Genomic DNA, 57,284 nt, shown 5'->3' on the forward strand with positions numbered 1-57,284 from the left:
GATCCCCCTTCTTCATCTCGAAGCGGCAGGTGGCAGCGCGGAGATCCGCTTTGCACCCTTGCAACCAGACGGCTCCATGCTGATCGGCATCGACGATGCCAGGGTTCGGGTGGAGCTTTCGCAGCTTGCCGATGACATGTTCGCCGCCGCAGTCAACGCGCGTTGCGAGACCGTGCGGATCGCACAGAAAGACGATGCGATCTTCGTGCACGATCCGCGCCGTGCCCATACAATGACCGCGATCCCCTACCTCAGACACATCAGCGCCAGCGCTGAAACTAGCGGCGAGCTGCGCGCCCCGATGACCGGTGTGGTGCTGAAGATCAACGTCACGGTCGGCAGTCGCGTGAAGGCAGGCGATCCGACCGTCGTCATGGAATCCATGAAGATGGAATTGCGTATTGCGAGCGAGGTGGACGGTGTGGTGACCGCAGTCCACTTCAAGCCGGGCGATACCGTCGAGCGAAACGCCGTCGTCGCCATCGTCGAGCCCGAGCTCACCCTGCGGTAGCCGCCTTATAAACTATCAGGACAGCATATGTTGCGATTTGGAAGCGTGAACTACGAAGTCCGGGGCAAGATCGCGATCTTGACACTCGACGAACCGAACAAGCTGAACGCACTGACACCAGGCATTCGTGCAGGCATCCGTGAAGGCCTGCAACGGGTTGACAAGGACGATGAGGTACGTGTCAGCATCATCACCGGTGCCGGCGGCAAGGCATTCTGCGCCGGCGCCGATATCGGCACCTTCGATTTCGATCCGGAGAAAGCGCGCGCCTTCTTCATCGACGCCATGGAAGTCCTGAGCGCTCCGGAACGAGCACTCAAGCCGGTGATCGCCGCCGTGAATGGGATTGCCTATGGCGGCGGATTCGAGCTTGCCATCGCATCCGACTTCATCCTGGCGGCCGAGAGTGCCCGCTTTGCCGTACCCGAGATCAAGCTGGGGTTACTGCCCGGCTTCGCGATCGTGCGTCTCCAGGACATCGTCGGGCGTGCGAAAGCCAAGGAGATGAGCATGCTCGGCGACCCCGTCAACGCTGTGGAAGCGAGCCGTCTCAGCATCGTATCCCGCGTCGTTCCTGACGAACGCCTTCTCTCCGACGCAATCGCGTTCGCGGAACGCATCGCCTCACAGCCACGCCTCGCCGTGCAGATGGCCAAGTCCTTCTACAATCGCGGTCTCGGCGGCGATGAGATGCGCCACGCAATCGACGGTTTTCCGTTCCTGCTGACGCACGCCGACGCACGCGAAGGCATCAACGCATTCCTGGATAAGCGCGAGCCGCGCTTCGATAAACGGTAGGTGCGGTAGCGGCGTCTGATCAAGAGTCGTCGCGCAGACACTCTGCCCGCGCGACCAAAATTTCACTTCCCATAAGAGAATAATGAGGGAGCACACGTGATGAGGAATTTCCTGGCCTTGGCCATCCTGGTCGCGACAGCGTCGACCGCCTCCGCCCAGATCTCGAATGACGTGGTCAGGATTGGCGTGCTGACAGACCTTTCAAGCTGGGGCCGCGATAACAGCGGTCCCGGCTCGGTTGAGGCGGCAAAAATGGCCGTTGAGGAGTTCGGCCCGACGGTGCTGGGAAAGCCGATCGAAATCGTCAGCGCCGACCACCAGATGAAGACCGACGTCGGCCTGCAGATCGTTCGCGACTGGTTCGACAACGGCAAGGTCGACGCAGTCGCCGACATTCCCAACTCGGGAATTGCGATCGCCGTTCACAACATGGTGCGGGAGCGCAACAAGATCGCGCTGCTCTCCGGCCCCGGCGCGAGCTCCCTGACCGACGAGCTGTGCAGCCCGAACACCGTCCATTTTTCCTATGACACCTACGCGCTCTCCAAGGTAACGGCCTCGGCAGTCATCAAGGAGGGCGGAAAGTCATGGTTCTTTGTCACCGCCGACTACACCTTCGGGCAGCAACTTGAGAAAGACGCGACGCGCTTCATCAAGGAGCTGGACGGCAAGGTGCTCGGCAGCGTGCGGCACCCGACCAATACAGCCGACTTCTCGTCGTTTGTGCTGCAGGCGCAGAACTCCAAGGCGGATGTCGTGGCATTTGCCAATGCTGGCCAGGACACGGACAATGCCATCAAGCAATCGGGTGAATTCGGCCTGGTTCAGGCCGGCCAGAAGCTTGTCGGCCTGCTGATGTTCGATACCGACGTGCACGCTGTCGGCCTGCAGGCCGCGCAAGGCACCTATATGACGACAGCCTCCTACTGGAACCTGGATGACAAGACCCGCGCCTGGTCAAAGATGTTCTTCGCACGGACCAACGTGATGCCGACCATGATCCACACCGGCGTCTATGGCTCTGTGCTGCATTATCTCAAGGCGATCAAGGCTGCCGGCACCGATGATCCCGCCGCAGTCATGGCCAAGATGCGCGAACTTCCGGTTGAGGACACCTTCGTACATGGCGGCAAGCTGCGCGAGGATGGGCGGGTGATCCGTGACATGTACCTTGCGCGCGTGAAGAAGCCGTCAGACTCGAAGGAGCCGTGGGACTATCTCGAGATCGTCAAGACGATCCGGGGTGAGGACGCCTATCGGCCGGTCAGCGAATCGAAGTGCACGCTCCTCAAGAGGTGAAGCGACCTGATGGGCGCAAAGAGAGAGCGGAACGGCACCGCTTGACCGGACGGGACCTTCAGGGGCGGGCAAGGCAAATCATCGCCGAACATCGGAAGGACGATCAGTTCATGAGCACAGTATCATCATCGATCGAACTGGTCGTCGCCGACGGGATCGGGACGATCTGGTTGAACCGGCCCGAGCGAGGCAATGGGATCGAGCTCGAGTTGGCGACAGCACTCAGGACGGCTGCCTTCGACCTCGAGCGTGACGCGGGCGTCAGGGTCGTAGTGGTTCGAGGCCGCGGCGCGAATTTCTCGGTCGGCGGAGATCTTCGAGCCTTCTCCGCTGCCGGCGTCACATTCCCGCGACTTGCCATGGACATCATCACTGCTTTCCACGAAGCACTCCTTTCCCTGAGGCGTTCAGGAAAGCCGGCCATCGCCGCGGTGCACGGGGCTTGCGCCGGCGGAGCAATGTCTCTGGCGTTGGCCTGTGATTTCGTTCTGGCCGCCGAAACGGCGAATTTTTCAGTGGCGTATCGTCGGCTGGGCGTTCCAGCCGATGGCGGCATGACGCACTCGCTGACGGGCCTGGCGGGGCCGAGACGAGCGTTGGAGTTGATGCTCCTCTCGGATCGCATGAATGCAAGCGAGGCCCTGACGCGCGGGCTGATCACAGGAGTATGTGCGGAACACGAACTCGAGGCCGAGCTGACCAGAATGGCGCGGACGCTAGCCGATAACTCACCCGCCGCAAGCCGTGCGGTGAAGACCCTGATCTGGCGCGCCGGTACCGCAACGTTCGACGAGCAACTCTCAGCCGAGCTTGCTTCATTCGTCGACTGCGCTTCCTCGGCGGACTTTCGCGAGGGTCTGAAGGCGTTCAACGAGAAGCGGCCGCCAATATTCGGAGGAGAATGAAAAATGGGATCCCTGGACGGTAAGGTTGTTTTCGTTACAGGCGGGAGCCGCGGCATAGGCCGGGAGATCGCGCTCAAGTTCGCATCGGAGGGAGCACGAATAGCGCTTTTAGCCAAATCGAGCGAGCCCCATCCGACCCTTCCCGGAACTATTCATACGGTGGCCGAGGAGGTCCGCAAGCTCGGCACCGATGCCCTCCCCCTCCGCGTCGATGTGCGCGACGCAGATGCGCTCGCAACGGCCATCGAAAGCACGGTCCAGGAATTCGGCGGGTTGGACATCCTCGTGAACAATGCGAGCGCCATCAGTCCGACCGGACTGCTCGAAACGCCGGCCAGGAAGCTCGATCTGCTGAGCGCGGTGAACGGCAGGGCAACCTACATCTGTGCTTATCATGCCGTACCGCACCTGAAGCGGTCGTCAAATCCCCACGTTCTCACCTTGTCGCCGCCACTGCCAAAGTCGGCAATCTGGCTCGGCAAATATCCCGCTTACGCCACCTCGAAGTACTGCATGACCATGTACACTCTGGCACTGGCCGAGGAATTTCGATCGTTTGGAATTGCTGCCAATGCTCTTTGGCCAAAGACCATGATTGCAACCGACGCCGTGCGCGTGCATTACCAGTCGGACTATCGCCGCAGCCGTTCGCCTTCGATCATGGCCGATGCGGCACACTTCATCGTTACGCAAGACAGCCGTGAATTCTCAGGCAGGACCTTGATCGACGAGGAGGTGCTGCGTTCGCACGGTGTCGACGACCTGTCGGTCTATGCAATAGATCCCGCCGGCAAGTTGGCGCCAGATATCTTGATCGAATGACTGCAGCCGCGACCAGGGAGAGCTTCCCGGCAAGGAAGCGCAGAAGTACCGGGACTTGCCCGCCTGCAGTGATGATTTCCGAATGAATACCGTCAGCGCGCGCATCGCCATTATTGTGAATCCAGCCTTGCCGCTTGGGTTGATTGCGAACACAGTTGCGGCCTTGAGCATCGGTCTCGGCGCCGCAGAGCCGGACCTTGGAGGAAACTTCCTGACCGACGGCAACGGGCTCACTGTCCGGACCAGTGCGAACCGTCCAGTACCAATTCTGCAAGCGACGGCCGGAGCGCTGTCCTCACTGCTGATGCGCGCACAGCCATTGGCGAGCGGCGCCGTTTTGGTACCTTTTCCGCAATTCGCCAGGGGGCTGCATCGCTTTGAGGATTATCTCGCCGAATTTCCGCTGCGCTCATTCTCGAACGAGACTATTGACGGCCTGGGCTTCTACGGGCCGGAAAAATGGGTTCGGTCGCTGACGGGCAATTTGAAGCTCTTGCGCTGAATAGAGCGCTCGCTGCGCCTACCTCAAGGAAAGCCGTGTGACACTAGAGCTTCTGGATTTCGGCCGGTGGCCGGCCGGCCCGCAGGCCTTCCCGAGCTGAGGCTGTCTTCATGACGGTGGAGAAGCTTTTGCGCTCGTCAGCCAGGCCTTCGGCCAACGGACGGTCGAGGGCAGACCGGGTAAGGCGCTTGGCGAAGGCCAGGCCCTCGGCACCTCGGCTCGACAGCTCAGCCCCGATCTCAAGGGAACGCGCGAGCGGATCGGCGACGACCTCATGCACAATTCCGATTTCGTGCGCCCGCGGTCCTGTCACGGTCAGGCCACAGAGGATCATCTCGAGCGCCCTCGCCTCTCCGACAATCCTGGGCAAGCGCTGTGTACCGCCACCACCAGGAAAGATACCGATGCGCGTCTCCGGTAGCCCGATCGCCGTGACGGTGCTTCCGGCGATACGCAGGTCGCATGCCAGCGAAAGCTCGAAGCCTCCCCCCATGCACAGGCCATTGATAGCCGCAATGACCGGCTTGTCGACGGCTGCAATCGCATCCGTCAGCGCGTAGAAACCAGGTGGTCGAGGACCAGGCGACGGCGGGGCGCGAGGCGCACCGCGCTCAATCGCATCTGCGGCCTCAGAGAGCTCTTCAACGTCGTAGTGACGGATGAAGATGCCAGGTAAGCCCCCTGTAATGACAATGACTCGTACCGATGGGGCTATCCCTGCAGCGGTGACCGCATCGAACATCTCGGCCGCCCCGGCGACCGTCATGGTGCCGAACGGGGCGTTGGCATAGGTGATAACACGGACCGCGCCGCGATCCTCGCTGGAAACAAGAGACATGGCCTACCCTCACCACGACGGCTCGCCGGACAGTCACGCATCGGCGGCGTACCGCCCAGGATGCGCTCGGGCTCCGGACCGATCAAGACTTGGAGCGCCAATATTACCATTGCAGCCGAGCTGATTAGCCTCAGACTCCTGCCTCCCGGCATGCGTTTTTCCGACGCGCGGGAGTTTCTGGAAATCGGACAACAGGCTCGCATTCTCGTAAAACCCGACGAAGGGTGCTTCGTTCTGGTCGAGCAGCTTCAGCGGCTCGAAGCAAAATAAGGTCACCTTCCCATTGAGCGACATCGACCCCGCAGATGATCCCGGATCGGCATTTGATAGATGACCGCGAGCAATGCGCGGCCATCTTTCATGTTTCCCCTACTTCACCTCGTCCCAACTGGTGCCGTTGAACTTCTGCAGTACCACGTATGTCACCACGCGATAGTCCGTCGGGCTTGTGTTGATCAGGCTGCCGGGCAGCAGTAAGCCAAGGCGGAAGTTCTTCAGGTTCGCGGCCTGCTTCATGATGTTCTCCCGGGTCAGGTCGTCGCCGCACTGGCGCAGCACCTGCTCCAATGTTTGAGCTACGGCATAGCCGGCCACGGTCAAGCTGTCGTTGGTATCGGTGCCAGGCATGTTCTCCTTCATCCAGGCCCTCCACGCAACGATATCAGGATCGTTGGCCCAACGGGGATCGGTGGCATCCTTGATAAACCCCGCGGTCATGATGCCCACCGATTTATCGATCCCCGCAGGCTTGAAAGTCGCTCCGATTGAAGCCGCTCCAAGATGCAGGAAAGTCTCCGGCTTCCACTTCAGATCCCACATCTTGCTGATCGCCTGCGCCGCCTGCTTCGCGTACGTGAAGAGAAAAAGGGCATCAGCGCCCGCGTTCTGCAGGATCACCATCTGACTGTCGATGGTTGGATCGGTCGGCTGGAAACCCTGGACGCTGACAATCATCTTGTCGGCGTCCGGCCCAAGCCCGTCCTTGAGGCCGGCGATCAAGTCCTTGCCGAAATCGTCGTTCTGATAGAGGATTCCGATTTTCGGATGGGGGTTATGGGCTAGCAGGCTGCTGGCATAGAATTTCGCTTCGTCGTGGAGGTTGGGCTGCCACCCCATCGTCCAGTGAAAATGCTCGGGGTCGTTGAGCGCCGACGAGCCTGCGGCCGGAAACAGTTGCGGCACGCCCTGCTTATTGAGATAAGGACGGATCGCCATGTTCAACGGCGTGCCGAGTACGCCGAAGATCAACGCGACCTCGTCACCCTCGACCAGGCTCCGAACGTTCTCGACCGCTTTCGGCGGCGAATAGCCGTCGTCCCGGCTGATGAAAGTGATCTTGCGGCCGTTGATACCGCCCTTGGTGTCGTTCAACCACTTGAAGTAGGCCGCTTCGGTCTTGCCGAGCACCCCATAGGCCGAGGCGGGTCCGCTGTAGGCGATCGTCTGCCCAACCTTGATCTCGCTATCGCTGACACCGGGACCATACTTTTTCTCAGCCAGAGCCTGCTGAGCAAACAAAACGAACGCCGCGCCGATCAGCGCGGTGACGCGAATGGACATTGGCTTCCTCCGGATTTTCTTTGTTTTAGCGCAGCAATTTTGATCGAACGCCACCGGCTTGGCAATGACCGCGCAGGCTCATATCGCCCAAGAGCGACAGCTAGTCTTTCGCGAAGCTTGAACCGGCCTTAAGCCAACCGGAAGCATCTAAGCGGTCGTCGGAAAACACCTGGAGTAGTGCAAGATTGGTTGGTGAGCAGCGGATGAGCTTCCCCCGTCGACCGCGTCTCATTGGAAACCAGGTACCACGACCGCGACGACGATGCGTACTTCGCGATGATGCAGGTATCATGGTCGAAGATACCTGCGGAACGGATGCGGACGCGACAGCGACCTCGGACGTCGACATGGATCGTCTAACGTTCAAATCGCGAAGCCGCCCCCCGCTCCGGCCTCAAGCGGCTTGGGCTATGCATGCTGTGCAAGATACGTCCTACGGCTTGCACGGCGACTGGTTTATTGGACAAGCAGTGGAGCGGAGAGAGTGTGTCAATCCCCATTGAAAGATAACGGACTTTTCGACCTACTGGACCAAGGCCTACCATTGGACCAACCGCCAAATGCGGAGGTTTCGGCTCCAACAACAGCCAATTTGATCTTGAGCCGGGCGAGGACGGCCGGAGAGGCCTCAAGATGTGGCTTGGGTCCTGTCCAATTAGCCTGCAACAAGAAAATGGCCTCAGCGTATATGCTGACTCGGTCTCGGTGCGTCATCGAGACGGCACGAATGCCACCGCCTCGATCTCCACGCGCGTGCCGATACCAAGGAGAGATCCGGCTCCGATGGCGGTGCTGGCCGGCGGCTCCCTGGCGTCCATGAATATTTCGACGCGAGCCCGGTTGAAGCCGTCATAGTCGGCGAGATCGGCCAGAAAGGCCGTGGTCTTCACGATATCCGACAGCGAGGCGCCATACTTGCCCAGCACGCGCGCGATGCGCTCGAAGATCCTGCGCGTCTGGAGCTCGATGTTATCGCGTGCGTCCTCATCGACGCAAAGGCTTCCTGACAAGAACAGCAGATCTCCACTCGGTCCGAGCGAGACGCGGCGGGCTGGTGAAAATCGCGGTCTGTTTTCCTGTGACGTCGACATGAGACTGAACCTTCCTTTGATGTCGTCTACTTTTCAGCTGCTGTGGCGTTGGCAAAGGCCGGAGGCCGCCGTTCGGCGAAGGCACGAAGCCCCTCTTCCGCATCGGCCGTTTGAAGCAGTTGCCTTTGCAGAGCGCCTTCCAGAACCAACCCTTCCTCCAGCGAGCCGTCCAATCCGTACTGGACGGCTCGCTTCGCGGCCTTGACTGCGAGCGGCCCGTTCGCCGCGATGCGCTTGGCTACCGCAAAGGCGCTATCGAGTAGCGCGTCGGCAGTGACCACGCGGTTCACGAGGCCGATCCGCTCGGCGCGCTGCGCATCGATCGGCTCACCGGTCAGGATCATCTCCAGGGCGCAGCCCATGGGGACGAGCCGCGGCAACCGCTGGGTACCGCCGCCGCCCGGCAGCACACCCCACCGCACCTCCGCCAGGCCAAACCGCGAGTCCGGCGTGCAGACGCGAATGTCGCACGCCATCGCCAGCTCTAGCCCGCCGGCGATGCAATGACCCTGGATCGCAGCGATGACCGGCTTGGTGATCTCGCCAGCGAGCGTCATGCCGCCGAAACTGATGGTGCTTTCCGTGCCATGCAGGGCGTGCTCGCGACGCCACGGCATATACGTCTTCAGATCGCCGCCGGAACAGAAGGCACGGCCGCCCGCGCCGGTCAGGACAGCAACCAGCAAATTCGGGTCCGCCTCGAACTCCTTCCAGACCTCGGCGAGCGCACGATCGTGCTCGACATCGAGGGCGTTCATGGCGTCAGGCCGGTTGATCGTGACGAGGGCGACAGCGCCCTTTCGCTCAAAGTCGATGGACATGATCTGTTTCCCTTAGGACCGCCCCTGAGGCATCAAGGCCCAGGATTCGAACGCGGCAAGCACCGCGTTGATGATGAAGCCGAACGAGCCGACGACCGCCAGCAGGCCGAAGACCTCGGCCGCGTTGAAATTGCGCTGCGCCATCAGCAGCAGCGCGCCGAGCCCCGGCATCAGTGTCAGCATCTCCGCGAGCAGCGATACGATGATCGCCAGCGGCGCGGCGACGCGCACGCCCGTCAGGATCGACGGCAGCAGCGCCGGCAGGAAAATCTTCGTCACCTGCGCGATCGCACCGAGCTGGAGCGATCGCGCAACCTCGAGCAAGGTCGGATGCAGCGACCGCACGCCGGAGGTGGTATTGAGCAGAACCGGCCAGAGCGCCGCGAATACGATCACGGACAGCTTCATCTCTTGATTGACGCCGATGAGCAAGGCCGCCACCGGCACGATGGTGGGCGGCGGCAACGTGCGCAAGAATTCCAGCGTCGGCCCGAGACACCGCTCCAGAGCCGGTGAGGCGCCGATCAGCCCGCCGATGCCGACGCCCAGTCCCGTGGCAAGAACGAGGGCCGCGGCGACCGACTGGAACGTCGCCAGCACCGCGGGAGCAAGATCTCCCGCGCTGGTCCGGTCAATCAGGGCGGCCGCCCACGTCGACGGCGGCGGAAAATACGGTGAACGCGGATCGCCCAGCACCTGCCAGAGCAACAGCAAGACGATCAGCGGCAGCAACCCTTGCAGGGCCGACCATGTGTTGGCCGCCGCATGGATAGCCCATCGGCGTCCCCTGCCAGCGGCAATGGCTTGTGCGGGCGCGTTGGTTGCGATCATGATTGCTGAAGCTCCCGAATGCCGGGAAACAGCCGCGCGAAGGTCAGTCGCAGGCACGCGTTGAGGAGAACGCCGAGCGTGCCCGTCGCAACCAGATAGCCAAACATCAGGCCCGGCTGGAGGGCCTCCTGCGCGGTCACCAGCCCCCAGCCAAGCCCGGCCGGATTGCCGACCATCTCCGCGATAACAGCGACGACGAGTGCGAGCCCGAGCGCGACGCGCGCGCCGACCATGGTCGCCGGCAATACTGCGGGAAGGATGACCTTACCGAGCCGCTGTGTTCGCGACAGATGCAGCGTCGCGGCCGTATCGAGCAGCCTCGGGTGAATCGCCTTCGCCCCAGCGACGGCGTTGACGATGACCGGCCACACGCTCGCGAAGACGATCACGGCGATTTCCGTGGTGACGGTGAAACCGAACAGCAGAACCGCAACCGGAACGAACGCCACGGCCGGCAAGGGCCGGAGCAGCTCGAGCGATGCGCCGAAGAAGCGATGGACGATCGGCGAGAACGCGAGTGCGAGGCCTATGGCCGCGCCAAGCACGCTCGCGATCGCCCATCCGGCCAGCGCGCAGGCGATGGTGTGCACGGAATCGGCGATGATCTGGCCGGATCGGATCGCGCCGTAGAGCGCCTGGGCGATCTCCGTCGGCGCCGGCAGGAATTCGAACCGGGTCGCGGCAGCCCTGACGCCGACTTCCCACGCCGCGAGAAGAACCAAAGCGGTCGCGAGCGCAGACGGGTTGAGCGCGCCCCTTGAGCGTCTAAGCATGGATCTCATGGCGAAACGCCTCGTAGAGCTGATGACGCAGCCGGAGATATTCGGGAAGCTCCTTGGTCTCGATCTGGTCGCGCGGCCGCGGCAGGTCGACGCGGATGCGCCGCGCGATGTGGGCCGGACTGCCTTTCAGGAGAATGATCGTATCGCTGAGATAGATCGCCTCCTCGATATCATGGGTTACGAACAGCACGGTCGCGCCGGTTTCGGCCTGGACCGCCAGAAGCTGGTCCTGGAGCGAGGCCTTCGTCATCGCGTCCAGCGCGCCGAACGGCTCGTCCATCAACAGCGCGCTCGGCTCCATGGCAAGCGCCCGGGCGATCTGCACCCGCTGCTGCATGCCGCCCGACAGCCGCCACGGGTATTCATCCTTGAACCGGTCGAGGCCGACCATGCGGATGGCATTCTGAACCTTGTTATCGAGCTCAGCGTCGCGCAGGCGCCCTTCCACGCCGAGCGCGACGTTTCTTCGCACGGTTCGCCACATCAACAGGGCGTGCCCGTAGTCCTGGAACACCATGGCCATGCCGGGCACCGGTGATCGGACCTCCCGTCCCTCGTAAGCGGCACGACCGGAGCTGTAGGGCGTCAGCCCGGCCAGCGTCCGCAAAAGGGTGGTCTTTCCAGTGCCGGAGCCGCCGAGGATCGAGACGAACTCGCCTCGTCTGACCACTAGATCGAGATCCTCAATGATGCGGCGAACACCCGGCGCACCGGGCAGATCGATGCAAAGGCTCTCGCACTGAAAACTGGGTTGGGTTGTCATGATCGCCGCCAGCCGTCCGGGGTCACTTCAGCACGAGGCTGGATGGGTTCAATTCTGCGGAGAGTTGCCCGGTCTCCCGCATCGCCTCGATCCACGCCGAGATGTGCGTTGCCGTCAGAGCTGTGCTGTACGTCGGCAGCACGATGTTCTCAATCACGTCCTTCGGCAGCCGGGTCCATTTGGCGAGGACCTCGCGCGCTTCGACCTCGTGAGCTGCGATATATGCTCTCGCCTCTTCGAGGGCGGCGACATACCGCGCGATCGCTTCGGGATTGGCCCGCGCCCAGGTGCCGTTCGCCATCCAACTGGTCAGCGTAACGGGATCGCCGACCTGTAGCATCGGATCGCCAAGGTCGACGTGGCCCGCCTTGTTGAGCGCGCTGACGAACGGCTCAACCTCTTCGACTGCGTCGATACGTTGCGCCTTGAGCTGGTCCACCATGTTCGGGAACATCATCTCGATGAAGCGAACGCCTTTCGCATCCACCCCGCCGCGCTTGAGCGCAAGCAGAGTTGCGATGTGGACGACGCCGTTGATCGACGGCGTCCCGATCGTCTTGCCGATCAGCTGGCCGATCGAGGTGACGCCGGACTGTTTGCCGGCGATGAGGCGCATCTGCCGGTTGGCGGCGGTCTCAAGCGTATTGCCGCACACGCCGACGACATCGAGGCCGCTGGCTGCCGCCTTCACGATATCGATTGCGGTGGCACCCGAAATGTCCAGCTGGCGGCCGAGCGCACCGATCGTCGTGGAGAGGTTCTGGACCGACATGATTTCGACGTCGAGCCCCTTTTCCAGAAAGATGCCCTTGTCCTTCGCAACCCAGAGCGGAAGCCAGGCCGACGAGATCACCGAAGCGACGCGGATCTTGATCGGTGCTGCGCCACCTTGCGCGAAGACACGCGATGGTTGGACTGCGGCCGTGCCGAGCAAGCCGAGTATCATGGAGCGCCGCGTGGGCATCATGCTTTCCTCCGTGTTGTGCGTTATTGCTGTCGAGTGCGCCTGCCGTTCAGGCCGAAGCAAGCGCGACGGCTTCGATCTCCACCAGCAATCCGAAATGAAGGGACGCCACGCCGGCAACCACCCTCGCGGGCCGGATGTCGCCGATCCAATCGGCATAGATCTGGTTGAAGACCGGCCAGGAGTTCATGTCGGTCACGTAAATGCGCACCTGGACGAGCCGGCTTCGGTTGGTCGCGGCAGCTTCCAGGCAGGCATCGAGATTGGCGAGCACCTGCTCGGCTTGCTGCGCGAACGGCCGGTCGGTCATTGGCCTGCCATTCACGTCGACCGGAAGCTGCCCGGACACGAACACGAGGCCGGCGGCCGTGCAGGTGTGGGAATAATGACCAGCGGGCGGACGCAACCGCTCACTGTTTGCGAATATGATACTCTGCTGCATGGTGCTGCCTTCGATGTCGGTCTTCAGTTCAGTAGAACTGCATCAGGACCTTGTTGTCCGCCAATGCTTCGGGACTGGTCTCGTGGATGATCGCGCCGGAGCGCATCACCAGCACGCGATCCGATATCTTGAACGCTTCTTTCACATTCTGCTCTACTAGCAGGATCGACAGCCCGAGCTGCTGCTGAAGTTGCCGGATGGGCTGGAGCAGGTCCTGGAAAAGCTTCGGCGCCAGTCCGATCGACGGCTCGTCCATCAGGAGGCAGCGGGGACGGCTCAGCAGGGCGCGCGCGATGCTGACCATCTGCTGCTGTCCACCCGACAGCGTGCCCGCGCGGCGGGCGTGGAATGTCTTGATGCGGGGCAGGATCGACATCACCCACTCGATCCGCTCGGGCCGTTCCCGCTGCGGCACGCCGGTTGCCCACATCGCGAGCTGGAAGATTTCATCGACGGTGAGGCCCGGAAAAATTCCGCGGCCTTCGGGCACAAGGCCAATGCCCAGGGCCGCCATCTTCTTCGGTTCCGGTTGATGCAGGCGCTGGCCGTCCACCGAGATCTCGCCGCCCTGGCGTGTGACCACGCCGAACAGCGCATTCATCAAGGTCGACTTGCCGGCGCCGTTGTGACCGACCAGGCAAAGCACCTCGTTCTTTCGGATCTGAAGGCTGATATCGTCGAGGACGACGCGGCCGCCGTAGCCGACCCGGAGATTGTCAACGCTGATGAGAGCATCGGTCATGAGTTGCGCTCGCCGAAATAGATGGATGACAACTCCGGATTTCCGAGAATCTCCTCGGGTTCGCCGTCGGCGAGAAGCCGCCCCTGATCGAGGAAGCTGATCCGGTCGGAGATGCTGACGACGATCTCGAGGTTGTGCTCGATGATGCAGATCGTGATGCCGCGGCGAACCTCGCCGCGCAGCAGCGTCACGAAGCGCTCGTAGGATCTCGGATCGAGCCCGGATGCCGGTTCGTCGAGAAGCCACATTTTGGCCTTCGTGGCCATGATCCGCGCCATGCTGAGGAACTTGCGCTCCGCATAGGCGAGATCGTTCGCGCGCACGCCGGCGTTGTGCTGCAAGCCGGTAGCCTCGAGGATCTCGTGGACGCGCTGGTGGCGCTCCGCGCCGCTGCCGGCCTCGGATTGCCAGAACCAGGCGCTCTTCTCCATCACCGTAAGCACGTTCTCGAACACCGTCATGTGCGAGAACAGGCGCAGATCCTGGAAGGTCCGGGCGACGCCGAGGCGCGCGATCTTCCACGGTGCGGTACCTACGATCGATTCGTCCTGCCAGCGGATGTCGCCCGAGGTCGGTCGCAGATGTCCGGTGATCAGGTTGAAGAGCGTGGTCTTGCCTGCCCCGTTCGGGCCGACCAGCGTGGTGATGATCCCTTCGCGCAGACGCAGCGAGACATCCTCGACCGCCTTCACGCCGTCGAAACTCTTGGTGAGATTGGCGATCTCGAGAAGCGTCGCCGGGGAGCCTGGAGCTTTCGACACTTGCAGCACCTCAGGCCTCCCCTCGCTTTGCGCCCATGAGGCCGTCCGGCTTGAAGATCATCAGCAGGACCATCGCCAGCCCATAGACCATCTGCTGCACGGATCCGATTTCGGTGCGGGGGAGGAACGGCAGATAGGTCAAGGCGGCTGGCAGCAACGTGAGAAGAACCGCGCCGACGATCGGTCCCCACACGGTTCCGATGCCGCCGACGATCACCATCGCCATGAACAGCGTCGAGGCATCGATGGTGAAGCTCTCGACATTGATGAAGCTGAGATAGTCGGCATACAAAACGCCCGCCACGGCGCAGACCGCGGTTGAGTAGAACACTGAGAGCGTCTTGATCAGCGCGACATTCTTGCCGAACGCCAGCGCGGCCGATTCGCTGTCCCTGATGGCCTTGAGGCTGCGACCGAAGCTCGAACGGACGATCGCCCTGGTCAGCACGACCACCAGGGCCAATGTCACGCCGGCGAGGCCGAGGAACTGGACGGGATCGCTGAACGCGTGTCCTGCGATACTCGCTGGCGGGATGCCGACCAGGCCGCCGATACCGCCCGTGACGGACTTCCACTCCGAGAACACCGTTGCGGCGAGAACCTGGAAACCGAGCGAGGCCGCCACGAAGTAGTCGCCCCGCACCCTCAGGGCAGGCAGGGCAAGCGCCGCCGAGATCGTTCCGGCGATGAGCATCGCGGCCGGCAGTTGAAGCAGCAGCGCGTCCGTCCACTGCAAGGCAATGAATGCCGCGACATACGCGCCGACGCCAAAAAACACCGCATGGGCCAGCGAGAAGATACCTGCATATCCCATGATGAAATTCAGAGTGATCGCCAGAATGGCGTTGATGCAGACCAGCGTTGCAAGGTTTACGAGATAAGCGATCACGACACAGATCCTTCAGCTAGTCACGACGCGGCCGAAGAAGCCCGACGGACGCAGCACGATGAACGCGAACAGGATGAGGAACGTGACCGCCTCGCTCCACTGCGGATCGAACCGCCACAGCGCCAGGTTCTCCGCAATGCCCAGCAACAGCCCCGCGCAGGCTGCTCCGCGCAGGCTGCCGACGCCGCCAACGATGGTCGCGGCGACGCTGATCAGCATCACGCGGCCGCCGATTGCCGCATTCAGCCCCGAGGTCATGCTGGTGAGCACCGCGGCGGGAACCACGAGCAGCGAGCCGAGCGCGAACGCGCATGTCGACACCGCCTTCGGATTCAACCCAAACGTCCGCACCAGCGCGGGGCTCTCGGACAGAGCCCGAAGCGCGATCCCGATATTGGTTCTGCCGAGAAAGAGCTGGAGCGCGACGAAACACACCACCGCGGTGACGACGGCAATCCCTGCAGTCGGCGCCACGTAGAGCCCAGGCAATGTCTCGACGCTCCTGCTCAATGCCGAAGGCACCGAAATGAAGCCGCGCCCGAATACGGTCCCGATCAGGTTCTGAATGACGACGGCGACGCCGAAGGAGCCGACGAAGATCGTGAAGAACGATCCGTCGGCGCTCTGGATCGGCCCGTAGACATAGCGGTCCAGAACAACTCCGAACAGCACGACCAGGATGCAGGCCGCAAGGATCGCGAACGGCCACCAGACCAGGAGAACCGCGTAGAGATAGTAGAATACGTAGGCGCTGATCGCGAAACTCGCGCCGTGAGCAAAGTGGAAGATCTTCGTGGCCCCGAAGATCAGCGAGAAGCCGACCGCGGTCAGGCCGTAGAGCGCCCCGACCTGAATCCCGTTGATGATGAGTTGGAGTAGCAGCATGGGTCCTCGCACCGGCGCCAGAGCTAGTGAACCGCAACGGTCTCGACGACGGCCGGCTCGCCAGCCACTTCGTTGATCTGCATAGCCGATCGGATCGTGCCGTCCTTCTCGAAGGTGACACGCCCGCCGACCAGATCGAACGCGCCGATCTCGCGCCGCTTCGTCAGGAGATTTTCGCCCGTGATCGGCAAGCCAGCCTTCTGCAAGGTCGACGCCAAGGTCCCGTAGAGGAGCACGGCATTGTAGTAGTTCGCGGCGTAGGCGGTCGGCGCCCGGCTGGTCCTGGCCTGGTACTCCCGCGTGAAGCGCCTTGTCACCGGATCGTCGGAATTCCAGTCGATCCGCTGCGTCGTGAACAGCGCCCCTTTCGCTTCGGGAAGGCTGGCGATGGCAGGGATCGCAAACCCCGAGTAGCTGGCGAGCTGTTGCGTGACGCCGTTGTCGCGCAATTGCTTGATGATCTGCGATTGCTGCGCGCCGAACGAGGCGATGTAGACGACGTCCGGCTTGGCATCGCGCACCCGCGCCGCCACTCCGCTGAATTGTTGGGCATTGGACGACACCGACAGCGCCTCGGCCAAGGTTGCGCCGAGCGAAGGCAGGCTGGATTCGAGTTCGCGCTTGATCGATTGGCCAAGCGGGTCGTCGACATAGACGAGGACAAACCGCTTCAATCCCCGCTTCCGCACCAAATAGGGCGCCATTGCCCGCACCTCGAAATTGGCGAGCGGGATGACGTTCCAGAAATACTCACCAAGCTCGGCAAGGTCGGGGCCGACCCCGCCGCCATTGACGGCAACCGTGCGGCTCCGCGTCGCGGTGGTCGAGATCGCCTTGGACACGCCGGTGAACGCCGAGAGCACGTAGCTCACCTTCTCGACGTTCACGAGCTTGTTCATGGCGATCACGCCCTGCTGCGGGAGCGCCTGGCTGTCCTCGTAGGCGATCGATAGCCTCCCGCCGAGGGCTTTTGTGTCGTTGAGATGCGAGACCGCAAGCTCAGTTGCCCCCATGTAGAGATCGCCGTAATCGGCGTTTGCGCCGCTCAGGGGGAAGATCGCCCCGATGCGAAGATCCTGGGCTGAGGCCCGTCCGGCGAGCGCAACAAGCATCGAAAACGCAAGAACCGCGACTTTCCGCAGAGGCCACATCGCAAACTCCCGATTTACGAAAACGATTTCGTAAACTAGTTCGCAGCAACCCGGCTTGTCAAGCGACCGATGTCAGCTTTCAGATTTCGCCGGCCGCGACCAGTTGGCTGCCGTGAGACGAGCGCAGAATCAGCTCGGGCGACCAGATTTCCTGCAATTCCTTGGCCGAACGGCCATCCATGAGGGCCAGAAGCAGATCGACCATGCGGCGCCCTGCCTCGAATGTCGGCGCGGAGAACGTGGTCAGGGGCGGGTTCAGATAGGGCCCGAGCGGGTGGTTGTCGCAACCGATCACCGGAATATCGACGCCTGGGCGCCTGCCCGTCTCCGCGATCGCTTGCATCGCGCCGGTGGCGATCAGGTCGTGACCGCACATGATCGCCGTCGGCGGATCGCTCAGCGCAAGGAGCCGACGGGCGCCGTTCAGCCCCTCCTCCTCGCTGGTGCCAGTCTCGACCACGAGATCGGCATCGAACGGCAGCTTCGCCGCCTTCAAGGCCGCGCGATAGCCTTCCTGCAGCAGATGGCTGATCATGAGGTATCCCGGCGTGCTCAACAGCCCGATCCGGCGATGTCCAAACCCTATGAAACGCGCCGTTCCATTGCGGCCGGCGACCGTTCGGTCGATATCCACGAAGGGAAACGGCTTGCCGGTCTCGCTGCGGCCCAGCGCGACAAACGGCACGTTGCGCTCCTGGAGATAGCGGATCCGGGGGTCGTCGCGACGCGTGCGGCCGAACATCACGCCATCGACCCGCTGCCGCTCGACCAGGCGGCGGAAGCTATCGAGCTCCGTCTCCAGCGTTCGACCTGCGACGATGATGAGCTGAAACGGGGTCTGACTGAGATTCTGGTCGATCCCCATCAGCAGATCCAGGAAGAACGGATGCGCAAAATGGGTCTGCGGCGGCGACAGCACGAAGCCGATCGTCTCGGACGTTTGCGTGCGAAGCCGCCGCCCCGCCGGATCCGGAGAAAAGCCAAACTTCTCCGCCGCTTCCAGCACGCGCCGCTTCGTCGCATCGCTCACGTCGCCGCGGTCATTGATGGCCTTGGAGACCGTCGACACGGCCAGCCCCAAGTGCCGGGCAAGTTCTACGATGTTGATCCGCTGCTTCATTCCAGCCTCTTGCTGCCAACACTTGACACAGGAGCTCGCCGGCGTCTAGGTTATTTACGAAATCGTTTTCGGAGATTTCCATGATCGACCTTGCCTCGCATGAAATGACGATGCTCCGCCAGACGGTGCGAGGATTTGTCCGCGACCGTCTCGAGCCGCTCGAACAGCAGATTGAGACCGACGACGACGTGTCTCCGGACTTGCTGGCCAAGCTGCGCAGCGAGGCCGCAGAGCTCGGGATCTATGGCTTCAACCTCCCGCCCGAGCTCGGCGGTTACGGCCTTCCGGTCGCGGCACAGGTCGGAATCCTGGAAGAGGTCACCCACACCTCCGTTCCGCTGTCCGAGGTGGTCGGGTTCCTGCCGCTCTCGCTGATCCACCTCAATGAGGAGCAGCGCGCCCGCATCCTTCCCGATCTCGCGTCCGGTCGCGTGACGATGACGTACGCCCTCACCGAGCCGGATGCCGGGTCGGATTTGAGCAGCATTCGAACCAGGGCGGTGAAGGTCGATGGCGGCTGGCGCCTCGAGGGGGCTAAGCAGTTCATCTCCAACGTCGAGACTTGCGACTACGTGATCGTGCTGGCGGTCAGCGATCACACCGCTTCCCTCAAAGGGCGCCTGACCACGTTCATCGTCAAGCGCAGCAATCCGGGGCTCGTCGGCATGACGCGCTACAAGAAGATGGGGTGGCACGGCTATCATCTGAACGGCTTCTCGCTCGAGGACTGTTTCGTTCCGGATGCGGACGTTCTCGGGCGTCCCGGCGACGGCTTCATGGTCATGATGGCCTCGATCAACCACGACAGGATCCTTTCTGCCTGCCGGTCGCTGGGACTGGCGCAACGCGCGCATGACATGTCGATCGCCTATGCGAAGGAGCGTCGCGCCTTCGGCTCGCAGCTTGCGAGCCATCAGGCCATCCAGTTCATGATCGCGGACAATGACGTCGAGATCGAAGCGACACGGGCACTGATCTATCGTGCCGCCGCCTTGTGCGACCAGGAAGATTCGTCGTCGCGGATCGCCGTGTCCAGGGCCAAATTATACGCCAGCGAGATGGGATGCCGCGTCGTCGATCGCTGCCTCCAGATCTTCGGCGGGATGGGTTACATGTGCGAGCTCCCCATCGAGCGATTCTATCGGGATGCCCGTGCATTCCGCCTGGGCGAAGGCACATCCGAGATGCAGCGAATTCAGATCGCTCGCCAGGCTCTCTCAAACTGACACGAAGGGGATTACAATGATTGGCGCGCCAAGCCCGTTTTTCGGGCTGCTCGATAACGATGTCGAAGCGCCGGCGATTTATCTCGGCGACTATGTCGCTACGCGCCGGGAACTGGCCGAGGCGTCGAAGCGCGCCGCAGCGTTTCTGCATAGCCTCGGCTTGACGCGCGGCGACGTGATCGCGCTGTGGCTCCCTGATGGCCCGACCTGGTTGCAATTCCTGTTTGCCGCCGCGCATCAGGGGATTCTGGTGGTTCCGATCAGCACGAGATACCGTCGCGCCGAAGCGCTCCATGTGATTGCATTGTCCCGTGCGAAGGCGGTCGTGGCTGCGAGCAGCTTCCTCGATGTGGCCTTCGCGCAGATCGTGCGTGATATCCAGGGCGAGGTCCCTACGCTCGCCCACGTCATCGAGATAGCCGACCCGGGCCGTTTCCATCCGGGTGCCGATGGCCATGTGGAAGCGGGGGGCCGGCCGCAAGACCTGCTGTGCACGTTCAGCACCTCCGGAACCACCGGTGCGCCGAAGCTCGCCGTTCACGACCAGCATAGCTGCCGCAACCACGCGCATATCGTCGCTTCCGCATTCAGCATCCATTCCGGCGACACGACGCTGTGCGCATTGCCGCTCTATGGCGTGCTGGGATTCGTCCAGGCCATCGCCACGCTGGCGGGTGGCGGCGCCTGCGTTCTGCTTCCGGTCTTCAAGGCCGCCGAAGCCGCCTCGGCGATCGAGCGACATGCGGCAACCCATGTGTTCGGCTCCGACGGGCTGCTGGATGCCGTCTTCAACGTGCCCGCGGCGAAACTCTCGACGCTGCGCGCCGGAGGTTTTGCCGATTTTGCCGGCCTGACCGACCGCGTGATGAGGACCGCCGAAGACAAATGGGGATTGCGCCTCGTCAGCGTCTACGGCTCGTCCGAAGGCTTTGCTCTCATGGCCGCGCGCTCGCCCTCCGAACCGATCGAGGTCAGGTCACTGCCCGGCGGCCGTTTGCTGTCCGGCGAGATGGCTTTGCGCATCGTCGAGCCTGACACGGCAACGCCGGTGGCATCCGGCGCAACCGGCGAATTGCAGATCCGCGGCTACAATGTGATGCCCTGCTATCTGAACAACGAGGCCGCAACCGCGCAGGCGTTCACCTCCGACGGCTGGTATCGAACCGGCGATTTCGCCTATGCGGACGAGGACGCTTTCGTTTTCCTGTCGCGCATCGGCGACGGCCTCCGCCTGCGCGGCTATCTGGTCGATCCCGGCGAGATCGAGAGCTTTCTCTGCCGGCATCCGGAGGTGTCCGCCGCGCAGGTCGTCGGCGTGCGCCTCGAGGGCGAAGGCGACGTTGCGGTCGCCTTTATTCGCTCCGACCGTGAACTCGGCGAGACCGAGCTGCTCGCCTACTGCCGCGAAGGTATCGCCAACTACAAGGTCCCGCGTCGCATCGTTCAGGTCGACGCGTTTCCGGTCATCGACGGCCCGAACGGCACCAAGATCCGCAAGGCGGCGCTGAGGGAGCACGCCTCCCGGCTGCTCAGCTCCGCTCCCATCACCTGACGAGGTTGACATGAAACGCCACGAGATCAAATCCGACATCGCCTGGGCGACTCCCACGCAGATCAAGGTCCACGGGCTCGATCTCTGCTCCGAGATCGTCGGTGTCGTCGATTTTGGCCAGATGGCCTTCCTCGAGATCTTCGCCCGACTTCCGGACGCGAATGAAGCGCGCATGTTCAATGCCATGATGGTGATCCTGGTCGAGCATGGAATCACACCCTCCTCCCTCGCCACACGCATGACCTATTGCGGGGCGCCGGAAGCCGTGCAGGCCTCGGTCGCCGCTGGACTGTTGGGGCTCGGCTCCGTGTTCGTCGGCTCGCTGGATAACGCGGCGAAGATGCTCCAGGAGGCCTTGCCCGACCCGCAGGCGTCCGTCAACCTGAAGCAATTGGCGGTCGACATCGTCAGCGCCCACAGGAGCCGGCGCGAGATCATTCCGGGGGTCGGCCACCCCTTCCACAAGCCGATCGATCCACGCACGCCGGCCCTGTTCAAGGTCGCGCACGAAACCGGCTTTGCGGGCCGCTATGTGGAGCTGATGGAGAACATCGGCGCGGAGGCAAGCCGGCAATATGGCCGACCACTGCCCCTCAACGTCACCGGCGCGATGGCAGCCATCGCCTCGGAGTTCAAGCTGCCCTGGAAGATGTGTCGCGGCCTCGCCGTGGCAGCTCGCGCAGTCGGGCTCGTCGGGCACATCATCGAAGAAATGCGTCAGCCGATGGCCGAGGAGATCTATTACCGGATCGAGCACGAGGCCACCGAACACTCCCGCCCGCGCGAGTGAGGAGTGCCCGATGCACGAGGACCCGGTTTCACGCCCCCCTTCAACGCCACGGCTCACGCCGGAGCACTTCCGGTTCTGGAGTCTGGAAAAGCTGCGCAATGCCGACACCGATCAGTTCCGGCACGTCAACAACGCGGCGATCGCCAGCTTCCTCGAAGGCGGCCGCATGGAGCTATTCGCGGAGCCCGCGATCAGCCGCCTCATGGACGGCCTCAACGTCGTGGTCGGACGGCTGACCATCGAATTCCACAGTGAGGTCTTCTATCCGGGTGAGGTCAACATCGGCTCGACGGTCACCTCTGTCGGCCGCTCCTCCTTCGAGGTCCTGCAAGGCGTCTTCCGCGCCGGGGCATGCGTAGCCTCTGCTACGGCCTCCTGCGTGCTGCTCCAGGCCGGGAAGCCGCATGCCATTCCGGACGACATCCGCCGGCACCTCCTCGGCGACTCCTCCAAATCCGCAAGAGCCTGACCATGCCGGTGCTCTACAGCCGCAACGGCGACGTCGCCATTCTCACCCTGAACGAGCCGCAGCGACGCAATGCCCTGTCCAGGGCTTCGGTCGCGATGCTGCTCGAGCTGATCGCGCGGGCGCGCGCCGAGAAGGCGCGGGCTATCGTGATCGCGGCGAACGGTCCGGTGTTCTGCGCGGGCGCCAACATCGACGATCTGAAGGCCGGATGGATGAGCGGTGCTTCCGATCCGACCGATCCTGCCCTGCTGTTTCGCGCCCTGGCCGAGGAGAAGCGTCCGACCATCGCGGCGGTACAAGGCGCCGCGCTCGGCGGCGGATTCGAGCTGACGCTCTGCTGTGATCTCGTCGTCACGGGAACGGAGAGCTATTTCGCTCTGCCGGAATTGGGCCACGGCGTCATCCCCAACACCGCGCTGGCGCGTCTCCACCGCGTGGTGGGTACGAGGCGTGCGGCCGAACTGATACTGACGCGCCGCCGGCTGAGTGCGGCGCAGGCCGTCGACTGGGGGCTGGCAAATCGCCTGGTGCCGACGGGCGACGTCGTTTCAGGCGCGATCGATCTCGCGCTTGGTATCGTGCAGTCGGCACCACCGGGCGCCATCGCTGCCGCGAAACGTAACCTCACCCATCACGGTGAGACGGATTGGGCGCGCGTCCTGCTTTCGCCCGCGGATGTTCCGCCGGCCGAGTGGCGCGAAGGATTGCGATCCTTCGACGAGCGGCGCAAGCCGAGCTACGATCAATTCTGGCAGGACGTGTGAACCATGGAGCCCACGGCAACCCGCGCCGCGTCGCGGGACATCCACTTCTACGAACCGTCGAAGGGGCACGGGCTGAAGCACGATCCCTTCAACGCCATCGTCGCGCGGCGACCGATCGGCTGGATTTCCTCGCGTGACGCAAAGGGCAACGTCAACCTCGCGCCGTACAGCTTCTTCAACGCCTTTTGCTACACCCCGGCGCTCATTGGCTTCTCTTCGACCGGCTGGAAAGACACCGTCGCGAACGCCCAGGACACCGGGGAGTTCTGCTGGAACCTCGCAACCATGGATCTGGCACGGCGGATGAATGCGACTGCGCTCCATGTCAGCCGGGAGGTCGACGAGTTCGCGATTGCCGGACTGACGCGAGCGCCGAGCAAGTTCGTCAGCGTACCGCGCGTGGCCGAAAGCCCGGTGTCGTTCGAGTGCAGGGTCACGGACATCATCCGGCTCAAGGGGACGACGGGTGAACCGGCGGAGGCCTGGCTAACGCTCGGCGAAGTCGTCGCTGTCCACATCGACAAGGCCTTCATCAGGGACGGCGTCTATCTCACCGAACTCGCGCGCCCGATCGCGCGCGCCGGCCGGCGCGGCGATTATTTCGAGATGACCGCCGACACCATGTTCGAAATGGTCCGGCCGGACTAGCAGTTGCCACAGGATTCGCTCTCACCATCAACCCGCCGAGTTGTCTATCCGGCGGGATCACCTGGAGTTTGATATGTCTACCTCCGCCCTCCTGCCCGACGCGCGATCGTTTCCCGCGGCCGGTCCAGACGCACGCCCGGCGCTGGTGCTGCCGCCCGCGCCTGACAGCCTCGCGCCCTTCGAGGTCCATGTTCCGCAAGCCGCCATCGACGATCTGCGGTTGCGGCTCACCCTCATTAGATGGCCCGATCGGGAGACCGTGCGTGACTGGTCGCAAGGTGTGCCGCTCTCTGCCGCAAAGTCGCTGATCGATTACTGGCTGCATGACTATGACTGGCGACAATTCGAGGCGCGCCTCAATCGCTTTCCGCAGTTCCGCACGCGCATCGACGGCGTCGGCATCCATTTCATTGATGCCCGCTCGCCACATCCGCAGGCCCTTCCGATCGTTCTCACTCATGGATGGCCGGGCTCGGTCGTGGAATTTCTCGATGTCATCGACCGCCTGACCGACCCGACACGGTTCGGCGGACGCGCCGAGGACGCGTTCCACGTGGTCGTGCCGTCGATCCCTGGCTACGGCTTCTCCGACAAACCCACCGAGCCGGGCTGGAATCCGGGTCGCATCGCGCGAACCTGGGCGGTGCTGATGCGCGAGCGGCTCGGATATGAGCGCTGGGTCGCGCAGGGAGGAGACTGGGGCTCGGCCATCACCCACGCCATGGCCAGCCACCGCCCTCCGGGTCTACTCGCCGCCCATGTCAACTTGCCGCTGGTGGTGCCGAAGTCGGCACCGGTGCGGCCGACCAGGGAAGAACAGCAAGCACTGGACAACATCGAGCACTATCTTAATCAGATGGCTGGCTACGCCGACCAGATGAACACGCGGCCGCAAACGATCGGCTATGCGCTGCACGATTCGCCGCTGGCGCTGGCGATGTGGATGTACGAAAAATTCTGGGAGTGGACAGACAATCGCGGCCTTCCGGAGGACGCCCTCACCCGCGATCAGATGCTCGACGACATCTCCCTGTACTGGTTCACTGGCACCGGTACATCGAGTGCGCGTCTCTACTGGGAAGGCGTCGGAAGCACGATCCGGGAGAATAGCTTCTTCTCGAACTCGCGTGCGTCGTCAGAACCAATCGACCTTCCGATGGGAGCAACCATCTTCCCGGGCGAGACCTTTCTCGCTCCGCGCTCCTGGGCGGAGGCCGCCTGGTCCAGGTTGTTCTACTGGAACGAGGCAGACAAAGGCGGACACTTCGCCGCGTTCGAGCAGCCCGAGGTTTTTGCGCGGGAGATGTGGCAGGCCTTCGCAACGTTCCGAGGCTAAGTCGCGTACTGGCGAAACCATCTTCGAAGCCAACCCGCTCCGCAGACCGCCCACTCGGGTCCTCCGCCAACCTGAGTGGTCAAGGCCTGCTCGTGCTAGCGGTGATAGGATTTTTCTTGAACTGCCGGTGCACACATCGTGCACACGCTGCCTTCTTATCAATTGAAAAACTTCAACTCTCGCCAAATCCATCATGAGCCCGTTTGAGCTAATTTGAGGAAGTGTCGCCGAGCGAGATCAAATAGCAGCACGAATTCAATTCGCGTGAGACGGCAACGCCCAGGTTCAAATCACGGAGGTGCAAGCACCGGTCCCGACATTCGCTGCAAATTGAAATTTGACCGACCTGGCTCTCGGGGCCCGCATCCTAGTTGTTGTCAAAAGCGATTCCGATCGCTGCCGTAGTCTCCCAATTGGATACACTGGGTCGCCTCTACGCTCGATCACAGAGCGGCGTCGAGTAGCCATGGCTACCGGCCGCATGGATGCCCAGGACAGCGCCGCAGACTTGCCGATGCTGCGCCGCACCAGTCAAACGAGCACTTGCCCGGATTCTTGGATAGACCGAGCCAGCCGCCCCCCCGGTAAGTCGATCGCTGTAGCGGAGCACATATCTGAACCCGCTACTTGACCGGTTCCATCGCGGCATATCAAAACTTCGAACCGCCACCTTTGCTAGAACCATTCAAAAAGTATACGCTAGGCTCGTGAACGGCTCGAGAGAAGAGCCCGGAACGTTGGGGAATGGCAAGCCGACGGCGTTGTTTGATCGCGCGGCGCATCCGGCTTCGCAGCGGGTGCGACGGGCATGGGATCGATGCGGGCGGCCATTCGAGCAGCCTGGACCGGCTCAGCCGTTGCGCCTTGCATGATCGAAACGGCAGTTGCGACAAGCAGTCCCCGCACACAGGTGATTGATCGAATGGCCCGTCACGACCGCGGCTGGCCGCTTTTCAGCTCGGAGAAGCTGGGATGGACCAACGAGAAGTGCTGGCGGCGTGGGAGAAGTTCGTTGAGCGCGGAGCGTTGTCGTCCGATTTGAGATCTTCGGTCGCAGCTTCGTGGCAGAGATCCAGGAACCATCATGTCACCATCGACCGTGCGCGTGCGCCACTCGTCGGCGACGCCGAATTGTTTCGCCATCGCTCCAAACACGCCTCGCTCCGTCATGCGGCCCGGTGCGCGCTTGAGAATTCGAAGACATTCCTGCGTGACGCAAATTCAATCATGATCCTCACCGATCCCGGTGGGCTGATCATCGACACGCAGGGCGACGATAGGGTCATCGACGCCGGTCGTGCAGTTCATCTCGAACACGGAGGATGTTGGAGTGAGGCCGACATCGGCACCAACGCGATCGGCGCCGCGATAGCGGAATCGAAACCGGTGCAGATCCGCGGTGCGGAGCATTTCTGTTCGCAGGTCCAGCGGTGGACCTGCGCTGCCGTTCCGGTTCACGATCCGAGCGACGGCGAACTGCTTGGCGTGGTGGACATTTCGGGCCCCGCGAGCACCTTTAATCCGCAAAGTCTCGCTTTAGCTGTCGCGGTCGGCCATCATGTGGAAAGCGTTCTGGCGCAATCAGTGCGGCAAGAACATGAGGAATTGTTGTGCCACTTTCTCGCCAAGAGATCGCAATGGTTCAACGACGAGTGCATCTTGCTCGACCGCCGAGGCACGATCCTCCACGCCACCGAACGCGCCTTGAAAGCCCTTCGGCGTGACCACCACAGCATTCAAGGCGACGCGCCAACCCGTTTTCTGAAGACGGTTCCCTTCGCCGAATGGCCAAGCAAGTTGAAGGAGTTGCTTCCAAACGCGAGCTTCAATTTCGTTGAGAACGAGCGCAGCGGCATCGGCGCTATCGTGGTTCTGCATGCGCGACAGCGCCAACTCATCACGCCTCGCGACGCTTCGAAATCGAGACCGGATCCCGAACACCGCACGCCCGGGAGCTTGCCGTCCGCCGTAGGCGATTTGCAGCCGGCGCCGCGGTACCTTCACGGCACCGCTACCGGCTTCGTCGCCCGCGATCCCGTTGTAAGCGCCATCGTCCGTCAAGTTGAGACCGCAGCGGCACGCAAGATGCCGATCCTGATCCGCGGTGAGACCGGAACCGGCAAGGAACAGCTTGCCCGCCACGCGCATCGGGCAAGTGGGCGGGCTGGCGCATTCGTTCCCGTTAATTGCGCCGCCCTCCCCGAAAGCCTGATCGAGACCGAGCTGTTCGGCTATGCCGAGGGTGCGTTCACCGGGGCGCGGCGCGGCGGTGCCGTCGGGCTGGTCAAGGAGGCCGACGGCGGCACACTGTTCCTCGACGAGATCGGCGACATGCCAGTGGCGCTGCAGGCCGTGCTTCTGCGGCTGCTTGACGACTGGACCGTGCGCCCGGTCGGCGGCGTCAGATCCAAGGTCGACGTGTTCCTCATCTCCGCAACGAACGCCAGGCTCGACAAGGCCATCGCCGAAGGCGGATTCCGATCCGACTTGCTCTACCGGCTCAACACGCTCGAGGTGACGCTGCCGCGACTGCGCGATCGCGACGACTTTGACGCCATCGTTCGCCATCTGCTCGATACGATCGATCCGACCTGCGAAGTCACATCGGCGGACGTTGCGCGTCTCGCCGGGCGTCCCTGGCCCGGCAATATCCGCGAGCTCCGCAACGTGCTGGCACGCTTCACCCTCGCGGCTGCGAACGGTTTCACCAACGACGGCGGCGCCGCCGCTGTCGCTCAACGTCACGGGAACGAGGTCGGATCGCTCCACGACATTCATCGGGCGCGGATCCTCGAGGTGTATGCCGAGACTTCCGGCAACGTCAGCGAAACTGCACGGCGCCTTGGCGTCTCCAGAAATACCATCTACCGCGCGCTCGGACAGAAGAAGCCCGAATGACACTTTTGGTGCGCTGACTCCGCAGATGCTGCGCACCTCGCGGCATCTGCCGTCTCCAAACGAACGCCGGTCACAATGGACCGGCAATCCGCTCCGATCAAAGCAGCTCGGCGCCGCCGCCACGCGCCGGCCCCGCGGTCGGATCGTAGTCATCCGGCTTCTTGGCGATCAAGGTCTGCGTCGTCAGGATCAAACCGGCCACCGACGCCGCATTGCGAACCGCACTGTAGCAAACCTTGACGGGATCGATGATCCCGGCTTCGACGAGATCGACCTGCGAGCCGTTGCGTGCGTCGAGTCCGTGGCCATTGCTTGCCGTGGTGATTTTCGCGACCTCCGCCTCGCCGTTCAGGCCGGCATTCGCCGCAATGTAGAAGAGCGGCCGGCTGAGCGCGCGCTGCAGGAGCTGCGCGCCCTGCCTGGCGCCACCGTCCAGACGATGGACCAGCTCATCGAGCCGCGCAGCGATCCGCAGCAGCGCCACGCCGCCGCCCGGCACGATGCCCTCTTCGATCGCCGCCCTCGTCGCATTGATTGCATCCTCGATCAGCTGGGTCCGGCGCTTCTGCTCGACTGGCGTCGCGCCGCCCGCGAGAATCATCGCGGTGCCGCCCGACAGTTTCGCGATGCGTTCCTGGAACTTGTCCCGTTCGATATTTTCGGGCGCGGCATCGTATTGGCGCAACACCTGCTCGCGTCGCGCCGCGATGGTCCTCTGGTCGCCGGCGCCTGCCGTAATCAGGGTCTTCGAGGCCGAAATCCGCACCTGGCGCGCGGATCCGAGGTCGTGCAGCTCCGCCTTCTCCAGCCTGCCGCCGAGATCGGCGGAGATGACGCGGCCCCCCGTCGTGATCGCGATGTCCTCGAGCATCGCCTTGCGCCAATGTCCGAACTCCGGCGGATGGATCGCTGCGACCTTGAAATTGGCCTTCTCCCGGCGCGCCAGCAACTGCATGATGACGGCGGGCATCACCTCCTCTGCGATGATCAGCAAAGGCCTTCCGCTTCTCTCGATGAGCGAGATCACGCCGGCCAATTGTTCGCCGGTCTGGATCTTGAGATCGGTCATCAGGATGAAGGGGTTGTCGAGCACCACCTGCATTTTCTCGACATCGGTCACCATGTGATGCGAAAGATAGCCGCGGTCGAACGCCATGCCTTCGACGATTTCCAACGTCGTCTCGACGGTGCTGCCATATTCCACCGCCACGATCCCGTGATTGCCCGCACGCTCGAAGGCCTCGGCGACCATGTCGCCGAGCGCAGAGTCGTTGGCGGCGATCCCGGCGACGGCACGCAGGCTGGCGGAGCCCTGGAGGGGCTTCGCCGACCGCCGCAATGCCGTGATGGTCTCGCCAACCGCCAGCTCCAGCCCCTCGACCAGTTCGACCGGGTTGGCGCCCGCCGCGAGACATTTCAGGCCTTCCTGTACCAAGACGTCGGCGAGCACCGTGGCCGTGGTGGTTCCATCCCCTGCCACCTCATTGGTGCGCGCCGAAACCTCCCGTAGCACCTGCGCGCCCATGTTCTCAAACGGGCATTCGAGCTCGATCTCGCTGGCAATGCTGACGCCATCGCGCGACACGATCGGCGTACCGATCGGTCGGTCCATGATCGCGTTCATGCCCTTCGGACCAAGCGTTCCGCGCACCGCCTTCGCGAGCTTGGCGACACCCCGGCCCAATGCGGCCCGCGCCGCTTCATCGTGCATCATGATCTTCGGCATCTCAACTCCCCGACATAGCCTTGAGGTGGTCTGATTTGGACTCGGTCTTGTCGCTGCGCTTGCACATCACGGCACCGGACCTGCACCTAGCGATGCAGCCCTCGTCTTCGATCTCGGCACGAACGGCGTTTCGAGATCGAAACGCGCCGCAAGCAAGCCACGGCACAACGCGCCGTTGAATTCGGCGTTGACGCAGACCCGCCGCAGCTTCGAGACGTAACCGGGCACGCCATCGGCCTCCAGCCGCGCTCCCCCGGCATCGACAAAGGCCGGCGTATTTGCGTGGACCGGGCCGACGACAGCGCGGCGTTCGAGATAGCGCCTAACCAGCTTCGCACCGGCATCATCCAGCGGCATGTTGCCGAGTTCCGCCAATGTCAGGCTAACGATCTCTCGCGGGGTCTGCCCCAACGCCATGAGATGACTGAGCAGCGCGACCTGCCGCCGCTGGAAGGCCTTGACCAGGAAGGTCTGACGCAGTTCGTCCAAATTGCCGTCGGCCTCGGCGCCGAACGTCTCCTGGAACGAACGCCCCTCGGCGAGACCCGCATTGATCTTGTCGGCATACATGTGCTCGCCAAGTACCACGTGGACGCCCTTGACCCAATCGAGCCGGCTGACCGCCTGGCGCATGTCGTCTGCCATCAGGAAGGAAAAATTGGCGGCGCACCAATAGGTCGGCAAGCGAAACTCGATGTGAATCCGGTCCTTTGAATCCACGTCGGCCCTGGTCACAAAATTCAGCTCGACCACGGACTCGTCGAGCTCGGGATCCATCACGGTCTGCAGGCAGGCCCATATCTGGGCCTGCCTGTCATCCGACGAGCGGCCTATCGGCCGCACCGCCCCGTCATCGCTACCCGTCATGGCCATCACCTCGGCGCATGAACGGCTTCGGGCAGATGCGCGTAACCGCCGCCGGCCCGGATCTTCTTCTTCTGCGCCTCGACATCGATGCCGTAGATGCGCGCCGCGTTGAGGCCGAGGATCTTGGTCTTGGTCTCCATCGACAGCACCGAGCCGGTCTCCTTGGTGACGTCGGCTGGAATTTCGAACGCCATGAACTTGTCAATCAGCCATTTCGGGGTCCAGATGCCGTAATCGCTGCCGTACAGGATCTTGTCCGGACCGAGCCAGAACAACAGCTCGGAGATAACGTGGGCAAAATATCCCGGCCGCGAATGGATGAACGGTAAGGCGACCGCGAGACCGGCATAGACGTTGGTTTCCTGGGTAGCGATCCAGCAGAAATCATCCAGCCGCGGCAGGCCGCAATGCTCCACGATGAAGTTCAGATCCTGGAACGAGGTGGCGACATCGTCGATGTCGGCGACATCGAACGCATCCCGGTTCAACGGGATGATGGTCGGGCCCTTGTGGACGTGGATGTTCTTGATCCCGAGCTTCTGCGCCGCCTCGAGATACTGGTAGGACGCCTTGTCGGTCAGCTTGTAGCCCTTGGATTCACCACGCCATTCCGCGGTGTAGAGCTTGACGCCCTTGAGCTTGTGCTTATCCGACAGCGCGTGAAGCTCCTCGATGCCCTTGCTGCCGTCCCGCGGATCGAACGCGCCGTTCAGGATGAAGCGATCCGGGTGACTCTTCTTCATCGCCGAATTTCGCTCGGTGGTATTGAAGCCGTTCTTGTAGAAATCGGTGAGATAGGTCGGCTGCAGGATCGCCATGTCGTCATAGCCGGTGACGAACAGGTCGTCGAACATCGTCTTGGCGTCGTATTTCTCGAACTTCTCCTTGTCCCACTTCTCCGAGGGCGGGCTCAGATTCGAGTGATAGGCATAGAAGCACTCGATGAACTGCTTGCCGTGAATGTTCTTCTGGTTTGCCGGACTTCCGTCCCAGAAATGGGTGTGTCCGTCGATAACGAAAATCTCTTCACCCTTGGCCGTCCTGTACATGGCGTTCCTCCCGATCCGGCTGGATTTGTCTGTTGTTATGACGCGCGGTGATTGATGCCGTCTGATGGCCCTGGCCGGCTTCGCGCCGACCGGGGCCTGGTCGCAGGCAGCCGTCAGACGATGTATTTCATCATCTCGTTCATATCGCCGAACAGCATGACGGTGTTGTCGTCGATCATGACCATGCGGCCGTAATGCGTCGAGGTCGAGATCTCGAACAGATGCGGGGTCATGACCCGGCCGAGCTCTTCGGAAATCTCGTCCATCTTGAATTCCATCTTGCCGTCGCCATCGATACGGATCATCGCCGGCATGTAGGTCACCTTGATATGCTCGTGACGGCCCATGACTTCGGCGATGGCGCGCGCCTCGACGCTGTCATTCATGGTGACGCCGCATTGATGGGACACCGTGTCGTCGAACGTGATGTCTTTCATCGATTTGAAGATGTTGTCATTCTCGTGCAGCATGTCGATCTCCTGAAGGAATGGGTTGTGACTGACGTTTAGCGGGCCGGTTACGAGGCGATGTTGACCGGCACGGTCAGACCGAGCTCGCCACCGATCCCCTTGATGCGGTTCTTGGCGTGGGCCAGGGCATCGGCGTATGCCGCGACCTTGACACGTGGCTGCGACCAGATCGGCTGCAGATGGTTGGCGGCGTCGAGCGCGAGATCGGCGTGCTTGACCAGCCACCTGTTGAACAGCGCGACGTTCTGCGCCGCATAGGTCGGATCGGTGCCGAGGATGTGGAACAGCTCGACGGTGTTGGCGAGGTTGCGTTCGTAGTCGGCCTCAGCCGCGGAAACGACGGCCGGCGTGATGAAGTCGTTTTGCGCGGAGGCCGCCTGCATCAGGAAGCCCGAGCGGAACAATTCGCCGACCAGCGGCTCGAACACCACGTTGGTAGCAAAATATTGCTCTAGATAGTCGTTCGAGCCCATCACGGATTCGACCGACTTGCGCACACCCTGCCAGATCGGATCTTCGAGCCAGTGTTTCTTGCCTGCGGCGATGTCGAAGCCGGGAAGATCGAGGCCGACCTCGCTCAGATAGAGCGTGATGCCTTGGGCGAAACGGAGCTTGTAGGACGAGTTGGTCAGGATCGCGTTGTTGACCATCTGCGTATAGCCGTAGCGCTGCGCCTGCATGGTCGACGTCCCGAGGCCGAACTCGGCATGCTTGTAGGCGCCAAGGTGGTTCTGCAGGATCTTGACCCAGGCGGGATCGAAGCGGGTCGGCGCGCCGGACTTCCGGCCGTTCTCGATGGTGTTCTGCACCATGCCGCAGATCGTCGACTGCCGCTGGTAGTGCGTACGCTCCCATTCCTGGTCGACGGCCCTGAACTTGTGCCAGTTCGAGCTCTTGGCCGCCGTCCAGTCCTTGGAATAGGTCGGCGTTCCGTCGGGGAAGGAGATGATCCAATCCTGCAGCAGATAGCGCTCCGGATCGGGCTGCACGTCGACCGTCATGTCCTCGTAATGGGTGGCCTTGCGACCCTTGGGCTCGAAGTAGTTGTACTTGCGGCTATCGGAACCCGGGAAGACCGCGGCCCCCGCTGCGCCGGATTTGGCGATCGCGACGGGTTTGGCTGCTGCTGCTCTGCTTGTCTGTGCGCTCATGTCTCACTCCCTTTTGCCATTCTGTTCTGCGACGAACTTTTGAACGCCGTCATCGCACCGCCGGCGTAAACTTGTCGAAGTAGATGTGCTCCGGCTCGACGCCGTTCATTTGCAGGATGGGTAATACCGCGTCGATCATCGGCGTCGGCCCGCACGCATATGCGTCGATGGCACCGCACAATTTCTCCTGGCGCAGATGGCGCTGCACGACCTCGTGGATCAGCCCGGTCTCGCCGTCCCAGTCATCGCTCGCCTCGGCATGCGACAGCGCCGGCACGAATTTGAAGTCGTCGAGCCGCGCGGCAATCGCCGCGAGCTCCTCGAGATAGAACAGGTCGGCACGGGTGCGCGCGCCGTAGAAGAACCGCACCGGCCGCTGCTCGCCGCTGCCGATGTGATCGGCCAGGATCGACCACAGCGGCGACATGCCCGAACCGCCGCCAATCAGCAGCATCGGTCCCGGCCGCTCCTCGCGCCGGAAGCAGGTGCCGTAAGGTCCCTTGGCGGTCACCGCATCCCCGACGCCGAGCTTCCCGTCGAGCTGGGCCGAGAACGCGCCGTTCGGGTATTTCTTGATGATAAAGCGGAGACGGGTTGCTTCAGACGGCGGGTTCGCCATCGAGAAGGCGCGCGTGATGGTGCCATCCTTCAGCGTCAGATCGACATACTGGCCGGCCCAGAACTTCATCGGTTTGTCGATGTCGATCTCCAGTAGCCTGATGTCGGACGTCAGCACCGTCACATCGGCCACGCGGCCGTCAAACGCCTTCACCGCGATCGAGCGGCTGAGCAGGTCCTCGTCGTAGTTGAGCAGCTCGACGCTGATGTCGCTGAAGACATGAGTCCGGCACAGCAGCACGTGGCCGGTCTCGCTTTCGTAATCCGGCAAGGCAAAGGTCGAATATTTCAGCAACTCGATGTCGCCGTCGACCAGCCTGGACTTGCAGCTCCCGCACTGGCCTTCCTTGCAGCCATGCATCAGCGAGATGCTCTGGCGAAACGCCGCGTCGAGCACCGTCTCGCCCTCTTCCACTTCCATCTCGATGCCTACCGGCTCGAAGCGAACCTTATGAACCACCACGTCCGTCATCGTCCCCGCCTTGTCGTCACGGCAATTGAACAGAACAGCCGGACCTTCGCCGGCCGCCGGCAGGAGGGACCGCGAAACGCGGCCCCTCCCGTCGTCACGTTTAGTGGCAGGGGTTGATCTTGAAGCCCTTGCGATACTCGGTCGTCGCGACCTCGCGTTCGGCCGGCGAGAGCGCCCGGAAGCCGCGCAACGGACTGCCGAGCGTGTGGCCGCGCACGTGATCGAGCGTCCACATGTCCTTGGCGTCGAAGCGCAGATGCGGCTGTGCGATCATGGTCTTGCCGTCAGGCCTGACAAAGCCGAGATCCTTGATCGCGTCGGCGACATCCCAGCCGTGGTAGCAATCTTCCCATTCGCGGCGGCCGCTGAAGCGGCCCATCGCCGGCGTCGCCCGCCCCTCATATTCGGCGGCGAATGCCACCTTGTGGGTCCAGCGGCACCCTTCCGAGCAATAAGTGTAGATCTTGCCATCGACCTCGTCGCAAACGAAGTCTTCGCGGATCAGGCACGGCACCATGCAGCTCCAGCACCGGTGCGGGTACACGTAGCCCACATCGCTGTTGAACAGGATGTTGGTCTCGCCGGGCACGCTGAGCTTGGCGTGCCACTTCCAGAAGTCGCCGAATTCGGCGTACCAACCCGGATATTTGTGCTCGAACCACTCGAAGTCACGCTCGGTCTGGGCCTCGATGCGCCAGAAGTTCACCGACCAGCCGACCGTGAAGAACTGCGCGGTCTTGTGAACGTAGTTCTTCTTGACGATCCGGTCCCAGGCGGCCGCGACGTCGTCGTGGTGGATCTTGATGCCGTACTTCTCGAGCGGCAACATGTAGGTCCGGTAGTAGTCCTCGTAGATCCAGCGATGCCAGAGCTCCGCGTAGGACTCCTTGTTCTTGTCGCGGTTGGTCGTGCCGTACTCGATGAAGGTGCCGATCGCGGCGTCGACGATCGCATGGTTCTGCCAGAAGGCGTATTTCAGGTCACGTTCCAGCAATTGATGGTTCGACGGATCGTTGATCATCGCCATCAGCATCGAGTGGCCGTTGCCGATATGGCGGGATTCGTCCGACTGAACCGACAGGAACACGGTCGGCAGCGCGTAGTCGCCGTTACGGGCGGCTTCCGAGGGCATCGCCACGAACAGGGTGTTGGTGAAAGCGGTCTCCGCGACCACGGTCAGGTAGACGTTGGCGGCGGTGATCGCGTCACCGGTCAGGAAGCCTTCGGCAAACTGGCGGCCGATCGTGGTCGCATAGCACTTGCCGAACGCGGCTTCGGTGATATCGAACCCGGCGGGATCGATATAGTTCTCCATGTACCACTTTTTGAGGTTCATCTGGATCGTCGAGTGGCGGAACTCGTCGACCATCTGCATAGTGAAGCCGGTGCGGAGTTCCTCGCCGGGCGCCAGCCGCCCGACCATCGCCATCGAGCGCGCCGCCGAGATCTCCGGGAACGGGATGATCGCCAGGAACAGTTTCATCCACTCGACCCAGCGCGGCTCGACGTTGCGGAACATGTCGCCGCGCAATGCGGCATCCAGCGCGCCGTAGACGCGGTTGTCCTTCTCCTCCTGCATCGGAAAGTAGGACCGCAGCACCTGCTTCATCGGGTCACGCGGCGTCTTCGAGATCTTGTAGTCGGTTGGGAAGGTCATCGCCTCCTGCACGTAGCTTGGCGTCCAGCCAAGGTCCGCGACGCGGTTGGCCGCTTCAGCGATGCTGATGCCCTTCTGCGCGGTTATCTTGTTCAATGTCAGACTTGCAGTCATTTCCAGCTCCTTTGAACGTTGCGTTGCTTCCGGCATTTTCGCTTTTGATCAGAGGTCAAAACCTCTGGTTCGTTCCGTGAAATCCTCGGCGGCAAAACTCACTTTGAGTCCGTTAAATGGATTGATCGATCTGCTGACTTCGTCGTTCCTCGTCACGCTCCGCTGGCCGGTTTGATGAGAGGTTTTCCTTCGGCGACGAATTTCGCCGAGAGAACCAGTGCGCCCGTGGCGAAATCCTTGCCGTGAGCGGCGATCATCGCCTCCGCGATCTCGGCAAGCTGGATGAAGAAGGCGTCCTTCGACCTGTCTTCCTCGCTCATGACCGGTTGCGGAGACGGCATTTGCCTCTGGTCTTCTGATGCAATCATGGTCGCCTCGCTTGTCATGCGTGCCCCGAACGTTCGTGTTCGCCGGGCGACGGACCGTCGTCGATCTCGCGCAGCGACGTGTTGAGCCACTCGCGCTCGGCCAGCAGGCGCCGATGCTCCTCCCGGACCACCTCCAGCCGTGCGATCGCCCGTTCCAGCTCCTCATGCGCTTCAGGCCCGGCTTCGGCCCGCGCCGCGCCACGCACGGCGCAGGCGAGCTCGATTTCGGCACCGCCGCGGGCGTGTTCGTTGGTGATCTGCCGCTCGTTGTTGTCGACCATCTCATCGATCACCTTGTCCCGAGCGATCATCCGATCGCGGGCGCGCCGCAGTTCGGCCGCTTCCCCGGCGGTGATCTGTGGCCTTTGCGGGCTGTCGTCTGTCACTCGCGCCACTCTCGCTCGACGATCCGGACTGATGTTCTGCATCTCGCGGCACATCTCCTAGGGGATCAGCACCGCGCGGCCATGGATGCGTCCATGATGCAGATCATGAAGCGCCTCGTTGGCCTGGCTGAGCCGGTATTCCCTGGTGTGGAGTTCTACGAGGCCGCGATCCGCGAGCGCCATCAGCTCGACCAGTTCGGCATAGGTGCCGACCAGATTGCCGACGATCGTCTTTTCCGACGTGATCATGTCGATGGTCGGGATATCGATCTTCCCACCATAGCCTACGATGTAGTAGGAGCCGGCGTTCGCCGTCATCGACAGGCCCCTGGCGACGGCCTCGCCCTCCCCGACGAAGTCGATCACGGCTTCTGCGCCACGCCCACCCGTCAACGCCAGAACGGCCTCGACCTCGTTGCCGTCGGCCTTCACGAGATGATGCGCGCCGCACTTCTTGGCGAGCTCGAGCGAGTCTGCGGCGCGATCGATCACGATGATCTCGGCCGCGCAGAGCGCAGCCAGAACCTGGATGCCGATATGGCCTAGCCCGCCCGCGCCGATCACGGCGACATATTCGCCCGGCAGCAGATGTCGGGATGCCTTCTTGGCGGCGCGATAGGCCGTGAGGCCGGCGTCGGTGTAGGGAGCAACATCCTTTGGCGCGAGCGACTTCGGCAGCTTGATCAGGGAGCGCTGACCGGTCAGCAGATATTGCGCATAGCCGCCGTTGGCGTTGATACCGGGGAACGAGCTGTCCAGCGCGTGCATGTCGTCGCCGCGGCGGCATGCCAGACAATGCCCGCTGGTCACGAGCGGATGGCAGATCACGCTGTCGCCAACCTTGACCCCTTCGACCCCCGGCCCGATCGCTTCGACCCAGCCGGCGTTCTCGTGACCCATGATGTAAGGCAGCTTGACGTCGACCTTGCTGCGCCAGATGCCTTCGACGATATGCAGGTCCGTGCGGCAGACGCCGGCGCCGCCGATGCGCACGATCACGTCCATCGGGCGCGAGATCTTCGGATCGGTCACGTCTTCGAACCTGACGAACTCCTTCGCCGTCAGCTTCTCGTCGAACTCATGAAGCACCGCCGCTTTCATTGAAAACGCCTCCCCGAAAATTTTTTATTCTGTCGATCGGATGCGATCGCCATCCCGCCGAAGAAGTCAGCAAGGGCTGTGCCAAGCGAACAAAGGCCTGATCTTCCTATCGTTCTTGCGATCGCCGGCGCGCGCGCGCCGATCCGCCTCGGAGCAAGCTTTGCGTGCAACTGTTCCGAGTCGGAACAGTTCGATGAGCGCGATGACGACTGCACCGAAATTTGGATTTTCAACTGCTTGATCTATGATCGTCAAAACTGCGTCGCGCGAACGGCACGAGCCGAGCGACGCAACCAAGAGGAAATCGCCAAGCCGCACTCCGGGAGGAGCCAGAATGCTGACATCCGGCCGACGCATGGACAGTGCTTGGATGACGCTTGAGCGGCGCGGCGCGCTGCCGGCCGAACTTCTGTCCGCCGACATCTACGACAGCTGGATGCGCTGTATTTCGCTAGGACTTGATACCTTGCGTCCTCCGTCTCCCGAACTCGTGAGCAGCGCCGTGCTGCGCCAGGAGCAGCAGCGCTGCTCACTGATCCGCGGCCTGGCGCTCGCGGAAATGCACACCCTGCATCAGCAGATCGCCGGCTCGAACTTCATGATCGCGTTTGCGAACGCCGACGGACTGCTGCTCGACATCATCTCGGATTCGAGTTTCAGCGACACCTCCGACGCCGCCAGTATCCGGCCTGGCACGGTGTGGAGCGAGGCCAGCTGCGGCACCAACGGCCTCGGAACGGCGGCCTATCTCAAGCGGGCTATCGTCGTTCATGGGCGCGAGCACTTCTTCCCGCGCTACAGCAACCTCACATGCATCGCAGCTCCGATCTTCGCGCCCGACGGTGAACTCGCAGGGATCCTGGATGCGTCATCGGACTGCATGTCGCGCCAGGCTCACACCCAGGCGCTGGTGGCGATGGCGGCGACCCAGATCGAGAACGGCCTGTTCCGCGAATATCACCGCGGCAACATCCTGATTGCCTTCCACAACCGCGGCGAATATCTCCACACCCTGAGCGCGGGCCTGCTCGCAGTCGACAACGAGGGCCGCATCCTTGCGGCGAACCGTGCCGCAAGTGTCCTGCTGCATGGCCTGCCCGCGTCGCCGGGGCGGCGCTTCGCCGACGTGTTTCGCACCAAGTTCAGCGTCTTTGTCGATGAAGGGCGGCATAAGGAACGCCAGCGCCTGCAAGACGAGGTCGGCAGCCAGTTTGTCGCAACGATCGAGAATGCGCGTCAGTTCTCGATGATTCAGGCCGTCTCGCGGCCCCGGCCGCCGGCACCCAAGGGCGTCGCAACGCAATTCGTGTCCGCCGATCCCGCGATCGCCTCCGTGGTCCAGCAGGTCGGCATCGCGGCCGTCCGGAAGATGCCGATCCTGATCCGCGGCGAAACCGGCACCGGCAAGGAGCAGCTCGCCCGCCACGCCCACGTCGCCAGCGGCCGCAGCGGCGCCTTCGTTCCGGTCAATTGCGCTGCGCTTCCCGACAGCCTGGTCGAGGCCGAGCTGTTTGGCTATGCCGAGGGTGCGTTCACAGGCGCCAAGAAGGGCGGAGCCACCGGGCTATTCAAGGAGGCGGATGGCGGCACGCTGTTCCTCGATGAGATCGGCGATATGCCGGTCACGTTACAAGCCGTGCTCCTGCGCTTTCTCGACGATTGGACGGTGCGTCCGGTCGGCGGCACCAAACGCCAGGTCGACGTTCTTCTGGTATCGGCCACGAATGCCAATCTCGACGACTCAATCGCCAAAGGCCGATTCCGGTCCGATCTGCTGTTTCGGCTCAATATGCTGGAGGTGACGTTGCCGCCGTTACGCGAGCGCTCCGACTTCGCCGAAATTGCCCGCCACCTGATCCAGCAAATCGACCCTTTGATGGATCTGACCGATGGGGCGATCGAACGTTTGGCCGAGCTGGACTGGGACGGAAACATCCGCGAACTGCGCAATATCCTTTCCCGATTGTCCCTGGCCGAACCGGGCGACTTGATCGACGAGGCCTCGGTCGAGTCGGTTCGCGTGCATTCGGGCGGCGAGCGCCTGGCTGGCAAAGGAACCGGCAGCGGCAATCTCAAGCCCAATTTGCACGAGATACAGCGCTCGCATGTGCTGACGGCCTACGCCGAAACAGGCAACAACATCAGCAAGACCGCGCGCCGCCTCGGCGTTTCGCGCAATACGATCTATCGAGCCCTGCGCGGCAAACAGGATTAGTACAATCGCCGCGAGGGCTCCAGGATGCCGGCGCGATCTGGCTTTAAATGAACGCGATGGCGTCCTGTCCCTCTTCGCGTTCAATTGGGAGAATCGTGATGTTTGAACCGGACAACAGTCTCGAAGCCCTTATGCAAGCCGCGGCACGCGATGCCGGCATTATTCCGGCATTCTATCGCACATTGCTGGAGACCGAACTTTATGTTCTGACGCCGGAAGCACCTATGAAGCCCGGACGGCGCCGTTCGCTGAAGTTTCAAGAAGAGATCAATATTGCAACGGTCGACTTTCAGAATATGAGATGGCTTCCTGCCTTTACCTCGAAGAAGCGAATTTACGACTACATAAAGGAGCCCGAAGTGTGCCTTGGCGCCGCCGCGCGCAATCTATTCGAGATGTTGCCTGACTCCAATTTCTGGCTCAATCCGTTGTCAGAATGCCAAAAGCCGCTGCCGGCTACCGAGATCGCTCTACTGATGAGTGGCAAGATCTTTGACCTATCGATGAAGATCGCGCGATAGGCACAGTGGCGGTCGCAATGATCGTAATGACTACGTTGTCAGGTCACGAACTGCCCCCCGAACATGTGGTTAGGCATCCGGATGATCTCGATTCGCCAGCCGCACCGCGTGGTGCAATCATAGGTGTCACCTACCTCGCAATCACCCTGCGCATCGCCGCTTTCTCAGAGTAGTTTGAATCGCCGCTCCAATTCATCATGAGCAAGCTTAAGCTAGCTCCAGCAATCGATGCCCGATTGGAGCTATCCGGAAAACGGTTCGTCCAACCAAAGACAGTGCAAGAGGCCGTCTTTCACCCTGCTCCGCGACTACGCCGCGCAGCTCACGTTGGCTGTGGTCAGATTTTCTTGATTTCCCGGTGCGCACGACGTGCACACGCCGCCAGCTAGCTGACTGAAAACGTTGAATTCTCGTTCCAATCCATCATGAAAAACTTTGGAGCTGTTTCAAGCCAAGATGCGAAGGGTGGGTCAAAGGACGTCAGCATGCGCCATGAGGTACCGTGGGGCTGATACCATCAACCGCTGTTGCGCAGGAATACGTAGTCCGCCGAATAGGGCGCGCTACGGTAATCCCCGACTCTCTCGCACGAGCCCCGCGCGACCCCGCCCTCGGTGTTGATGCGCTGGACAACGGTCGCGGCCGACAGCACACCGTTACCGCGCCGATCGACCACTTCGAGCTCGAGCGACGGAATGTCGTTCGAGGTCGCGCCGGGCGCGCTGGCGACGACCTTACCCTTCACGGCGCTACCGTCCGTGAGCTCCCAACTCGGTCCGCCGTAATGCCGTCCAATCGACTTTCCGTCCAGCATGAGCGTCGCAATCGGCTCGCGCAATTGCCAAGTCAGCGCGCGAACTCTCGATTGGGATTTCCCGACGTCCAGCTTGCATTCGTAGACCTGCGCGCCCTCGGCATGGAGGGTAGTGATAACGGTCCTGTCGCGCACCGCAATTGCCAACGGCTCTTGCGCCGCCGCCCTGCCGATGAGGGCGGCAAAAGAAACGGCGCCAACGAACGCTGTCGGAATCTTCATCGGTTTTCCTCGACTTGGTTGCAGCTGTAACGTGTGGGCTGACGGCGGCGAAGCCGGACTGCTCGCCAGGTCTAGCGCTCGCGCAAAACTTCCTGGCGGTAGCGCAGCAATGGCGAAAGCAGATAGCTCAGGACCGTCCGCGATCCCGTCTTGATCTCCACGGTCACCGCCATGCCGGGCGACAGGTTAACGACTCTGTCGTCGATCTGCATTTTTGCGCGATCGAGCGAAATGCGCGCGCTGTAGTTCAGTTCCTGGCCCTTCGGCTCGCTGGTTTCGTTCTGCGTCCCCAGAGTGCGATCGCTGGAGCGATCCTGCTGGCGATCGCGGATCACGGCGTCCTGCGAAACCAAGAGCACCTGACCATGCAGTAGCCCGTAGCGGGTAAAATTGAAGGTATCGATCTTGATCTCGGCTTGCTGTCCGGCATGGACGAAGCCGATGTCGTGATTCGACACCATGGCTTCGATTTCCAGCCGGCTGTCGCTCGGCACGACCACCAGCAGCGACTGCGCCGGCGTAACCACGCCGCCGACGGTGTGGATCGCGAGCTGCTGCACCACGCCGTCGACGGGGGCCGTCAGCTGCTGAAGCCTGGTCCTCTGCTCGGCCTTGATCAGGTCCTGCGCGAGCCCGTTCGCCTTCTGCTCGGACTTGGCCAGTTCGTCGGAAAGCGTATGCCGATACTCCGCCACCGCTTGCCCGCGGGTCTCGCGGATCGCTGCGATCGCCGCCTCGGTCTCATGCAGATGGCTGTTCTGCACGTTGTATTCTTCCTGTTGCTCGACCAGCAGCTGGAGCACCTCGAAATAGCCGAGCTTCGAACCCAGCTCCTTCTCGACCAGCGTCTTACGAATGTCGACGCGCGACTGGATTACCGGAATAATCGTCTCGAGCTTGTGGATTGTCGCCGATGCGGTGGCTTGTTCGGCCTCCTTCTGCGCTTGCTGGCGCAGGAGTGCCGCGGTCTTGGCGCGATGCTCGGTCACCTGGTTCAGCAACAACTGACGCTGGGCCGCAACCAGTTCCGGGTCGGCCCCGGCGGGCGGCATGAGGTCGGCAGCGGGATCCTCGCTACCGGTGAGCGCCGCGCGCACGCGCGCGATGTTGAGCCGCTCGGCCAGCAGATCGTTGCGCAAATGATCGCGCTCCGCCGCGTTCACGGTCGGGTCAAGTTCGATCAGCACCTCGCCGGCCCTCACCGCCTGCCCGTCCTGTACCCGGATCGACCGCACGACGCCGGTCTCGAACGGCTGCACCACCTTGGTGCCGTCGCCCGGCAGGATTTTTCCGGTCGCCGAAGCCACGATATCGATGGTACCCCACCAGGCCCAGAGCAAGGCCGCGCAAAACATCAGGGCGATGCTGGCCGCGGTCGCCCGGCCGACCGGCGACGGTGGCGTCTCCACGATCTCGAGCGCCGCCGGTAGAAACGCCAGCTCCTCAGTGCTCTTGCGTTGCGCAGGGAGGAACGAGATCACGCGTGGCGCGGATCCGGCCGCAACAGCCGCTTCAGACGACTTCATGGAATCCTCCTTGCAACCGGTGCAGCGACGCGTAGCGGCCGCCGGTCTTGATCAGCGTGTCGTGGCTGCCGTCCTCGACCAGGCGACCGCGATCGAGCGTCACGATGCGGTCCGCCGTGCGGACGGTCGAGAGCCGGTGTGCGATCACCAACACCGTCCGCCCCTTGGCGATGTCCTTCATGTTCTGCTGAACAATGCGTTCGCTCTCGTAGTCCAGCGCGCTGGTCGCCTCGTCGAAGATCAGGATGCGCGGATCGCCCACCAGCGCACGCGCAATGGCGATGCGCTGCCGCTGGCCGCCCGAAAGCGTCGAACCGCGCTCGCCGACCACGGTGTCGTAACCCTCGGCAAGCTCGAGGATGAAGTCGTGCGCTCCCGCGAGCCGAGCCGCCGCAACGATGCGTTCCATCGGCATGGTCGGATCGGCGAGCGCAATATTGTCGCGCACCGAACGGTTGAACAGCACGTTCTCCTGCAACACGACGCCGATCTGACGGCGCAGCCAGGCCGGATCGGCCATCGCGAGGTCCATGCCGTCCACCAGCACGCGCCCGCGCTCCGGGACATAGAGCCGCTGCACCAGCTTGGCGAACGTGCTCTTGCCCGAGCCCGAGGGCCCGACGATACCGACGGTCTGGCCGGCCGGCACATCGAACGAGACATCGTGCAGCACCTCCTGTCCGTCAACGCGGTAGCGGAACGAGACATGGTCGAACCTGATGTCGCCGCGGATGGCCGGCAGCCGCGCCCGCCCGGCCGAATAGGTCGGCTCGGCGGTGGTGTTGAGGATGTCGCCGAGCCGCGCGATAGACAGCCGCGCCTGATGAAAATCCTGCCAAATCTGCGCCAGGCGCAGCACCGGCGCGCTCACCCTGCCGGCCAGGATGTTGAAGGCGACGAGCTCGCCGACCGAAAGATCGCCGTCGATGACGAGCCTGGCGCCGCAGTACAGGATGCTCGCCGTGACGATCTTGCTGACCAGCTGCACCGTCTGGCTCGCGCTGTTGCCGAGACTGAGGACGCGGAAGCTCGCCGCAACATAGCCGGCCAGTTGCTCTTCCCAGCGGCGCTGCATCTGCGGCTCGACCGCCATCGCCTTTAGCGTCTCGATGCCGGTGACGCTCTCGACCAAAAACGCCTGGTTCTCGGCACCGCGGCGGAATTTCTCGTCGAGCCGTCGCCGGAACAGCGGCGTCGCTCCTGCCGATATCACGATGTAGAAGGGAAACGAGCCGATCACGATCCACGTCAGCAGCGGTGAATAGAAGAACATCACGCCCAAGAAGACGAACGTGAAGAACAGGTCGATCAGCAGGGCCAGCGCTGAGCTGGTGAGAAAATTGCGGATGTTCTCCAGCTCGCGCACCCGCGCCACCGAATCCCCGACGCGACGGGCCTGGAAATAGGCCATCGGCAAAGCCAGCAAATGGTGAAACAGGCGCGCGCCGAGTTCGACGTCGATCCGATTAGTGGTGTGGGAAAACAGATAGGTGCGGAGGATTCCGAGCACGGTCTCAAAGACCGAGATCGTCACTAGTCCGAGAACCAGGACATCGAGGGTGGTCAGCGACCGGTGCACCAGCACCTTGTCGATCACCACCTGGTAGAACAGCGGCGAAACCAGGCCGAACAGTTGCAGGAAGAACGATGCGACCAGCACCTCGCCCAGCAGATGACGATATTTGTGAATCGCGCCCATGAACCAGACGATGTCGAAGCGGCGGGTGATGTCCGACAGACCGGCGCGGCGGGTCATCAGGATCAATTGACCATCCCAAATCGAAACCAGCTCGTCCCGCGTCATGAGCGCGGGCCGCGCCGCCGGCGCCTGCACCAGAACCTTGCCCTCGGCGGCCTTGGCAACCACCATGAATCCACCGTCGCGCAGCGCCGCGATGGCGGGCAAGGGCGTGCTGCCAAGCCTGGACCAGTCGGTCCGGCAAGCCCGTGCCTTGAGCCCGAGGCCTTTGGCGCACCGGATCATCTCCGCTGCGCCGATCTTATCCGTGCCCAGCCGATCCGCGATCTGTCCGGCATCGGCCGCAACCCCCTGGAGATGCAGCAGCGTCACGAGGGCTTCGAGACCTTGGTCAACGGGTCTCGTGCTGTTGGTTTCGTTGCTCATGTATGCTCTCCAGGGTGATGTTGCGTCAGGCTGCGTGCGGCTGCGCCAGCAGCGGTTGCTGGCCGGGCGCAGGATCGGCAAGCGGGGCGCCACCGAAACCAACACCCGTCGAGACCAGACTCGAGGCCATGAACTGGCCCAGCAGGGCAGCACCCGCCACAGGCTGAGTGTTACTCCCGGCGCCGCCGGGATTCGCCACCGCGTGGAACACGAAGTTGTTGCCGGTGCCACCGTCGAGGACGTCGGCACCGCCATTGCCAATCAGGGTGTCATCGCCTGCGCCGCCGCTCAGAGTGTCGTTGCCGCGGCTGCCGATAAGGATGTCGTTGCCGTCGCCGCCATTGGCGATGAACTGCATCGCCCCTCCGAGCCCGAAGGCGTTGATGACGTCATCGCCACCGAGGCCGTTGATCACGATGCGATCGTTGGCGTCGAAGCCGGTGATCGTGACGTCGGTGGCCAGGCCCGACACCGTGATCACGCCGTTGTTGTCGTTGATCGAGATCGCGTCGTCGCCATTGGTGGCGTTGATCACCACTGTGTCGACCTGACCATCGCCCTGTCCGCTACCGACAGGCGCTGACAAGTCGATCGCAACACGCTTCACGTCGGTCTTGGACAGATCATTGACCGTGATCGTGTCGGCGCCGCCCAACGCGTTGACATCGATCGTCTCGATGCTCTTCAGGTTCATGCTGACGGCGCCGACGTCACGGTTGAGGGTCGCCCCCTTGCCGTTCGCCGAGATGTCGATGTTCTCGTTGACGTTGGCACCATTGTACAACAGGGTGTCGTTGCCTGCCCCGCCGTCGACCGTGTCGCTGCCGTCGCCGGGGTTCCAGACGAAGGTGTCGTCGCCCGCCCCCATCGATGCCACGTCGTTGCCGCGGCCACCGATGACAAGGTCGTTGCCCGCGCTGCCGAAGATGGTGTCATTGCCATCGCCGCCGTTGAGCGTGAGGTTGACCTGGCCGGCGCGAACCGCCGAAGCATTGATGATGTCGTTTCCAGCACCGCCGTTGACGACAACCGAGTCGATGCCGGCATCGACGCCACTGACCGTGACCTGCGCCGCCAATCCGTTGACGACCACCGACAAGCCGTTGCTGCCGACACTGATGCGGTCATCGCCTACCGTGCCATTGACATTCACGGTGTCCGCCACGCCGTCACCCTGACCGCTGCCCGGCGTCGCCGACAGATCGATCGCGATCTGCTTTGCGTCGGTTCCGGAGAGATCATTGACTGTGACGGTGTCGGCACCGCCGAGGGTCGCGAGCTGGATGCGCTCGATACCGCCGAGGTCCATGGTCACATTGCCGACATCGCGGAACAGCCGCACCCGCGAGCCATTGGCCGAGATGTCGATGTTCTCGGCGACATTGGCGCCGTTGAACACCAGGGTATCGGTGCCTGCCCCGCCTTCGACCGTGTCGCTGCCGTCGCCCGGATTCCAGACGAAGGTATCGTTGCCGTTGCCGAGCAGCGCGGTATCGTTGCCGCGACCGCCAACGACGGTGTCGTTGCCGTCGCCTCCGATCAGGATGTCGTTTCCGGCGCTGCCGGTGATGGTGTCGTTGCCGGCACCGCCGTCGATGGTGAGCCCGATCACCCCGGCAGCAAGGCCGGCAGCGGTGATGACGTCGTTGCCGGCGCCGCCCTCGACGGTGAGTTGGTCGTTGGCTCCCTCGGCGCCGGCAAGGGTCACCGCTGCGGGCAGGCCGGTGACGGTGACCGAGCCCGCCGCTCCCGCCACCTGAATGTTGTCGCTGCCGTTGGTGCCGTTGACGGTCACGCTATCGGCCGCGCCGTCGCCCGCACCGCTGCCGGGTTGGCTCTCTAGGTCGATCGCGACCTGCGTGACGCCGGTACCGGTGAGGTCGCCAACATTAACGGTGTCGGCACCGCCGAACGCGTTGAAATCGATTTTCTCGATTCCGTTGAGATCCATCGTGATGTTGGCGACATCGCGGCTGAACCTCACCCGGCCGTGGTTGGCCGTGATACTGACGTTCTCGCTGACGTTGGCGCCGTTGAACACCAGCGTATCGGTGCCGTCCTGACCTTCGACCGTGTCGCTGCCGTCGCCCGGGTTCCAGATGAAGGTGTCGTCGCCGGTGCCGCCGAGCAGGGTGTCGTTGCCGCGGCCGCCGGTGATGATGTCATTGCCGGCGCCGCCGATCAGCATATCGTTGCCGTCGCCGCCGGTGATGGTGTCGTTGCCGTCGCCGCCGTCGACGGTGATGTTGATCAGGTTCGCGAGACCGTTGCCGGCGGTGAAGACGTCGTCGCCGCCGTTCATGTTGAGCACGAAGTTCTCGGTGGTGCCGATGTCGAGCGAGAACGGCGCCGGGCTGATCCTGTCGAAGCGCACGCGGCTGCCGTTGGCCGTGAGCGTGAAGACTTCGGCCCCGTTGCCGCCGTTGACCTCGGCGGTATCGATGCCGTCGCCGCCTTCCATCAGGTCGGTCCCCTCACCCGGGTTCCAGATCATGAGGTCGTTGCCGGCCCCGCCGAACATCTGGTCGTTGCCGGTGCCGCCGATAAGGGTGTCGTTGCCGTCACCGCCAAACAGGAGATCGTCGCCACCCTTGCCCTGCAGGATGTCGTTGCCGGCGCCACCGAACAGCTGATCGTTGCCCGAGCCGCCGATGAGGGTGTCGTTGCCTGCGCCGCCGAACAGCTGCACGGCCGGCATTGCGCCGTTGCTCTCGTCGACCGCGATCGTGTCGTTGCCGGCCTGGCCGAACACCTGGATCGTGGCGGTGTTGGCAACCGTCGGCCGGCCGCCGAGGATGGTCACGGCGCCGCCGTTAACGAGAATGTTGCCGGCCGCATCGCGGCTGGCGACGATGGAGTTATCGAGGGAGTCGTCGAACACCGTCAGCACGCCGGAGCCTGCCGAAAAACTGGCTGTGATTGCCATTGTAGCGGTCCTTTCGAGGATTGATGAATCAGCGCGAACGCTCATTCCTGGGGTGGGTGGTTTCTTTGGTGCCAACGCCCGATCTGGTAGTCATTGTCACCTCCGTAATCTTGACGCGCGTATGCACGGCTGCGGGCCACCAGAAATGGCGGCGCTGCGCTACGGAAGTATTTCAGGCAACGGTATTCGTGTTACGGCTGTAACTTGGCCGGCGTTCGCAGGCAGCGGTCCAATGCCGCAGCAAGTTCGGCGTTATCCAGCGGCCAGTGCAGCACTTCGGAGATGCCGGCGTCCGTCAGCAAATCGACGCTGACATCGGCGGCAGTCGCGACGGCAAGCAACACAGGCTGCAACGGCGATACAGCGTGCAAGGCTCGCGCCAATTCCACCCCGCCCTGGGGCCGTGAGGCGTGACCGACCAGGATGATATCGAATCGAGCAGAGTCAGAACGGCATGCAGCAAGGGCATCAGCCGCAACCTCAAATCCGACCGGCTCGTATCCCAGCGCCGCCAGCTTCTCTTCATCGCGTAGCAAGCGTTCTCGCTCGCTTTCGACGATCAGCACCGTCTCGCCGCGTCCGAGCGGAAGCGCCGGCAATCCGTCAGCCGCGATGGAAGCCGCCGCCACAGCGGGCAGCCAGACTTCGAACCGGCTACCACAGCCAGGTTCGCTCTGAACGTTGATGGCTCCATCATGATCGCGGACGATCTCGCGAACCGTTGCAAGACCAAGGCCAGTTCCTGCCACGCGCGTCGTGAAGAACGGCTCGAACATCCGCCGCGCCACGCGTTCATCGATTCCGCTCCCATTGTCGCTGACGGAGAGGCACACATAGTGACCCGGCGAGAGCCCCCCGTCGCTCATCTCCACGAAAGCGGCCGTCTGTTCCTGCTTCACAGCCACGCGGACCGAACCGCCATCGTTCGTCGCTTGCGCTGCGTTGGTGCAGAGATTGAGGATGACCTGCTGGAGCTGCGCCGGCTCGCCGGACACGGCGACGTCGGCCGGAACATCTTCGAAGACAAGCTCTACATCCGGCGGCAACGAGGCACGCAACAACGAGCCCGCTTCGTTGAGCAAAGTGCGCACCTGAACTGGACGAGCACGCCCGTCGGTCCGCCGGCCGAAGGTGAGGATATTGTCGACGAGGTCGCGACCGCGCTCGGCGGCCCGGCGAATCTCGTCGATGTGCTGTGCCGGCTTGGAGCCGCGGGTGATTTGCGGCTCCGCCATCTCAGAATAGCCAAGAATGGCGCCGATGATATTGTTGAAGTTATGAGCGATCCCGCTGGCCAGCGATCCTATCATCTGCATGCGACGTGCCCGCTCCAGCCGCATGGCAAGCTTGGTCCTTTCGCGTTCCAGAAATTCGCGCTCGAGCGCATTAGCTACGGCGTCACCGGCAAGCCTCGCGAGCGGGATCGGGGAGATCTTGTTCCGTATCGGGCGGAAACGGTCAAAACCCATGATGCCCTGGACCCGACCAGGCCGAATCAGCGGCAAACAGGCCCACGCGCGCACGCCCGTTCCCGCCAATGCATCCCTGATAGTGCCGGGCGGCAATGCGCTCGCGTCGGCAATGGTGATCCCGTCCCCTGCGCCGAGTTGATCGGCTACTGCCAATGCCCGTCGAGGCCAACCTGGCGGAAACGTCACTCCATCCTTCGACCATGCGTGGACCCGGACTGGCCTCTCGTCCAAAACCACATACGCGCGATCCGCGTCGATCATCCGACCGAATTCGCCCAGCACCTGCTTCAATCGCATCCCAGTTTCGGTCGGCGCGCAATTGATCAGACGCGTCGAATTCTCGGCAATGACATGTTCGAATGCTGCCCGCCGACGCAACGCCACCGCCCGAGCTCGCAGCCGAAGGCCGAAAATGACGAGCACGACCAGCAACAGCAGAGAGACAATGTAGAGCAGCAGCCGATAACGCTGCTCACTGGATTCGACCACGGACCGATGGCGGGAAAACAGTTCGCGGGTCTCCTGCAGGGCATGCGTGCTAGCCGCGGCGATGAAGGTCTTCAACGTTTCATCGCCCGCCGGGATCTGCTCATGGAGCAGCCGCGCATGCGCCAGCATCGCGCGCGCTGCTTCCGCCTCCGGTCCAGCGGTGGGCGCTTGCTGCGCAAACTGGTCGATTCTTTCCTGAAGCGCCCGCAGCGCGTCGGCTGAGGTGTCGCGCGACAAATGAAGGATCGCAGCCGCCAATGCGCCCGTTGCCGGCGCGAGTTGCGCGTCGTGGGCAAGGAATGCTGGGCTCGTGCTGAGCAGGCCTACATAGGAAAGCGAATTCTGCAGCAACGCGTTGCTTGTCTTGAAACGTTCCAGCAGATCTTCCTGCTCGACAACCGTCGCTGCCAGTTGGTCAATCGGCTTCGGATCGAGACCTTCGGCCTGTGCTTGAGACCCGAGTCGATTGACCGCGTCCTCCATCGCCCGCGCGGCAGCGTTGAACGTATCGTAGTCACGAAGCAGGCCTGCCCTCGCCTGAAGTACGTCGCGGTGCAGCGAGGCCTCCGCAAGCGCATATTCGTCGAGTGTCTGGAGCGTCACCGCATAGGTGGACGCGTTGGTATCTATGCCGCGCACCAACAGCCAGGTGAGCAGCGCGAGCAGAAATGAAACCCCGAGAATAAACGGCAGGTTCCTCATGGGATCGGCGAGTCGGTATGTGGCGCGGCGGAGGCCGGCCTTACGGCTCGACCTCGATATGTCCCGGTCAGCGTGTTGAGGAAGGCGACGATGGCGGCTGTTTGCTGATCGGTTAAAACGCGGTCGAGTTGGGCGACGCCCATCGCTTTGACCGCATCCGGCAACGTGGCCGCGCTGCCATCATGGAAGTACGGCGCTGTCGTCGCCACATTTCGCAAGCTCGGCACGCGAACTAATTCCGGCTCCGGCGAGCCCAATGGATGGAAGATGCCGTGCCGTTGAAAGAGATTGCCGCCCACGTTGACACCCTGATGGCAGGCGATACAGCCGAGCGATTTGAAAACCTGATAACCCGACAACTCGTCCGGCGTCATCGCGTCGGTTTCCCCGTCAAGCCATCGGTCGAAGCGGCTATCTGGTGTGACTAGCGTCCGCTCGTATGTCGCGATCGCATCCAGCATGGTGGCGACATCAGGCTCCCTTCCATAGACATTACGAAACTGCCCCACGATTTCGGGATCGGCACGCAGTTTGCCGAGCGCTTCGTCAGCGCTCGACGCCATGATCGCTGGATTGCGAAGACTGCCGTCGATTCCGTCCTCCAACGAGCGGAAATTACCTTCCCAGTTGAGGCGGAAGTTCAGACTCGCATTGAAGACCGTTGGCGTATTGAGGGCGATCGGCTGGCCCTCACGCGTATCGTGGATACTGGCGCTGGCACCATTGGTTGCTATATCGTGGCAGGATAAGCAGCTGTGTGTGTTATCGTGAGACAGACGCCGGTCGCCGAACAATCGCTCGCCGAGCAGCACACGCTGCGGGTCCTGGGCGCGTGGCACGGGAATTGGCGTGATGGGCTCTCGGTCGGCGCGCACCTCAAAGCCCGGCGATTGAGCGTCTGCCGTCGAGAACGCAGTGAGACAAACAAGCGCCAGCAGCAGACACGCGACACCGCAGCCGGCCTTGGCCGCCGTCGTCACCGACGGCGCCGTTGAAGGGACTGGACACAATGAGCGGCTCATCACTAAATGACCCGGGTCCTCGCGGAAGCGTTGATCGCCAAGTGTGTGTCCTCGTCGTGGAAGATGATCCTGCCTTGCAGCGCATGATCCTAAACTATTTCGCAGAGAACAACATCCGGACCTTGGCAGCAAATAATCGGCAGGAAATGATCGGTCGGCTTGGCAGTGCCGAGGTCAATCTGGTGATCCTCGATCTCCGGCTTGGATTGGAAGACGGACTGGATCTTCTGCGGGAAATCCGCCTGAACTCGGAAGTACCCGTGATCATCATCACGGGTCACCGCCGCGACGACATCGATCGAGTGGTCGGTCTCGAACTTGGCGCCGACGATTATCTGACGAAGCCATTCAACCTGCGCGAATTGCTCGCGCGTGTTCGCGCGATCTTGCGCCGGTTCGATGCCGGAAGGGCCGCGCAAGCGCGCGATCCAGAGCGAGGCCGATTTCGATTTTCTGGCTGGCAGCTCGACCGCAGGATCCGGCAGCTTATCGACCCGGCCGGTGCCGCCGTCGCATTGACCAAGGGCGAGTACGCGATGCTCCTGGCCTTTCTCGAAGCGCCACAACGTCCGCTTAGCCGCGAGCACCTGTTGCAGGCGACCCGCGTTCACGAAGATGTCTTCGACCGCAGCATTGATGTGCAGATTCTCCGCCTGCGGCGCAAGCTCGAGCGCGACCCGAGCGCGCCGCGCGTCATTCAGACCGAACGCGGCGTTGGATATGTATTCGCCGTTCCCGTAGAGCGGGTCTGACGAGGCAATTGGCGACCGCCCCGGAACTTCACTCGCGGAAACTCATGTGATTTGCTTGGATTTTCTTTGATGTCTCGGTGCACACGTCGCCTTCTAACTATTTGAAAAACTTGAACCCTCGCTCCAATCCATCATGGGAGCTACGGAGAATTTCCATTTATTGTCAGTCACTTAATTCTCTTTTTTGACCCAACAGATCATCGATGACACCGACCTTAGATATTGGTCCCGTTGATTTTCTTCAGCTCGTTTTTGGCTGGTCTGATCTTCATAACAGACGTTGCTACAAATTTGCCACGCGTCCGTCAGGCGAAGGCCTGCAACGTATAGCGGACAGCTATAGTGAACCAACTACCTCTAAGCAGGCTTTCGCTACGCTCGACAGATGCTGTCAGCTCGCCTTCGCCTTGACGTATCGCCCGGGCGCAGCTTCACCCGGAGGAAACTGGTTGCTGCCGAGTTGCGTTCGGGCGGGCACCCGGTCTTCAGCCCACGGCTTGAGCCAAGCAATCCAGTCGTTCCACCAGCTGCCCGGCTTTTCGTCCGCGCCCGCGAGCCATGCCGCCGGATCGTCGCATCGCTCGTCCGACAGCCAATAGCTTCGCTTGTTCTTCGACGCGGGGTTGATCACACCGGCAATATGCCCGCTCGCGCCGAGCACAAAGCGGGTGTTGCCGCTGAACAGCCCCGTGGTGCGATAGGCCGATCGCCACGGCACGATGTGATCTTCAACGGTCGCCAGGACATAGGCAGGCAGGTCAACCCGCCCCAGATCGACGGGCGTGCCGCACATCGTCAACCGGTTCGGCTCCCGAAGATTGTTCTCCAGGTACATGTTCCTGATGTACCAGCAATACATCGGCCCCGGCAGGTTGGTGACGTCGGCGTTCCAAAACAGCAGATCGAAACGCTCCGGTGACTTTCCCTTCAGATAGTTATTGATCACGTTCGGCCAGATGAGCTCCTTGGAACGCAGGGTCTGGAACACGAACCCGAGCTCCGAGCCGCGGTAGATGCCGCCACTGCCGATCGTCTGCTCGCGTTGCCGCACGCCCTCCTCGTCCACGAACACGCCGAGGTCGCCCGGTTCGCGGAAGTCGAGCATCGTCGTCAGCAATGTCACGCTGGCGACCGTCTCGTCCCCTCGTGTTCGCAGGATCGCCAGCGCAGACGACAGGATGGTTCCCCCGACGCACCAGCCGACGACGTTGACCTTGTCGGCGCCCGAGATCGACCGGGCGACCTCGATGGCGCGCATCGCGCCCCGCTCGACGTAATCGTCCCACCCAAAGTGCCCGCATGAAGCGTCGGGATTGCGCCAGGAGACCATGAAAACGGTCAAGCCGTGCTCGACCGCAAAGCGGACGAAGGAATTGGCCGGCTGAAGGTCGAGAATGTAGAACTTGTTGATGCAGGGCGGCACGATCAGCAGCGGCCGCGCCGTCGCCTGCTCGGTCACCGGTTCATATTGAATGAGTTGAAACAGCTCGTTTTCGAAGACGACGGCGCCCCTGGAAGTGGCGACATCCTTGCCGACTTCGAACGCCTCCTCGTCCGTGATCGTCAGACTGCCTTTGCCCAGATCGGCCATCCAATTGTCCAGGCCTGCCTTGAGGCTCCGACCTTCGCTATCCGCCGCAAGCTTGATGACATCAGGGTTGGAAGCGACGAAATTGGTCGGGCTCATCGCCTCGACAAGCTGACGTGTAAAGAAGCGCAGCCGATGTTTTTCCTTCTCATCGAGATCAAGCGCTTCGACGAAGTCGACGCAATAGCGCGCGTTCAGCAGATAGCATTGCTTGAGCAGGCTGTAGGCTGCATTGTCCCGCCACTCCGCTGCGTTGAACCTGCGATCACCGCGCACCGGCTCGATGCCTCCTTCGCTCTGCGCGCCGGTCGCCGACTTGATGACGTGCTCGGTGAGCTGGTACAACCGCCTCAGATGGTCCGCCTGCAATTCGGCGATGCGTCCCGACGCGTTCAGGGCCGAGCTGAGGCTCGCCGCGTCACGATCGCCATTCGGCGCCCATCCGAGCGAGCGCCACAGGCTTTCCCCCGCCTTCATGAAGCCCTCGACAAACTCATCAGGCATGTTGAATGGCCGATTCATGACGTCCCTCGCTTGGCAAGATTGATTGGCTTGATCGCTTCCGGTTTCAGGCCGCTTCTACATGGCGCCCTTTGCCCTCGCATGCACCTGAGCTTGCTGTCTCGTCGCCCGCGCGGAACGGCTGTCAGCCCGTCTCAACGCGTCGCCATCGCCCGCCGCGGTCTTCAGGACACGGAGCGGATGGTTGCGCCCTCCCTGATACCGTCGACGTTGACGGAGAGGCGCTTGATCTTGTCGTAGAGCGTCTGCTTCGGAATGCTCAGAAGCGCAGCCGTCGCCTGGACGTCGCCTTGCTTGCGCCGCAGCGCATCCTCGATGATCGACCGCTCGATGTTTTCCAACTGCCGCGGCAACGACATGTCCGACGTCCCGAGGCCGGACTTGTTGATCGCCTTGCCGTCGAGGACACCAAGCACGAAACGGTCGGCGACATTGCGGAGCTCCCGCACGTTGCCCGGCCACGAATAGGCCAGCAGGTAGGACATGGTCTGCTCGTCCAGGATCGGAGCATCACGCTCGAACCGCCTAGCTGCATCGAGGGTGAATTGCTCGAACAGCAGCGGGATATCCTCCCGCCGCTCGCGCAGCGGAGGCAATTCGATGAATGCGACGCCGAGGCGGTAGTAGAGATCGGCACGAAACAGCCGCTTTTCGCTGAGCTCGAGCAGGTTCACCTTGCTCGCGGCCACGACACGGCAATCCACTGCGATCGGCTTGTTGGTGCCGACGCGCTCGATCGAACGATCCTGCAGCGATCTCAGCAACTTGACCTGGACGCTCAGCGGCATGCTCTCGATCTCGTCGAGGAACAAGGTTCCGCCATTGGCGTATTCGATCTTGCCGATCCGCTGACGCGTAGCGCCGGTGAACGCGCCAACCTCGTGGCCGAACAGTTCGCTCTCGACCAGCGACTCCGGAAGGCCGCCGCAGTTCACAGCGACATAGTTGCCGCCGCGGCGACCGCTATGACTGTGCAGACAGCGCGCCACGACATCCTTGCCGGTCCCGGTTTCGCCGTAGATCGTGACGTCGACATTGGTCGCAGCCAAAGTGGAGACGAGCCGGCGCACTTCCTGGATCTGCGGCGACCGGCCCAGCAGGCTCGCTTCGATTGCCTGACGGTCCGCCAACGCCGATCGCAACGAGCGGACTTCCAGGGTCAACCGCCTCTTCTCGGCCGCCCTGCGCACCACCGAGATCAGTAGCTCCGAAGAGCACGGCTTCTCGATGAAGTCGTAAGCGCCGTTCCTCATGGCTTGCACGGCCATTGAAATGTCGCCGTGACCGGTGATCAAGATCACCGGCAGATCCTGATCCAGCCGACGCAGATCGGACAGCCACTCAAGTCCGCTCTTGCCGCGCAGCCGTACGTCGCAGACGACGACGAAGGGCATGTCGGAACGCACGGAGCCATTGGCGGTCTCGACCGAGGCAAACCCCGAGACCGAAAATCCCGCAAGCTCCAGGGCCTGGACGCCGCCGATCCGGACGTCGTCATCGTCCTCGACATAGATCACGCCGATCGATTGGTCATCACCCATGCGAAGCAGCCTCTGCTAGTTCAGCCAATGGAAGGATCACGACAAATTCGGCACCATCAGGCATCAGGTTTCGCGCATGCAGCTCGCCGCCAAAGGAGCGCGCAATGTGGTTGGAGAGCATCAGGCCAAGGCCGAGCCCCTTGCCCGCGGGCTTGGTCGTCACGAACGGCTCGAACATGCGCTGCAGAACGTCGGGCTCGATCGCGGGGCCGCTGTTGCTGATCGCGATGCGGCAGCGGGCGGTCTGAGCCTCTTCCCTGTTCGCCCGGATCAGGATCGACTTCCGTTCCGCGCTCTCCACGGCATCCAGCGCGTTGGCCACGATGTTGCACAGCAGCTGCTCCAGCCGGGTCTGGTCGGCAACGACGCAGAGCTTTGCATCAACGTCGGTCACGACCGCCACGCCGCCTTCCTTGACGCGCCCGGCAAGTATCTTGAGCGATTCGGCCACAGCCTGTTCGACGGACACCGCGTCGAGCGGGCTGCTCGACTTGTACGCGAAGACCCGCAGCTGGCTGGTCAAGCGCCCGAGCCTCCGCACCAGCTCGCCAATTCGGGTGAGATTTCCACGCGCATCGCCGATCGACCCGCGGTCGACGAGCAGGACCGCATTGTCGGCAGCAGTCTGCAGGGCGGCCAGCGGCTGGTTCAGCTCATGGACGATGCCGGCCGACATCTGACCGAGGGCGGCGAGTTTGCCGGCATGAA

Annotated in this window: 52 protein-coding genes (2 of these 52 cut by a window edge); 17 read left to right on the top strand and 35 right to left on the bottom strand. The window is 62.6% G+C overall.

Translation table 11 applies throughout. From position 1 onward, the window contains the following. The 6 genes from BraRD5C2_RS26505 to BraRD5C2_RS26530 form a co-directional block, all read left to right on the top strand. Nucleotides 1–511 carry the final stretch of an acetyl/propionyl/methylcrotonyl-CoA carboxylase subunit alpha gene (locus BraRD5C2_RS26505; RefSeq protein ID WP_223973505.1) on the top strand. It extends 1,490 nt beyond the left edge of the window, so 511 of the gene's 2,001 nt are visible here — the last part of the coding sequence; its start codon lies off the left edge, out of view; its stop codon occupies nt 509–511. A gap of 45 nt (nt 512–556) precedes the next feature. Further along, nucleotides 557–1,309: an enoyl-CoA hydratase/isomerase family protein gene (locus BraRD5C2_RS26510; protein WP_223973507.1), complete on the top strand. Its 753-nt coding sequence runs from the start codon at nt 557–559 to the stop codon at nt 1,307–1,309. A 99-nt stretch (nt 1,310–1,408) separates the two neighbouring features. Then, nucleotides 1,409–2,608, top strand: a complete 1,200-nt coding sequence (locus BraRD5C2_RS26515) for an ABC transporter substrate-binding protein (RefSeq protein ID WP_223973517.1) — start codon at nt 1,409–1,411, stop codon at nt 2,606–2,608. A 41-nt stretch (nt 2,609–2,649) separates the two neighbouring features. After that, the gene (locus tag BraRD5C2_RS26520) at nt 2,650–3,513 is read left to right on the top strand and encodes an enoyl-CoA hydratase/isomerase family protein (RefSeq protein WP_223973519.1); all 864 of its coding nucleotides are present in this window, start codon (nt 2,650–2,652) and stop codon (nt 3,511–3,513) included. 3 nt (nt 3,514–3,516) lie between these two features. Continuing rightward, the gene (locus BraRD5C2_RS26525; protein ID WP_223973521.1) at nt 3,517–4,335 is read left to right on the top strand and encodes an SDR family oxidoreductase; all 819 of its coding nucleotides are present in this window, start codon (nt 3,517–3,519) and stop codon (nt 4,333–4,335) included. An 82-nt stretch (nt 4,336–4,417) separates the two neighbouring features. Then, the gene (locus BraRD5C2_RS26530) at nt 4,418–4,837 is read left to right on the top strand and encodes a DUF2000 domain-containing protein (protein ID WP_223973523.1); all 420 of its coding nucleotides are present in this window, start codon (nt 4,418–4,420) and stop codon (nt 4,835–4,837) included. Between the two features lie 43 nt (nt 4,838–4,880). On the opposite strand, the gene BraRD5C2_RS26535 is transcribed toward BraRD5C2_RS26530, so the two are convergent. The 16 genes from BraRD5C2_RS26535 to BraRD5C2_RS26610 form a co-directional block, all read right to left on the bottom strand. Continuing rightward, nucleotides 4,881–5,675 carry an enoyl-CoA hydratase/isomerase family protein gene (locus BraRD5C2_RS26535; RefSeq protein WP_223973525.1) on the bottom strand — a complete coding sequence of 265 codons (795 nt, stop codon included), beginning with the start codon at nt 5,673–5,675 and terminating at the stop codon, nt 4,881–4,883. Between the two features lie 33 nt (nt 5,676–5,708). Then, entirely contained in the window at nt 5,709–5,969 is a 261-nt protein-coding gene (locus BraRD5C2_RS26540; protein ID WP_223973527.1) for a hypothetical protein, read from the bottom strand. Between the two features lie 75 nt (nt 5,970–6,044). After that, nucleotides 6,045–7,235 (bottom strand): ABC transporter substrate-binding protein, encoded by a 1,191-nt coding sequence (locus BraRD5C2_RS26545; RefSeq protein ID WP_223973535.1) that lies wholly within the window; start codon nt 7,233–7,235, stop codon nt 6,045–6,047. A gap of 710 nt (nt 7,236–7,945) precedes the next feature. Continuing rightward, on the bottom strand, nt 7,946–8,326 hold the full coding sequence (locus BraRD5C2_RS26550; protein WP_223973537.1) for a RidA family protein: 381 nt from the start codon (nt 8,324–8,326) through the stop codon (nt 7,946–7,948). A 26-nt stretch (nt 8,327–8,352) separates the two neighbouring features. Continuing rightward, a complete protein-coding gene (locus BraRD5C2_RS26555; protein ID WP_223973539.1) occupies nt 8,353–9,147 on the bottom strand; it encodes an enoyl-CoA hydratase/isomerase family protein in 795 nt (264 codons plus the stop codon). Nucleotides 9,148–9,159: 12 nt separating this feature from the next. Further along, nucleotides 9,160–9,879: an ABC transporter permease gene (locus tag BraRD5C2_RS26560; RefSeq protein WP_223973541.1), complete on the bottom strand. Its 720-nt coding sequence runs from the start codon at nt 9,877–9,879 to the stop codon at nt 9,160–9,162. A 95-nt stretch (nt 9,880–9,974) separates the two neighbouring features. After that, nucleotides 9,975–10,751, bottom strand: a complete 777-nt coding sequence (locus BraRD5C2_RS26565; protein WP_223973543.1) for an ABC transporter permease — start codon at nt 10,749–10,751, stop codon at nt 9,975–9,977. Beyond that, complete coding sequence (locus BraRD5C2_RS26570) at nt 10,744–11,523, bottom strand: ABC transporter ATP-binding protein (RefSeq protein WP_223973545.1); 780 nt, start codon at nt 11,521–11,523, stop codon at nt 10,744–10,746. Before BraRD5C2_RS26570 ends, BraRD5C2_RS26565 begins: the two co-directional genes overlap by 8 nt. Before the next feature lie 22 nt (nt 11,524–11,545). Continuing rightward, nucleotides 11,546–12,490 (bottom strand): ABC transporter substrate-binding protein, encoded by a 945-nt coding sequence (locus BraRD5C2_RS26575; RefSeq protein ID WP_223973547.1) that lies wholly within the window; start codon nt 12,488–12,490, stop codon nt 11,546–11,548. Nucleotides 12,491–12,536: 46 nt separating this feature from the next. Beyond that, nucleotides 12,537–12,929 carry a RidA family protein gene (locus BraRD5C2_RS26580; RefSeq protein WP_223973549.1) on the bottom strand — a complete coding sequence of 131 codons (393 nt, stop codon included), beginning with the start codon at nt 12,927–12,929 and terminating at the stop codon, nt 12,537–12,539. A gap of 28 nt (nt 12,930–12,957) precedes the next feature. Continuing rightward, nucleotides 12,958–13,671: an ABC transporter ATP-binding protein gene (locus tag BraRD5C2_RS26585; RefSeq protein ID WP_223973551.1), complete on the bottom strand. Its 714-nt coding sequence runs from the start codon at nt 13,669–13,671 to the stop codon at nt 12,958–12,960. Then, nucleotides 13,668–14,432, bottom strand: coding sequence for an ABC transporter ATP-binding protein (locus BraRD5C2_RS26590; RefSeq protein WP_223973553.1), 765 nt, complete (start codon nt 14,430–14,432; stop codon nt 13,668–13,670). Before BraRD5C2_RS26590 ends, BraRD5C2_RS26585 begins: the two co-directional genes overlap by 4 nt. A gap of 10 nt (nt 14,433–14,442) precedes the next feature. Beyond that, the gene (locus BraRD5C2_RS26595; protein WP_223973555.1) at nt 14,443–15,321 is read right to left on the bottom strand and encodes a branched-chain amino acid ABC transporter permease; all 879 of its coding nucleotides are present in this window, start codon (nt 15,319–15,321) and stop codon (nt 14,443–14,445) included. Nucleotides 15,322–15,333: 12 nt separating this feature from the next. Next, nucleotides 15,334–16,206: a branched-chain amino acid ABC transporter permease gene (locus BraRD5C2_RS26600; protein WP_223973557.1), complete on the bottom strand. Its 873-nt coding sequence runs from the start codon at nt 16,204–16,206 to the stop codon at nt 15,334–15,336. Nucleotides 16,207–16,229: 23 nt separating this feature from the next. Continuing rightward, a complete protein-coding gene (locus BraRD5C2_RS26605) occupies nt 16,230–17,357 on the bottom strand; it encodes an ABC transporter substrate-binding protein (protein WP_223973559.1) in 1,128 nt (375 codons plus the stop codon). 79 nt (nt 17,358–17,436) lie between these two features. Next, nucleotides 17,437–18,477, bottom strand: coding sequence for a LacI family DNA-binding transcriptional regulator (locus BraRD5C2_RS26610; RefSeq protein WP_223973561.1), 1,041 nt, complete (start codon nt 18,475–18,477; stop codon nt 17,437–17,439). 80 nt (nt 18,478–18,557) lie between these two features. Here BraRD5C2_RS26610 and BraRD5C2_RS26615 point away from each other — a divergent pair, with 80 nt between their 5' ends. From BraRD5C2_RS26615 to BraRD5C2_RS26650, 8 genes are all read left to right on the top strand, one after another. Further along, nucleotides 18,558–19,703: an acyl-CoA dehydrogenase family protein gene (locus BraRD5C2_RS26615; protein ID WP_223973563.1), complete on the top strand. Its 1,146-nt coding sequence runs from the start codon at nt 18,558–18,560 to the stop codon at nt 19,701–19,703. Nucleotides 19,704–19,719: 16 nt separating this feature from the next. Further along, nucleotides 19,720–21,255, top strand: coding sequence for an AMP-binding protein (locus BraRD5C2_RS26620; RefSeq protein WP_223973565.1), 1,536 nt, complete (start codon nt 19,720–19,722; stop codon nt 21,253–21,255). A 10-nt stretch (nt 21,256–21,265) separates the two neighbouring features. Next, on the top strand, nt 21,266–22,045 hold the full coding sequence (locus tag BraRD5C2_RS26625; protein ID WP_223973566.1) for a citryl-CoA lyase: 780 nt from the start codon (nt 21,266–21,268) through the stop codon (nt 22,043–22,045). A gap of 10 nt (nt 22,046–22,055) precedes the next feature. Beyond that, complete coding sequence (locus BraRD5C2_RS26630) at nt 22,056–22,514, top strand: acyl-CoA thioesterase (protein ID WP_223973569.1); 459 nt, start codon at nt 22,056–22,058, stop codon at nt 22,512–22,514. 2 nt (nt 22,515–22,516) lie between these two features. Beyond that, on the top strand, nt 22,517–23,278 hold the full coding sequence (locus BraRD5C2_RS26635) for an enoyl-CoA hydratase/isomerase family protein (RefSeq protein WP_223973571.1): 762 nt from the start codon (nt 22,517–22,519) through the stop codon (nt 23,276–23,278). Between the two features lie 3 nt (nt 23,279–23,281). Beyond that, nucleotides 23,282–23,926 (top strand): flavin reductase family protein, encoded by a 645-nt coding sequence (locus BraRD5C2_RS26640; RefSeq protein ID WP_223973573.1) that lies wholly within the window; start codon nt 23,282–23,284, stop codon nt 23,924–23,926. Between the two features lie 73 nt (nt 23,927–23,999). Further along, the gene (locus BraRD5C2_RS26645; RefSeq protein WP_223973575.1) at nt 24,000–25,262 is read left to right on the top strand and encodes an epoxide hydrolase family protein; all 1,263 of its coding nucleotides are present in this window, start codon (nt 24,000–24,002) and stop codon (nt 25,260–25,262) included. Between the two features lie 972 nt (nt 25,263–26,234). Then, entirely contained in the window at nt 26,235–28,160 is a 1,926-nt protein-coding gene (locus BraRD5C2_RS26650) for a sigma-54-dependent Fis family transcriptional regulator (RefSeq protein WP_223973577.1), read from the top strand. A 97-nt stretch (nt 28,161–28,257) separates the two neighbouring features. On the opposite strand, the gene groL is transcribed toward BraRD5C2_RS26650, so the two are convergent. From groL to BraRD5C2_RS26700, 10 genes are all read right to left on the bottom strand, one after another. Next, the gene (gene groL / locus BraRD5C2_RS26655; protein WP_223973579.1) at nt 28,258–29,886 is read right to left on the bottom strand and encodes a chaperonin GroEL; all 1,629 of its coding nucleotides are present in this window, start codon (nt 29,884–29,886) and stop codon (nt 28,258–28,260) included. A gap of 66 nt (nt 29,887–29,952) precedes the next feature. Next, the gene (locus BraRD5C2_RS26660; protein WP_223973587.1) at nt 29,953–30,753 is read right to left on the bottom strand and encodes a metal-sulfur cluster assembly factor; all 801 of its coding nucleotides are present in this window, start codon (nt 30,751–30,753) and stop codon (nt 29,953–29,955) included. A gap of 5 nt (nt 30,754–30,758) precedes the next feature. Next, on the bottom strand, nt 30,759–31,802 hold the full coding sequence (locus BraRD5C2_RS26665) for an amidohydrolase family protein (RefSeq protein WP_223973589.1): 1,044 nt from the start codon (nt 31,800–31,802) through the stop codon (nt 30,759–30,761). 113 nt (nt 31,803–31,915) lie between these two features. Next, nucleotides 31,916–32,272, bottom strand: a complete 357-nt coding sequence (locus BraRD5C2_RS26670; RefSeq protein ID WP_223973591.1) for an MmoB/DmpM family protein — start codon at nt 32,270–32,272, stop codon at nt 31,916–31,918. 47 nt (nt 32,273–32,319) lie between these two features. Then, entirely contained in the window at nt 32,320–33,423 is a 1,104-nt protein-coding gene (locus BraRD5C2_RS26675; protein ID WP_223973593.1) for an aromatic/alkene monooxygenase hydroxylase subunit beta, read from the bottom strand. Between the two features lie 49 nt (nt 33,424–33,472). Beyond that, nucleotides 33,473–34,513 (bottom strand): NADH:ubiquinone reductase (Na(+)-transporting) subunit F, encoded by a 1,041-nt coding sequence (locus tag BraRD5C2_RS26680; protein WP_223973595.1) that lies wholly within the window; start codon nt 34,511–34,513, stop codon nt 33,473–33,475. 100 nt (nt 34,514–34,613) lie between these two features. After that, on the bottom strand, nt 34,614–36,284 hold the full coding sequence (locus BraRD5C2_RS26685; RefSeq protein ID WP_223973597.1) for an aromatic/alkene/methane monooxygenase hydroxylase/oxygenase subunit alpha: 1,671 nt from the start codon (nt 36,282–36,284) through the stop codon (nt 34,614–34,616). A gap of 152 nt (nt 36,285–36,436) precedes the next feature. Continuing rightward, entirely contained in the window at nt 36,437–36,652 is a 216-nt protein-coding gene (locus tag BraRD5C2_RS26690) for a hypothetical protein (RefSeq protein ID WP_223973599.1), read from the bottom strand. A 14-nt stretch (nt 36,653–36,666) separates the two neighbouring features. Next, entirely contained in the window at nt 36,667–37,038 is a 372-nt protein-coding gene (locus BraRD5C2_RS26695; protein ID WP_223973601.1) for a hypothetical protein, read from the bottom strand. 57 nt (nt 37,039–37,095) lie between these two features. After that, on the bottom strand, nt 37,096–38,139 hold the full coding sequence (locus BraRD5C2_RS26700; RefSeq protein ID WP_223973603.1) for an NAD(P)-dependent alcohol dehydrogenase: 1,044 nt from the start codon (nt 38,137–38,139) through the stop codon (nt 37,096–37,098). Between the two features lie 334 nt (nt 38,140–38,473). Between BraRD5C2_RS26700 and BraRD5C2_RS26705 the strand changes: the two genes are divergently transcribed. Together BraRD5C2_RS26705 and BraRD5C2_RS26710 are read left to right on the top strand one after the other, a co-directional pair. Next, nucleotides 38,474–40,354 (top strand): sigma-54-dependent Fis family transcriptional regulator, encoded by a 1,881-nt coding sequence (locus tag BraRD5C2_RS26705; RefSeq protein WP_223973605.1) that lies wholly within the window; start codon nt 38,474–38,476, stop codon nt 40,352–40,354. 98 nt (nt 40,355–40,452) lie between these two features. After that, nucleotides 40,453–40,875, top strand: a complete 423-nt coding sequence (locus BraRD5C2_RS26710) for an SseB family protein (protein ID WP_223973607.1) — start codon at nt 40,453–40,455, stop codon at nt 40,873–40,875. Nucleotides 40,876–41,392: 517 nt separating this feature from the next. Here BraRD5C2_RS26710 and BraRD5C2_RS26715 read toward each other — a convergent pair. From BraRD5C2_RS26715 to BraRD5C2_RS26740, 6 genes are all read right to left on the bottom strand, one after another. After that, a complete protein-coding gene (locus BraRD5C2_RS26715; RefSeq protein WP_223973609.1) occupies nt 41,393–41,911 on the bottom strand; it encodes a DUF3455 domain-containing protein in 519 nt (172 codons plus the stop codon). A gap of 71 nt (nt 41,912–41,982) precedes the next feature. Then, nucleotides 41,983–43,437 (bottom strand): HlyD family type I secretion periplasmic adaptor subunit, encoded by a 1,455-nt coding sequence (locus BraRD5C2_RS26720; RefSeq protein ID WP_223973611.1) that lies wholly within the window; start codon nt 43,435–43,437, stop codon nt 41,983–41,985. Then, complete coding sequence (locus BraRD5C2_RS26725; protein WP_223973613.1) at nt 43,424–45,562, bottom strand: type I secretion system permease/ATPase; 2,139 nt, start codon at nt 45,560–45,562, stop codon at nt 43,424–43,426. Before BraRD5C2_RS26725 ends, BraRD5C2_RS26720 begins: the two co-directional genes overlap by 14 nt. 25 nt (nt 45,563–45,587) lie before the next feature. Continuing rightward, on the bottom strand, nt 45,588–48,488 hold the full coding sequence (locus tag BraRD5C2_RS26730; protein WP_223973615.1) for a beta strand repeat-containing protein: 2,901 nt from the start codon (nt 48,486–48,488) through the stop codon (nt 45,588–45,590). A 191-nt stretch (nt 48,489–48,679) separates the two neighbouring features. Continuing rightward, on the bottom strand, nt 48,680–51,151 hold the full coding sequence (locus BraRD5C2_RS26735; protein ID WP_223973617.1) for a two-component system VirA-like sensor kinase: 2,472 nt from the start codon (nt 51,149–51,151) through the stop codon (nt 48,680–48,682). Beyond that, nucleotides 51,148–52,131, bottom strand: coding sequence for a cytochrome-c peroxidase (locus tag BraRD5C2_RS26740; RefSeq protein ID WP_223973619.1), 984 nt, complete (start codon nt 52,129–52,131; stop codon nt 51,148–51,150). Before BraRD5C2_RS26740 ends, BraRD5C2_RS26735 begins: the two co-directional genes overlap by 4 nt. Before the next feature lie 29 nt (nt 52,132–52,160). On the opposite strand from BraRD5C2_RS26740, the gene BraRD5C2_RS26745 reads away from it, so the two are divergent. Next, the gene (locus BraRD5C2_RS26745) at nt 52,161–52,925 is read left to right on the top strand and encodes a response regulator (RefSeq protein WP_223973622.1); all 765 of its coding nucleotides are present in this window, start codon (nt 52,161–52,163) and stop codon (nt 52,923–52,925) included. A gap of 391 nt (nt 52,926–53,316) precedes the next feature. Here BraRD5C2_RS26745 and BraRD5C2_RS26750 read toward each other — a convergent pair whose 3' ends face one another. The 3 genes from BraRD5C2_RS26750 to BraRD5C2_RS26760 all read right to left on the bottom strand — a co-directional run. Then, nucleotides 53,317–55,035 (bottom strand): PHA/PHB synthase family protein, encoded by a 1,719-nt coding sequence (locus tag BraRD5C2_RS26750; protein ID WP_223973624.1) that lies wholly within the window; start codon nt 55,033–55,035, stop codon nt 53,317–53,319. A gap of 164 nt (nt 55,036–55,199) precedes the next feature. Continuing rightward, nucleotides 55,200–56,576, bottom strand: coding sequence for a sigma-54-dependent transcriptional regulator (locus tag BraRD5C2_RS26755; protein WP_223973626.1), 1,377 nt, complete (start codon nt 56,574–56,576; stop codon nt 55,200–55,202). Further along, nucleotides 56,569–57,284: the end of a sensor histidine kinase gene (locus tag BraRD5C2_RS26760; protein ID WP_223973628.1), read on the bottom strand. Its footprint extends 1,180 nt past the window's final position; 716 of the gene's 1,896 nt are visible here — the last part of the coding sequence; its start codon lies beyond the right edge, outside the window — the gene reads right to left on this strand; it ends in the stop codon at nt 56,569–56,571. Before BraRD5C2_RS26760 ends, BraRD5C2_RS26755 begins: the two co-directional genes overlap by 8 nt.

The sequence above is a fragment of the Bradyrhizobium sp. RD5-C2 genome, assembly GCF_019972155.1.
Lineage (GTDB): Bacteria > Pseudomonadota > Alphaproteobacteria > Rhizobiales > Xanthobacteraceae > Bradyrhizobium.

What these genes read in the sequence shown, in the direction of transcription:
- BraRD5C2_RS26750 (WP_223973624.1), bottom strand. Translation starts at nt 55,035, where the DNA reads ATGAATCGGCCATTCAACATGCCTGATGAGTTTGTCGAGGGCTTCATG.
- BraRD5C2_RS26545 (WP_223973535.1), bottom strand. Translation starts at nt 7,235, where the DNA reads ATGTCCATTCGCGTCACCGCGCTGATCGGCGCGGCGTTCGTTTTGTTT.
- BraRD5C2_RS26745 (WP_223973622.1), top strand. Translation starts at nt 52,161, where the DNA reads ATGAGCGGCTCATCACTAAATGACCCGGGTCCTCGCGGAAGCGTTGAT.
- BraRD5C2_RS26515 (WP_223973517.1), top strand. Translation starts at nt 1,409, where the DNA reads ATGAGGAATTTCCTGGCCTTGGCCATCCTGGTCGCGACAGCGTCGACC.
- BraRD5C2_RS26640 (WP_223973573.1), top strand. Translation starts at nt 23,282, where the DNA reads ATGGAGCCCACGGCAACCCGCGCCGCGTCGCGGGACATCCACTTCTAC.
- BraRD5C2_RS26665 (WP_223973589.1), bottom strand. Translation starts at nt 31,802, where the DNA reads ATGTACAGGACGGCCAAGGGTGAAGAGATTTTCGTTATCGACGGACAC.
- BraRD5C2_RS26570 (WP_223973545.1), bottom strand. Translation starts at nt 11,523, where the DNA reads ATGACAACCCAACCCAGTTTTCAGTGCGAGAGCCTTTGCATCGATCTG.
- BraRD5C2_RS26565 (WP_223973543.1), bottom strand. Translation starts at nt 10,751, where the DNA reads ATGCTTAGACGCTCAAGGGGCGCGCTCAACCCGTCTGCGCTCGCGACC.
- BraRD5C2_RS26610 (WP_223973561.1), bottom strand. Translation starts at nt 18,477, where the DNA reads ATGAAGCAGCGGATCAACATCGTAGAACTTGCCCGGCACTTGGGGCTG.
- BraRD5C2_RS26720 (WP_223973611.1), bottom strand. Translation starts at nt 43,437, where the DNA reads ATGAAGTCGTCTGAAGCGGCTGTTGCGGCCGGATCCGCGCCACGCGTG.
- BraRD5C2_RS26625 (WP_223973566.1), top strand. Translation starts at nt 21,266, where the DNA reads ATGAAACGCCACGAGATCAAATCCGACATCGCCTGGGCGACTCCCACG.
- BraRD5C2_RS26605 (WP_223973559.1), bottom strand. Translation starts at nt 17,357, where the DNA reads ATGTGGCCTCTGCGGAAAGTCGCGGTTCTTGCGTTTTCGATGCTTGTT.
- BraRD5C2_RS26675 (WP_223973593.1), bottom strand. Translation starts at nt 33,423, where the DNA reads ATGAGCGCACAGACAAGCAGAGCAGCAGCAGCCAAACCCGTCGCGATC.
- BraRD5C2_RS26530 (WP_223973523.1), top strand. Translation starts at nt 4,418, where the DNA reads ATGAATACCGTCAGCGCGCGCATCGCCATTATTGTGAATCCAGCCTTG.
- BraRD5C2_RS26735 (WP_223973617.1), bottom strand. Translation starts at nt 51,151, where the DNA reads ATGAGGAACCTGCCGTTTATTCTCGGGGTTTCATTTCTGCTCGCGCTG.
- BraRD5C2_RS26550 (WP_223973537.1), bottom strand. Translation starts at nt 8,326, where the DNA reads ATGTCGACGTCACAGGAAAACAGACCGCGATTTTCACCAGCCCGCCGC.
- BraRD5C2_RS26580 (WP_223973549.1), bottom strand. Translation starts at nt 12,929, where the DNA reads ATGCAGCAGAGTATCATATTCGCAAACAGTGAGCGGTTGCGTCCGCCC.
- BraRD5C2_RS26635 (WP_223973571.1), top strand. Translation starts at nt 22,517, where the DNA reads ATGCCGGTGCTCTACAGCCGCAACGGCGACGTCGCCATTCTCACCCTG.
- BraRD5C2_RS26600 (WP_223973557.1), bottom strand. Translation starts at nt 16,206, where the DNA reads ATGCTGCTACTCCAACTCATCATCAACGGGATTCAGGTCGGGGCGCTC.
- BraRD5C2_RS26645 (WP_223973575.1), top strand. Translation starts at nt 24,000, where the DNA reads ATGTCTACCTCCGCCCTCCTGCCCGACGCGCGATCGTTTCCCGCGGCC.
- BraRD5C2_RS26630 (WP_223973569.1), top strand. Translation starts at nt 22,056, where the DNA reads ATGCACGAGGACCCGGTTTCACGCCCCCCTTCAACGCCACGGCTCACG.
- BraRD5C2_RS26700 (WP_223973603.1), bottom strand. Translation starts at nt 38,139, where the DNA reads ATGAAAGCGGCGGTGCTTCATGAGTTCGACGAGAAGCTGACGGCGAAG.
- BraRD5C2_RS26660 (WP_223973587.1), bottom strand. Translation starts at nt 30,753, where the DNA reads ATGACGGGTAGCGATGACGGGGCGGTGCGGCCGATAGGCCGCTCGTCG.
- BraRD5C2_RS26705 (WP_223973605.1), top strand. Translation starts at nt 38,474, where the DNA reads ATGCTGACATCCGGCCGACGCATGGACAGTGCTTGGATGACGCTTGAG.
- BraRD5C2_RS26615 (WP_223973563.1), top strand. Translation starts at nt 18,558, where the DNA reads ATGATCGACCTTGCCTCGCATGAAATGACGATGCTCCGCCAGACGGTG.
- BraRD5C2_RS26525 (WP_223973521.1), top strand. Translation starts at nt 3,517, where the DNA reads ATGGGATCCCTGGACGGTAAGGTTGTTTTCGTTACAGGCGGGAGCCGC.
- BraRD5C2_RS26710 (WP_223973607.1), top strand. Translation starts at nt 40,453, where the DNA reads ATGTTTGAACCGGACAACAGTCTCGAAGCCCTTATGCAAGCCGCGGCA.
- BraRD5C2_RS26725 (WP_223973613.1), bottom strand. Translation starts at nt 45,562, where the DNA reads ATGAGCAACGAAACCAACAGCACGAGACCCGTTGACCAAGGTCTCGAA.
- BraRD5C2_RS26575 (WP_223973547.1), bottom strand. Translation starts at nt 12,490, where the DNA reads ATGATGCCCACGCGGCGCTCCATGATACTCGGCTTGCTCGGCACGGCC.
- BraRD5C2_RS26540 (WP_223973527.1), bottom strand. Translation starts at nt 5,969, where the DNA reads ATGTCGCTCAATGGGAAGGTGACCTTATTTTGCTTCGAGCCGCTGAAG.
- BraRD5C2_RS26715 (WP_223973609.1), bottom strand. Translation starts at nt 41,911, where the DNA reads ATGAAGATTCCGACAGCGTTCGTTGGCGCCGTTTCTTTTGCCGCCCTC.
- groL (WP_223973579.1), bottom strand. Translation starts at nt 29,886, where the DNA reads ATGCCGAAGATCATGATGCACGATGAAGCGGCGCGGGCCGCATTGGGC.
- BraRD5C2_RS26755 (WP_223973626.1), bottom strand. Translation starts at nt 56,576, where the DNA reads ATGGGTGATGACCAATCGATCGGCGTGATCTATGTCGAGGACGATGAC.
- BraRD5C2_RS26680 (WP_223973595.1), bottom strand. Translation starts at nt 34,513, where the DNA reads ATGACGGACGTGGTGGTTCATAAGGTTCGCTTCGAGCCGGTAGGCATC.
- BraRD5C2_RS26685 (WP_223973597.1), bottom strand. Translation starts at nt 36,284, where the DNA reads ATGACTGCAAGTCTGACATTGAACAAGATAACCGCGCAGAAGGGCATC.
- BraRD5C2_RS26690 (WP_223973599.1), bottom strand. Translation starts at nt 36,652, where the DNA reads ATGATTGCATCAGAAGACCAGAGGCAAATGCCGTCTCCGCAACCGGTC.
- BraRD5C2_RS26730 (WP_223973615.1), bottom strand. Translation starts at nt 48,488, where the DNA reads ATGGCAATCACAGCCAGTTTTTCGGCAGGCTCCGGCGTGCTGACGGTG.
- BraRD5C2_RS26535 (WP_223973525.1), bottom strand. Translation starts at nt 5,675, where the DNA reads ATGTCTCTTGTTTCCAGCGAGGATCGCGGCGCGGTCCGTGTTATCACC.
- BraRD5C2_RS26620 (WP_223973565.1), top strand. Translation starts at nt 19,720, where the DNA reads ATGATTGGCGCGCCAAGCCCGTTTTTCGGGCTGCTCGATAACGATGTC.
- BraRD5C2_RS26650 (WP_223973577.1), top strand. Translation starts at nt 26,235, where the DNA reads ATGGACCAACGAGAAGTGCTGGCGGCGTGGGAGAAGTTCGTTGAGCGC.
- BraRD5C2_RS26585 (WP_223973551.1), bottom strand. Translation starts at nt 13,671, where the DNA reads ATGACCGATGCTCTCATCAGCGTTGACAATCTCCGGGTCGGCTACGGC.
- BraRD5C2_RS26555 (WP_223973539.1), bottom strand. Translation starts at nt 9,147, where the DNA reads ATGTCCATCGACTTTGAGCGAAAGGGCGCTGTCGCCCTCGTCACGATC.
- BraRD5C2_RS26670 (WP_223973591.1), bottom strand. Translation starts at nt 32,272, where the DNA reads ATGCTGCACGAGAATGACAACATCTTCAAATCGATGAAAGACATCACG.